The sequence below is a fragment of the Flavobacterium sp. genome (assembly GCF_027484705.1).
Classification (GTDB): domain Bacteria; phylum Bacteroidota; class Bacteroidia; order Flavobacteriales; family Flavobacteriaceae; genus Flavobacterium.
Genome location: NZ_JAIXSL010000015.1, coordinates 57,672 through 115,342 on the forward strand (window position 1 = coordinate 57,672; position 57,671 = coordinate 115,342).

The following is a 57,671-nucleotide window of genomic DNA, read 5'->3' on the forward strand; positions in this document are numbered from 1 at the left end:
TGACGGAAGTTTTAGATTGGTATCGCAATAATGGACAAGAATTCGGGCAAGGAACGTGCATTTACGCTTGCGCGCCGTTCGTAAATCCTAAACTGCTTCAGGATTCTTTTGCGCTTTTAAATCAAAAAAACTGCGATTGCGTTTTTCCAAGTTTGGCATATTCGCATCCGATTCAGCGCGCTTTGAAAGTTTCCGGTCAAGGTAAAATCGAACCTTTCGACGCGTCGAGTTCGAATACCAGAACACAGGATTTGGAGCAAGCTTATTTTGACGCGGGCATGTTCTACACTTTCAATGTAGATCGATTGCTGGCCACCAAAAGTTTGAGAACCGAAAATACGTTCACGATTGAAATCAACGATTTATACGCCCAAGATATCGACAATGAAAACGACTGGATTTTAGCCGAAATGAAATACAAATTATTCTCAAATGCGAGCTTATAAATGCTTATCGACTCAAGTTTTTACGAACGAAGGATTTTCGATTGAGCCGATCCGCGATGAAGATAAATACGCGATTCTAAAAATCAGAAACGAGCAAATCTATCATTTGCGCCAAGCCAAACCACTTACCGTGGAAGCGCAGGAAAATTATTTTGCAACCGTAGTTTCAAGTTTGTTCGAACAGGAACATCCGAACCAATTGTTGTTTTCATTTTTTGAACACGGCGAATTTATCGGTTACGGCGGTTTGGTACACATCAATTGGATTGACAAAAATGCCGAAATTTCATTTGTGATGAAAACTGAACTTGAACAAGATTATTTCATCCGCAATTGGTCGAATTATTTAAAGTTGATTGAAGAAGTCGCTTTCAAGGAACTTCAATTCCATAAAATATACACTTACGCGTTCGATCTGCGGCCACATTTATACGAAGCCATGGAAGGTTCGGGCTATTATGAAGAAGCGCGTTTGAAGGAACATTGCTATTTCAATTCCAAATTCATCGATGTGGTGATTCATTCTAAAATTTCGAATCCATGAAATTAGGCGTTCTCGTTAGCGGCAATTTGGGAAACATCGTGTTGCGTCATTTGTATGCGCAGCAAGAGATTGTATTCGTTTTTACGGATTCAAAGTCAGATTCTATTATTGAATTCTGTAATGAAAAAGGCATCGATATTTTCATCGGCAATCCCAGAAAAGGCAAGTCGCAGGAATTTTACGAAAACAAACCGATTGACGTATTGGTTTCTGTGAATTATTTGTTCCTTATCGAGAAAGATTTAATCAATCATCCGTCGATTTTAGCGTTCAACATTCATGGTTCTTTGTTGCCTAAATACCGCGGAAGAACACCGCATGTCTGGGCGATCATCAACAACGAAACCAAAACCGGAATCACGGCGCATCTGATTGACGAAGGCTGCGACACGGGCGACATCATCGAACAAATCGAAATTGAAATCAATAGTCAAGATACCGGCGCTGACGTTCTCAATAAATACAACGACCAATACATCCCTTTAATTGATAAGGTTTTGCATCGCATAGAAAATAACACCCTTGTTGCGCAACCACAAAACCACAACGAAGCCACTTATTTCGGAAAAAGAACTCCCGAAGATGGCAACATCGATTGGAATTGGCAAAAAGAACGCATTTACAATTGGGTGCGCGCTCAGGCATTTCCTTATCCGGGCGCTTTTACGCATCTTGACAGCAACAAAATCACCATCGATAGCATTGGGTTTTCGAATGTAGGATATGAATACGATATGCCGAACGGATTGGTTTTATCCGCGAATCCATTTTTAGTAAAAACGCCCAACGGTGTGATTCAAATTGACAAATTCAGAGCAATCGATTTCGAGGTAAAAGTCGGATTGATCTTGCAATAATATTAGAAAAAAGTATGAAAATAGGAGATTTTATAATTGATAAAGACAGTCCGGTGTTCATCATTGCGGAACTTTCCGCGAACCACAACGGTAGTTTAGACAATGCTTTGGCAACCATCAAATCTGCCAAAAGAGCTGGCGCGGATTGCATCAAATTGCAGACTTACACCGCCGATACGCTGACTTTAGATTCGAACAAAGAAGATTTTGTGATTACCGGAACGATTTGGGATGGCAAAAAATACCACGAATTGTATCAGGAAGCCTACACGCCTTGGGAATGGCACGAAGCCTTATTCAAAGCCGCGGCTGAAGAAGGATTGATTTGCTTTTCATCGCCATTTGACAAAACAGCGGTTGATTTTTTGGAAACCTTAAATGCTCCGGCGTATAAAATCGCTTCTTTCGAAATCACCGATATTCCATTAATCGAGTATGTAGCTTCAAAAGGAAAACCGATCATACTTTCCACAGGAATTGCACAGGAAGAAGATATCGAACTCGCGCTTGATGCTTGTCACCGCATGGGAAATCATGATGTCGCATTATTGAAATGTACGTCAAGTTATCCCGCGCCGATTGATGAAGCGAACATGTGTATGGTCAAAGATTTGGCCGAACGATACAACGTCATTTCCGGACTTTCCGACCACACTTTGGGAAGCACCGTGCCGATTGTAGCAACAGTTTTCGGGGCTAAAATCATCGAAAAGCATTACATCATTGACCGCGCCATTGGAGGGCCGGATGCGACTTTTTCGATGAACGAGGAAGAATTCACCGCGATGGTTAAAGCCGTCCGTGAAGCTGAAAAAGCGATTGGCGTCGTCGATTATCATTTGACTGAAAAACAAGCCAAAGGCAAAGATTTCAGCCGTTCGTTATACATCGCTGAAGATGTCAAAGCAGGCGAGATGCTTACAGAAAAAAACCTGCGCTCGGTACGTCCTGGTTTTGGTTTGCATCCTAAATATTACCACGAGCTTTTGGGCAAAAAAGTAAATACCGATATAGAAAAAGGCACGCGGATGCGTCTCGATTTCATCCAAAATTAAAGCATGCTCAAATTTTTTTCAGACCTGTTCCGATTCCGAAGCATTTTCATTAATGCTTTTTACAGTTCACTATACGGAACGCGGTTGTTCTTTGGTGTTCATTTAAGAAGTGCCCAGAACATCCTGATTTTCGCGCAAGCTGATATTGAAAAAGGGAGCAGGATTTTTGCGAGTTTTCCATCGGATCGCAATCAGAAAAACATTGTCATTGAAGACCATTGCTGGATTGGTCACGATGTCGAAATCCAGACGCTTTATGACAGCAAAATCGAGATTAAGGAATACGCCTCCGTGCAGGATCGCTGTAAAATTATCGGTTCTGTAAGCATCGGCAAGTATTCGATTCTGGCGCCCGATATTTTCATTTCTTCGGGAAACCACAATTATAAAAGCGCGCCGCACCTCACGATTCGGGAGCAGGATAAAAAACATGCGGGGTCGGCAGCGGCCTTCAATAAGGTCAGTAAACCCGTAGTTATTGAAGAAGATTGTTGGATCGGCAAAAACGTGTTTATCAGGCAAGGTATTTATGTAGGGCGAGGTGCTATTATTGGTACCAACGCAATTGTTTTTAAAGATATCGAACCTTACACGATTCATGCCGGTTCACCGACAGAAAAAATAAAAGACCGTTTTGTTTTTGATCCACCCACAGAAATCTCTGCTTTTGTCGAAGAACAGTTGCCTTATTTTTACCGTGGTTTCGAACATTACAGCCCCCAGAAAAGCACTGTCGAACTCCTTCGGGAAAACCAAGGCATCGCTAGCGAAAATAAAGCTTTGGCCATTCTTAAAAATGAAGATTGGAGTCAAATTGAAATCCACGGAATGTCAAGAATTAACGGAGCACTGAGCATATTTGTCAATGGGCAACTTCATAAGACGCACAAAATAGCCATCGGCGAAGCATTTCATATCGGGTTGCATCGCGCCGAAATTGAAAATACCCAAGCCATCGCCGAGTATCTATCGTTACCAGATTTCCTAAAAAAACATCTTTGTATCTCGTTTGAACTTATTAATGACAACATGCACCAAAAGTATCACTTCACCATTTCTAAAATAAAAGCATCATGAAAAGAGCAGTGTCCAATTTTATAAGAAAGACGTTAAGAACTTTGAGATCCAGACGTACTTTTTCAGAAGAATACAGTCAATTCTTAAAAACCAAAGTGTCTTCCGAAAAAGGCTATATGGCGTTCCGCGATTTGTTCGTACTGACCAAAGGCCAATCGAATGACCAGATTTCCTCTCAAATCAACAAGCAACTCGGAAAATACGATCACGTTGATTCGCAAGGAATACTGAATCTCAGTAAAGACGAAATATCCAAGACTGTGGCGGCGATGAAAAAAGACGGTTTTGTCCACTTCGATGCCGTTTTGCCAGACAGCATGATTGATGAGATTTATAACTATGCGTCCAAAACGCAGGTTTCCTATCTCGAAACTGCTACGGACGACCAGAAATATTCTAAGGAAAAAGTCCTTTTTGATGAACACAAACCGGTATCGCCGCGGTATAATTTCACAGGAAATCAAATTGTGCAGTGTGACGCTTTACAGCAGTTGATCTTTGACCAGTCGTTGTTGGCTTTTGCACAGGAATATTTAGGTTGTAAACCCATTCTGGATTTGGTGGCTTTCTGGTGGAGCGCTCCGTTTCAGGGCGTTGGAAAAAATGCTGCGGCGCAAATGTATCATTTCGACCTCGACAGGATTAAGTTTATGAAGTTCTTTTTTTATATCACCGATGTGACGCCTGAAACCGGACCGCATTGTTTTGTGAAAGGATCGCACGGAAAACTCCCAAAAGCCATCAACCGCGACGGACGTTTCGAAGACGAAGCAATCGAAAGGGTTTTCGGCAAAGAAAACGTCATGGAAATTTGTGGCAGACGAGGCAGCATTTTGGCTGTGGATACGAGAGGTTTCCATAAGGGGAAAGACCTCACGCAAGGAAAACGCCTGTTGTTCCAGATTCAGTTTACCAACAGCTTGTTCGGGCAAACGTATCAGCCGGTCGATCAATCGTTAATGCTTCCGAAATATAAAAGCCTGATGGAAAAATATAACCATACTTACGGCAATATCTGTTAATATCACAAACCAGCAATGAATGTAGCCTTTTTTACAAATTACATATACACGCCGCATTTCGAAACCGAGCTCGAGCTGATCCAGCTTCATCTCGACAAAGGCGATACGGTATATCATTTTGTATGCGACAAACATTTGGTGAGTTGCGATTTCAATCCGAATGGCGATTTGCTCAAATGCATTGCGTGTACTTCGAAAAGAAGTAAAGGCCAGGAATTGTTGACCAATAATGAAAATTATCACGAGATTAAGATTTCAAAACCCAAAAATAAAACGTTTAACAGTTTGCCCGAATTGCATTTCAATTCGATTGCGGAACTCAGACAATACAAGATTGACAATTTTGAAATAGGTGATGCGGCGCTTTCATCCCTGGTTTCGATTGTCCGCGATCCGGAACCGGATTTGAAGGTTTTTCATGATATGCTTTCGAGAATCATCCTTTCGGCGCATTATTGCTATCATTTTTTTCAAAGTGAATTGCTCGCTTATTCGATTGATACTTTTTACAATTTCAACGGCAGGTTTGCGACGAATCGAGCAGCTTTACGAGCGGCCCAAAAGAAAAGTGTTCCGGTTTTGATCCATGAAAGAGGCCACAATTTCAAGACTTACGAATTGTTCGATAATGTGTTGCCGCATGAAATCGGTCCATTCATCGACCGTGCGTCAAAAGCTTGGGAGCAAAATGCGGATGCTGAAAATAAAAATCAAGTGGCTCACGATTTCTATAAAAATCGGGCTAGTGGAAAAGACCAAGGTTGGGTTTCATTTACCAAAGACCAGAAGAAAGGTTTGTTGCCCGAACATTGGGATGAAACCGTTGATAATATTGTGATTTTCAATTCTTCGGAGGATGAGTATGTTTCGATAGGCAAAGATTGGGATTCCGGTTTTTTCGAAACCCAGACCAAATTGATGTTGAAGTTGATGAATGACCCACGCTTGTCAGACAAAAAAATATGGGTGCGCCTGCATCCGAACATGAAAACGATGGCTAAGAAGTATTTGGAGAAAACTTATGCCGCTTTACAGGGAAACATCGAACTCATCATGCCCGAATCGCCAATCAACAGTTACGATTTGATGCATGCTTCTAATAAAATCCTGACCTTTGGTTCCACTGTCGGTATTGAAGCCACTTATTGGGGCAAACCGTCGATATTGCTTGGGCCAAGTTTCTACAAGGCTTTTGAAGCCACGCACAATCCTGAGAGTTATGAAGAACTGATTGCGATGTTACTCGATAAAGATTTGAAAGCGCTCGCACAGGAGAACACTTTGCCTTATGGTTTTCACATCAATAGCTTTGGAATTCCTTTCAGAATTTACCAACCTAAAAATCTTTTTGAAGGAGAATTTAAAGGCTTCGATCTGAGTACCGCATTCGATTACGCTAAATGGGAAAAAGTATCGCTTACCCGCGGATGGCATTGGTTTTATCATAAATTGAATACACTCAACCATAAGTTACGTTTGAAAAAATATGTATAGTACGCCTATTTTATATATCGTTTTTAATCGTCCAGAAGAAACGGCACAGTCGTTCGAAGTCTTCAGGAAACTGAAACCAGCGAGACTCTATATTGCGGCTGACGGCGCCAGATATGGAAGACAAGATGATGTTGAAAATACTCAAAAAGTAAAGCAAATTGTCCGTCAGGTTGATTGGGATTGTGAAGTCAAAACTTTGTATCATCCCGAAAATAAAGGCTGTAGGATTGCGGTTCAAATGGCTATCGATTGGTTTTTTGAAAACGAACCCGAAGGAATCATAATAGAAGATGACATCATTCCGAACAACGCCTTTTTTGAATATTGCCAAGCCATGCTGGAAAAATACCGCGACGATGACAGTATTCTTACGATCAACGGTTGCAGTTTAGGCTATCAAAACGACAAGCAACCTTACGGCAAAACCCGTTATTTCAATATGTGGGGCTGGGCTACTTGGCGCAATAGCGTGCAAAAAGTAAAGGAAACCTGGGCGAATTATGATCCGAAAATTTCTCTGGAAGCCGATGCTATAATGAAGAAAAACCTACATCTTCCGGTTTTGTTCGACGGCAATGCGATTTGGGCGAAATATTGGGAAGGATTGTTTCTTAAAGTTTACGAAAACCGCATCAACACTTGGGATTACCAATGGTGTTATTCCGTTTTGAAAACCGATACGTTTTGCATCAGGCCTTCACAGAATTATGTGGTCAACATCGGTAGCGGAGAACTTGCCACGCACCACAATTTTGATGATGCCCCGATTTTTCATTTTACCTATACAGCTACACATTTCACAGACAAGAAAATCAATCCAAAAATCGATTTCCGTTATGAGATTTTCCATGTCGGAGCTATCGTGAATTCACATTATTTCAGGACTTTGACCCGAAGCTACCTCAAATTGTATCTCAAAAATCTGGTCAAAAAATTGAAAGCTAAAATTTCTTAAACCATTCCAATGACCGTTACCGTTGCGATCGCTACTTATTTTTCCGCGCCTTACATCATTGAAACGCTCGAAAGTGTCTATAATCAGACGTATGAGAATATCGCCGTTGTGATTTCGGATGATTGTTCAACCGATGATACGATAAAACTGATTCAGGATTGGGCGGCGCAAGAGAAAAACCAAAAGCGATTTGTGAGTATCAAAGTCATTACGGTTCCTCAAAATACCGGAGTTTCCGCGAATTGCAACCGTTGCGTGGCCGCTGCGCCATCAGATTGGATGAAATTTATCGCGGGTGATGATATTTTGCTGCCGAATTGCATTGAAGACAACGTCAATTTTATCAAGCAGCATCCTGAAGCGCATGTTATTTTCAGTCAGGTGCGGCTTTATAAAGATGTTTTTATTGAAGATAATTACATCAAAACCATTCCGCAAGCGTTTCCGGAAAATCTTATGGGCGCTATGTTGACGGCTCAGGATCAGCATCAGTTGTTGTTGGTTTCTGATAGAATCAACTATACGCCGTCTTATATTTTCAATAAACAATGCGTACTCAAAGTAGGCGGTTTTGACGAATCGAACCGCTTGATTGAAGATTATCCGATGTGGCTCAAACTGACCGCTTCGGGCGAAAAATTCTATTATTTCCATAAAGAAACTGTGGGTTATCGCATCCATCAAAATGCCACGAACAATGTAGGTGATGCGGTTTTATTCAAACCATCGGTGTTCAATTCGTATAAGATTAGGAAGAAAATTGCGCATCCGTATTTGCCTTTCGAAATTGTGAAATCTGAGCAATTTATTTACGGCGTTTCCAAGATTTTCCAAAGTTTAGGTTGGAACAAACAACATAAGATTTACGCGCCCTTGTACCGATTTGCGTGTTTTTACCTGAATCCGTTTTACTATATTTTCGCTTTGAAAAAAAGGCTGCCGAATAATAAAACCAACCTATTTTACGCTTAAATATGCGTCTAAGTATTATCATTCCGGCCTATAAAGTTGAGGGTTTTATCGAAAAATGCATCCGGAGTTTAGAAGCTCAGAATATCCCAAAAATCGATTATGAAATCATCGTCACCAACGACGGTTCACCCGATAAAAGCAGTGAAATTGTCCGAAAATTACAAGCCGAATTTTCCAATCTGATTTTAATTGATCAGGAAAATCAGGGCGTTTCGATGGCCAGAAATAATGCGATTGCGATGGCCAAAGGAAAATACATTTTGCCGATTGATCCTGACGATTATGTTTTGCCCAATACGTTTCACAGGTTTTTAGAGCGCGCCGAACAAGAAGATTTGGATGGGTTTTATCTCGGGTTTGAAGTGTTCGATGTTAATGGGAAAAGCACTTGGCATACGAATTACAATCATTTGCAACAGACTGTTGATGGTGTTGAAGGTTATTTCGCCTCACGCGGACCAGGTGTTGTCGATCCGGATCGTTCCGTGGGAATGCTTTTCAAAAAATCGATTTTAGATCAGTTTGAAATCCATTATCCTAAAGATGTTCCTTACCTCGAAGACGGACTTTTTTTGGCTAAATTTTTTGCAGTCGCTCAGAAAGTGGCGTTTGACAACCAAAGGTTTTATCAGCGAACTACGCGTCCGGGATCAGCGACTAATTCTGCGTTGTTTTATTCAGAGAAAGCGATTCAAGGTTTCATCCATGCGATTGAAGACATCAAATCTTTTGGGAACAAAATCGAATCCCGGCAGTCTCAAAAGCTACTGATCAATCATGTTGTAGGAAAATTCACTTTATTGCCATTAACTTCGTTTATTGGGCAGAAGAATATCAAAAATTATTTTAAGTTTATCCAAAAACTAAAAGAGAAGCATCTTAATAAAATCACCACTGAAGGATTGCGGCTCGACTATGCTAAAATGGCGTCGATATACAATAGCAGTGCTTTATTATTCTATATTTATTATCCGATTAGTTGTAAATTAAAAAACTATAAAAAATGAGAATCCAAGACATTATCCCGCTTTCGATCAGAAAATCGTTGTTGAAAATCCACCAATCGTGGTTGTGGCCTAAAGCGCTTGAAGAATACAAAGCTGAAATTGAAGCCGGTCGCATTCCTTCGCCAGAACTGATCAAAAGGTTGGTTTACGCATGGGGAAATCAAGGGTTTTCAGCACAAATCGATTACACGCTTACCTGCATCGAAAAAACGATGAAATCAGAAGGATTGATTTTCGAATGCGGCAGCGGATTGTCTACAATTCTATTGGGCATTATCGCCAAAAAGCAAAACCGCAAAATGGTTTCTTTCGAACACATCGATTTCTGGGCGCACCGCATTCAGAAAGAACTCGATAAAAACCAAATGAGCAACAATACGATTTACACGCGGCCTTTAAAAGATTACGGAGCTTTTGCGTGGTACGACACTGACGGTTTTCAAGCCGAGAAAATCGGACTTTGCGTGTGCGATGCGCCTCCGGGTAATACCAAAGGCGGAAGACGCGGTTTCTTGTATCTTTTTAAAGATTATCTGTTGCCGAATTCTGTGATTCTGGTCGATGATACGATTCGCGAAGATGAACAGAAAATGATTCAGGAATGGGAAAAAGAACTACCGATGAGCATCGAATTCTCAGGCGTTTTTGATCCTCATGCGATTTTAAGGATTCACTAAAATTTATGAATAACATTACACTCATAGCAGGAGCAAGGCCCAATTTCATTAAGATTGCGCCGATTGTTCATGCATTAAAAGCACAGCAGATTTCGTATCGATTGGTGCATACCGGCCAGCATTTCGATGAGAAAATGAGCTATACGTTTTTCAGGCAGCTCAACATTCCGGAACCCGACATCAACCTGAACTGTGGCGGCGGATCGCAAGCCGAACAAACCGCTGCGATTATGATGGCTTTCGAAAAAGAACTTATCGCCAATCCGACCGATTTGGTTTTGGTCGTCGGCGATGTGACGAGTACGATGGCCTGCAGTATCGTAGCCAAAAAGCTCCATACTAAAGTGGCGCATGTCGAAGCCGGAATCCGTTCTTACGATATGGGAATGCCTGAAGAAATTAACCGTTTGGTGACAGATGCGATTACGGATTATTTTTTCACGACTACGGTTTGGGCTTCTGAGAACTTAAGAAAAGCGGGCGTAGCTGAAGATAAAATCTTTTTCGTCGGCAATGTGATGATTGATACTTTACTCAGCAACCGCAGCAAATTCGTGCAACCTGGTTTCTGGAATGCCTTAAATCTAGTCACAAAAAAATATTTTGTACTTACGTTACACCGACCTGCGAATGTAGATCAAGTTGAGAATCTCGTGGTTTTGCTTAATGAAATTACCAATAATGTCAATAGCTTGCCTGTGTTGTTTCCAATCCATCCGCGTACGGCGAAAGTGCTTCAGGAATCCGGATTCAGTAATGCAAACCTGCATATCATTGAACCTTTGGGTTATCTGGAATTTAATTATTTGGTGGAGAATGCGCTTTGTGTAATTACAGATTCAGGCGGTATTACTGAGGAAACTACCGTAATGGGAATTCCGTGTATGACCTTGCGCGACAATACTGAACGGCCAGAAACCATAGAACTCGGAACGAACGAATTGTTAGGAACCAATCCGAAAGCGATTCAGCCCGCACTCGAAATCTTGTTCAGCAACCAATGGAAAAAAGGTTCGATTCCAGAAAAATGGGACGGAAAAGCAGCAGAACGCATCGTAAAATTACTTGCCGAACTTCCCTAAAAATACTTCAGTCGAATTTATGAGCAAAAAAATCTTACTGGTCAGCAATGCGTTTTATCCCGAAAATTCCCCGAGATCATTCCGCGCGACCGAATTGGCGAAAGAATTGGTAAGACAAGGCCACCGCGTGAAAGTGATTACGCATCCGCGTGAAGGCACCGAGAGATTTTGCGCTGATCACGGCATCGAATACAAAAGTTTAGGGAAATTAACTTGGCCGGTTCCGACTGTGAAAGGCTCCGGAATCATATTGCTTTTCTGGCGCGTGATTGTGCGATTCAGCATGTTGTTGTTCGAATATCCGATGATTCAGTTGGTTTCACTGGTCAAAAAAGCTTTGAAAGACGAGAAAGGTTACGACGCTTTGATCTCGATAGCGGTTCCGTATCCGATTCATTGGGGCGTTGCGGCAGTTTGGTCAGACAGTATTGCCAAAGTCTGGATTGCGGATTGTGGCGATCCTTATATGGGACAGGAAAACGACACGTTCAAACCGCCTTTTTATTTCGGATATCTTGAAAAGAAATTCTGTAGAAAAGCAACGTACATCACAGTTCCGACCGAGGCTTCGATTAAAGGATATTACCAGGAATTCCATTCTAAAATTAAAGTCATCTCACAAGGATTCCGATTTGAAGACATCAAATTATACACAGGTGAAAAACAAACCGATAAAATCATTTTTGGTTATGGCGGCATGTTCATTCCCGGCAGAAGAGATCCGTCGGAATTTCTGAATTTCCTCAATTCGCTGGATGACAGCTATAATTTTGAATTTCATATTTACACAAATACGCCGCAATTTGTCCAATCTTTCATTGATGCTTCTAAAAATAGAATTCAATTGAAAAATGTTTTGGACAGAAATTCCCTCATGTACGAAATGAGCAAAATGGATTTTCTCGTCAATTTCGAAAACGCAGGAACCGCACAAACTCCCAGCAAACTGATAGATTACGCGATACTAAAAAAACCGATTTTATCCGTAAAGTTTGGAGATTTAAAACAAAATCACGTTTTGGAATTCCTTCAAGGAAATTATCAAAACGCGTTGGTCATCGACCAGCCGGATCAGTACAGAATTGAGCATGTTACCCATAAATTTGTCACACTGATCCAATAATTTGACTGTCAATTGTATAAACGTAAAGTCCATCCTTTGAAGAATAACTTTGTTTTCTTTCTATTTTCACCTTTTCTTGGCCTGATTCAAGCCATCAAACACTACAGGGAAAGCTGGGCCAGAAACAGCATCTGGTTGTTTGTGATTTTTTATGGTTATACGATGTATCGCCCGGAAATCATGGACTCGAGCCGTTATGTGGCCAAACTTCAGGAACTGTATAACGCGCCGGTGAGTTGGGATGCCTTTCTGAGTAATTTTTATTCGGATGAAACAGGAACAGTCGATATTTACCAACCATTAGTCACTTATTTGCTGTCGTTTTTTACGAACAACGGAAACGTCTTATTTGCAGTTTTCGGAATCTTGTTTGGGTTTTTCTATTCGAGGAACATTTGGCTGCTGCTCGATCTTTCCAAAAAACAGAAAATGACCGTTGGTATGGTTACCGTTCTGATTGCGTTTTGTTGCGTCATTGGATTCTGGAATCTCAATGGTGTCAGAATGTGGACTGCCGCGCACATGTTTTTCTATGGTGCGTTTTTGCTGCTCGTCAACGGCAATAAAAAAGGGGTCATCGTTGCGGTGCTGAGTATTTTAGTGCATTTTTCGTTTGTGCTACCGGTCGGAATTCTGCTGCTGTTCTATTTCGTTAAAATCCCGTGGCGTATTTTATATTTCTTTTTCATCTCGAGTTTTTTCATTTCTAGTCTTAATATCGAATCGATTCGTTCAAGACTCGAAAGCGTCGCTCCGGATTTTCTTTTGCCGCGTGTGAAAAGTTACACCAGCGATGAGTACGTAGAAACAATTTCGGATCTGAATGCGACCGGAAACTGGTACATCACTTATTACAGCATCAGCATCAATTGGTATATCATGATTTTGTTTACGATCATCTATTTTTCCAAATCCAAGTTCAGCGCTTACAGCAAATCATTCTCTAACCTGTTTGGGTTTTCGCTTTTGTTTTTGTCGGTAGGGAACATCACTTCGTTGTTGCCTTCAGGAAACCGGTATTTGTTGGTAGCACAGCTTTTCGCCACCGCATTGTTATTTTTTTATTACGTTGTTTATGAAGACCGCGAATACCGGAAATGGGCGATGCTCTGTTCGCCTTTGCTATTCTTTTTTATCATTGTTTCGGTACGTATGTCTTTCGATACGATCAGTTTGATGACCATTTTGACCAATCCGGTATTGGCGACGATTGTTGATTTACCGATACCGTTAATAGACCTAATCAAATAGTTTGAAAAATAAAAGTCAAATCATACAAGGGTTAAAATCCTATCTCGCAGCCTCGAAAACGAATGCAAAAGGAGCATCGATTCGTGAAAAAATAGTCATCATAGAATCGGATGATTGGGGCGCGATCCGAACACCTTCATTAGAAGCCGTAAAAGCGTTTCAAAAGAAAGGCCTCGAAATCGCCGATAGCATTTATAAAGTTGATGCGCTTGAGTCTCAGGATGATTTGGAACTGCTTTTTGAAGTCTTATCCAAACACAAAGGAAGCGACGGATTGCCTGCCAAACTTACCGCGAACGCGATTATGGGAAATCCTGATTTCGATAAAATCCGCGCTTCTAATTTTACCGAGTTTCATTACGAGAAATTCACAGATACGTTTCAAAAATATCCAAATCACGCCAACAACCTGAACTTGTGGTTTCAAGGAAAATCCAATGGTGTTTTTCAACAGCAATTTCATGGGCGTGAACACCTCAATTACAAACGATGGCTTAGCGTGTTGCAGCAGCAAAATGAAGCCGCTTTGTTTTGTTTTGACTGGAATGCGACCTATTCGGGTAAAGCCGATTACAGTTTCATGGAAGCTTACGATTGGGACACCAAAGCCGATATTCCGGAGCAAATCAAAGTCATTGAAGACGGATTGCAAATCTTCAAAGACACGTTTGGCGAAGTTTCTAAAAGCTTCATCGCGCCTTGCTACAATTGGGATCCGTTGATAGAACCTGCATTGAAAGCACAAGGCGTCACTTGGTTGCAAGGCATTCAGACGCAACTGATTCCGACCGGAACTTTTGATAATTATATTCCACTGAAACACACTTTCGCGCAAACGAATGCTTTGGGATTAAAATATAATGTCAGGAATTGTATTTTTGAACCTTCGATGAACCACAATCGCGATTGGGTCAACAGTTGTCTGGCACAGGTTTCAAGCGCATTCCATTGGAATAAACTTGCCGTGATTTGTTCGCACCGCATCAATTTCGTAGGTTACATCGATCCGAAAAATAGAGAAAAAGGTCTAAAAGATTTGGATGCGCTGTTGAAAGCCATCGTTCAAAAATGGCCTGATGTGCGGTTTATTTCTACCGATCAGTTGGATACGGTTTTAAATTAATTAGTCGATGAAAATTAAAATATAAATGAAAGTTTTTTCACAAATCAGAAAGAATCTGAAAAACGATTTCTCGAACCTCAAAACCGTAAAAGTTGCGCTTCTGGGTGATTCGGCGACGCAGTTTTTAAACCAAGCCATTCGCGGTTTGGGTTACGATCGCGGTTTTGACCTGCAAATTTGGGAAGCCGATTTCAACCAGATCGAACTGCAGATTACCGATCCGAATTCAGAATTATACGAATTCGAGCCTGAGATTATCATCATTTTCCAATCTTCGCACAAACTTTTAGGCAAATACAACAAGCTCAAAGTCGATCAGCACAGCCAGCTATGCGCAAATGAAATGCACTTTCTGAGCCATATGGTCGATACGATTTCAGGACAGTCGAAAGCTAAAATCATTTATTACAATTACACCGAAATTGACGATACGGTTTTTGGGAATTATTCCGGAAAAATCGAAATGTCGTTTTTATACCAGTTGCGAAAACTCAATGTAGAATTGATGAATTTCGCTTCGGCAACCGCTAATTTTTACCTCTGCGATTTATCGACGATTCAGAATTTATTGGGCAAACCGAACTTTTTTCAGACTTCAGTTTACATCAATACAGAGATGGTATTGAGCATTGATGCTTTGCCTTACGTGGCTTCCAGAACGCTTGACGTGATTGGCGCGCTGCAGGGAAAATTCAAGAAATGCGTCATTCTCGATCTCGACAATACGACTTGGGGCGGCATCATTGGCGATGACGGCATCGAAAATATTCAGGTCGGAACGCTAGGCATTGGTAAAGCATTTTCCGAATTCCAGTATTGGATCAAGAAATTGAAAAACCGCGGCATTATCGTGGCAGTTTGCAGTAAGAATACAGAATCAGTAGCGAAAGAACCGTTTGAAAAGCATCCCGATATGGTTTTGAGATTGGATGATATTTCAGTATTCATTGCGAATTGGGAAAATAAAGCAGACAACATTCGTCAAATCCAGAGCATTTTGAATATCGGTTTTGATTCGATGGTTTTTCTCGATGATAATCCGTTTGAGAGAAACATTGTGCGCGAAAATATTCCCGAAATCACGGTGCCGGAATTGCCCGAAGATCCTTCAGAATACTTGGAATATCTATATACTTTGAATTTGTTTGAAACGATTTCATACTCCAACGAAGACACCGAACGCACCAAACTGTATCAGATTGAAGCGCAACGGGCGAGTGTTCAGCAGAAGTTCACGAATGAAGAAGATTTCTTAAAAAGTCTCGACATGGTTTCCGTGGTGGAATCGTTCAATAAATTCAACAAACCCAGAGTAGCGCAGCTTTCCCAGCGTTCAAATCAATTCAATTTGAGAACCGTTCGCTACACCGACGACGACATCGACACGTTGATGGCTGATCCGGACACTTATACTTTTTCATTTACGCTTGAAGACAAATACGGCGACAATGGTTTAATTTGCGTCATCATTTTAAAAACGGAAAGCGCAGAAACACTGTTCATCGACACTTGGTTTATGAGCTGTCGCGTGCTCAAAAGAGGCATGGAAAATTTCGTTTTGAATACGATTGCAAATTTTGCTAAAGAAAATGGGTTTGCCTTCCTCAAAGGCGAATACATTCCCACGGCCAAGAACGACATGGTCAAAGGGCATTATGAAGGTTTAGGTTTCCATGAAGTCGATGGCTATTGGGAACTTGACGTCAACAATTACGAACAAAAAATCACACATATCACTAAAAAATAACATTATGAACCGCAGCGAAATCATTAGCCAAATCACGGATATTTTTATCGACATCCTCGACAACGAAGACATCGAACTCAACGAATCGACCACAGCCGCAGACGTTGAAGATTGGGATTCTTTGAACCACATTCAACTTGTGGTGGCGATTGAGAAACATTTTAAAATCCGTTTCACGTCCAAAGAAATCCAAAGCTGGAAAAACGTCGGCGAAATGATGGACACCATTCAGGAAAAAACCGCGTAATGTTTAAAGCAGGCGACACGTTTTCAGAACGGTTTGTGGTTTCCGCGCAGGTTCATGAGCAGTTCATCGCATTGTTTCAAGATAAGAATCCTTTGCATACCGATGAAGCTTTCGCCATTGCCAAAGGCTTTCAGGGCCGCGTGATGCATGGCAACATTCTCAACGGATTTTTGTCGTATTTCATTGGCGAATGTTTGCCGACCAAAGACGTGATCATCCATTCGCAGGAAATCCAGTTTAAAAATGCGGTTTATGTTGAGGATGCGCTAGATTTCACGGCAACTGTCGAAGGTTTTTATGAATCGGTCAACGCCGTCGAATTCAAATTCAGCTTTAAAAACGAGGCTTCCAAAATAGTAGCCAAAGGTAAAATCCAAATCGGTTTGTTCACATGAATATACTAATTACAGGCGGCGCGTCAGGTTTGGGCGAGGCCATTACGAGAAATTTTGCGAAAGATTCCAGCAACAAAGTTTATTTCACTTTTAATGCTTCGGATGAAAAAGCCAAAGCGATTGAAAACGATTTTCCGAATGCGGCAGGTTTAAGATGCAATTTCAAAAATGCCGAAGACGTAGTGTCGTTGCAAAGTAAATTGAGCGAACTTAACTTAGACGTTCTCATCAATAACGCGTATTCAGGCGAACCGATCAAAACGTATTTCCACAAAATCGACGCGGATGTTTTTGCGACCGAGTTTCAGGACAATCTAATTCCGACGATAAAAATCACACAAGCGGCCATTGCCAGTTTCAGGAAGAAAAAAAGCGGCAAGATCATTACGGTTTTGACTTCTTTTCTGTTGAATACGCCGCCGACAGGTTCCGCAGTTTACCTTGCGAACAAAGCTTATTTGGCTTCATTGGTAAAAACCTGGGCGACTGAAAACGGCAAATACAACATCACTTCGAATTCCATTTCGCCTTCGTTCATGCTTTCTGGTTTGACCAAAGACGTAGATGAACGCGTGATCGAACAAATGGTCGAAAACCATCCGCTAAAAAAACTATTGACATTACAGGAAACAGCCGATACGGTTTTGTTTATGGCCAGCGCCACTTCGCACATGAACGGCCTTGACATCGTGCTCAACGCCGGAACTAATTTAAGATAACCGATGCTTTTTAACTCGTATACTTTTATCGTCTTTTTTGCTGTAGTCTTCGGATTGTATTGGTTTGTGTTGAACAAAAATGTCAAAACGCAGAACTTTGTCGTGCTTGCGGCGAGTTACTTTTTTTACGCTTGGGCCGATTGGCGGTTTTCGTTTTTGTTGCTCGGCATTTCTATATTGAACTATTTTCTGGGCATTTATATCGGCAAATCTGAAAACCCGACGACGCGCAAAATATTGCTTTACATCGGATTGATTCAAGGCATTGGCGGCCTGGCGTTTTTCAAATACTATAACTTTTTCGTCACCTCGATAGTGGAAGCTTTTAATTTGGTTTCGGTGACGCTTTCGCTAAAAACTTTAGAAATCATCATTCCGCTTGGGATCAGTTTCTTTACTTTCCGAACTGTGAGTTATTTGCTCGACGTTGAAAAAGGAAAGATCAAGCCGATTACCGATTGGATTGCATTCTTCACTTATGTTTCGTTTTTCCCTTCGTTATTGTCCGGACCGATTGATAAAGCGCGCACGTTTATTCCACAATTAGAAAAGCTTCGGGTTTTCGATTACAGTCAGGCCAGCGACGGAATGCGTCAGATTTTATGGGGATTTTTCAAGAAAATTGTTGTGGCGAACAACTGCGCCCCAATTACAAATGAGATTTTCTCGCATTATGAAACCTTGCCCGCGAGTTCATTGTTTTTGGGAGCGTTGCTTTACGCGTTCCAGATTTATGCTGATTTCTCAGGCTATTCCGATATGGCAATTGGTTTCTCCAAACTGCTCGGCTTCAACATCACCAAAAATTTCGATTATCCGTTTTTCGCACAAAGCATTCCCGAATACTGGCGAAAATGGCATATTTCACTAACGGCTTGGCTTACTGAATATGTGTTCACACCGCTAAGTATCGCGTTCAGAGATTACGATAAAATCGGTTTGATCCTTGCGATTGTCATCAATTTTGTGATTGTAGGCATTTGGCACGGCGCGAACTGGACTTATGTGTTTTTTGGGTTTTTTCATGGTTTGTATTTTATTCCGTCAATCCTCAACGGCACGATGAATAAAAGAGTCAAAACCGTCAAAGGGAAATTACTGCCCACTTTGAACGAAACCCTCAACATGGCGCGTACGTTTTTCATCATCATGCTGACGTTCGTATTGTTCAAAGCCGATTCGGTGACACAAGCTTTCGGATATTACCAACACATGGTTTCAAAATCGATTTTTTCAGTTCCGGTCGTTGATTTTACGGCCGTTGCGATTGTACTGCTTTTCTCGATGTTGATGTTCGCCACCGAATGGAGGCACCGCGATAAAGACCACGGCTTGGTTTTAAATCAAGTTGCTTCAACTTACAAACGCTGGAGTTTCTATAGTCTGTTGATTTTAAGCCTGTTGTTTTTCGGTGCTTTTGGTGAAAACCAATTCATTTATTTCCAATTCTAGACGCATGAAAAAGTTCCTTAAAAAATGTGCGCTCGCTGTTTTACTGTTGATTCTGATCAATGTCATCGCTTTTTTTGTGCTCGTGGCGGTCAATCCGATGCTCAATAAAGTGTATGAATGTTCGCATTTCAAAAATAAAAAATACGACTTGTTGGTTTTTGGAAACAGCATGACGGTGGATGGCATCGATTGCGAATATTTAGCGCAGCAAGGCATCGACAGTTACAATCTTGCGACCAACGGCAGCCATATGTGTTCGTCATTGCTGCAACTTAAGGCGTATTTGAAAAACAACCAAAAACCCAAAACAATCATCATCGGACTTCCTTCAGCCACTGGGCAATCTTTACTTAATAAAGTGCCTTATCCGAATCCGTTGATTGACTTTTTTTATGAGCCGAACCTTGAAAATTGTGTTTTGAATCCGCCGCCGGTGAATCTAAGATGGTTGTATGTCGAATCGCTGAAGATCATCGTTTCCAAAGCGCACCGCGAATCCAAAATCGTACGTGGCCAATGGAAATCGCCGAAAGTAATCGCTGATGATTCGACATTTAAAGACAAAAAAACCGAATTTCAATATGACAATGCCGACTTTCAGGAGTTCCTCAAAATCTGTAAAGACAACGGAATTCAGGTAATCCCGATTGAAATGCCGGGTTCGAATGCTAACCGGAATTCATTTCCATATACTTATCCAATCAATCTTGTCGATCATTCGCAATTGACTTTATACAACATCAACAATTACGAGGTTTCTAAAAACATCATTGATGCGAAAACGGATTGGCTTGCGCCGGATCATCTTAATAAATTCGGAGGTGCGAAACTCACAGCTTTCGTTTATGAAAATATTTTAAAGACTAAAAACCAATCGAATGATTAAAGTCGGTTTTACCGGAGATTTTTGTCCATGGCTTCGAGTGGAAGATGAATTCAAGCAAGGGAATAGTCAAGTGATGTTAGATTCGGTTCGTCCGTTTTTTCTTCAGAATGATCTGAATGTCCTCGATCTGGAATGTCCGCTGACGACGGTAAATACCAAAATCAATAAAACCGGGCCGCACATCAAAGCGAATCCTGAAACGGCTTCAATGCTCAATGATTTGAATTGCAAATTGGTCGCGACGGCCAACAACCATTTCAAGGATTACGGCTGGGAAGGCATGCAGGAAACTTACAAAACCTTAGAAAAACATAACATCAATTGGCTTGGAAGTGGCGCGAATCTCGAAGAAGCTTCGAAGGTTTTTTACTGGAAAAAAGACGATAAAACAATTGCTTTCATCAACGTGGCTGAAAACGAATGGACGACGACTTTCGGGGCAGCACCCGGTTGCAATCCGATTGATTTGGTCAGCGTGTTCAATAAAATCCAGGAAGCCAAAGGCAAAGCCGATTTTGTTGTAGTCATTGCGCACGGCGGTCACGAACATTACGAGTTGCCAAGTCCGAGAATGAAAAAATGGTATCGTTTCTTTGTTGATGCCGGAGCCAACGCGGTAGTTACACATCATACACACATCATTTCCGGTTACGAAACTTATAAAGACGCACCAATTTTTTACAGTTTGGGCAACTTTCTTTTCGATTGGGAAGGCCAAAGAAACAAACCGTGGAATAAAGGCATGATCGTCCGTCTGAATTTCGAAAAGTCAAAACCGGTGACGTTTGAAATGGAATTCACCTCGCACAACAATGAAGAAGTCGGTGTCTTTTTAATGCCCGAAATCGAAAAAGAAGTCATGCGAAATCATTTGTTGCAATTGAACGCCATCATCAGTGACGACGAAAAACTCGAAGCGGAATTTGCAAAATACATTGAAAGCTGGAAACCGATCATGAACACGTGGATTCAACCCTACAAAGGGAAATACTTGCCAAGCCTATACAAAAAAGGACTTTTGCCATCAATCATCAACGAAAACAAAAAGTTGCTGTTTACCAATCTAATCCGTTGCGAAGCGCACCGCGATATATTACTCCATTCGATAAACCCCAATAAATAATGTGCGGATTTACAGGCTATCATTATCTGGATTCCAGAACCGAAACCGGCAACCATCACATTTGTAAGATGCTGGCGGTTCAGAAACACCGCGGCCCGGACGATTCGGGTGTGGTCGGAATCAATACTAAAAACAAAACTTTCGAAACCATCAATTTCGATGCGGATGCCCAATTTCAAAATGAGAACAATCTCATTCTCGGTTTCAACCGGCTGAGCATTCTCGATTTGTCGCCGATGGGCCATCAACCTATGATCAGTCCGGACGAGAAAGTCATTTTGATTATGAACGGCGAAATCTACAACGCCTTCGATTTCAAAGCCGAACTCGAACAAAAAGGGCACACGTTCAAAAGCACTTCCGACACCGAAATCGTTTTGCATCTGTATCTCGAATATGGCATGGAAAAAATGATCCGCATGCTCAACGGGATGTTTGCGCTCGCGATTTACGATTTGAATTTGGATACTTTGTTTCTGGCGCGCGACCGTTTCGGAATCAAGCCTTTATATATTTTGAAAGAACAAGGAAGAATTGCCTTTGCTTCTGAAATGAAGAGTTTCAAAGCGTTGCCCGATTTCAAATTTGAAGCGGATTTTACCAACCTCGATGAATTCCTTTTGTTCAGAAATGTCGTCAACAATACGCTTTTCAAAAACATCAGTAATTGCATTCCAGGAACTTATCTGACGGTAAAAAACGGATCCATTGACACACACGTTTTCTACGACATCAATCACGAAGGCCAGCAAACCATCGCCAAAAAAGAAGCCAAAGGCATCTTAGAAAATGCCTTGAAAAAAAGTGTCGCGTCGCAAATGATCAGCGATGTGAAACTCGGTTGCCAGCTTTCGGGCGGCGTCGATTCTTCGCTCGTGAGTTATTACGCGGCAAAAGCTTTGGATCATGGAAATTTGGAAACGATTTCGATTACGTTTAAAGATCCGAGGTTTTCCGAAGAAAAATACATTGATATTGTGGCGAAAGAACTTTCGTTGCAATCGCACAAATACCAAATGGAAGCCGATTATTATTTTGAAGTTTTAGAAAAAGCGATCTGGCATTTCGAACAACCCCTCAATCACCCAAATACAATCGGGATTTATTTATTGAGCCAGCAAGCCAAAAAGCACGTGACGGTTTTGCTCAGTGGGGAAGGTGCCGACGAATCGCTCGCAGGTTATAGCCGTTTTATCCGAGCGAAACAAAATCCATATTTCAGAAAAACGTTTTGGAGTGCACTCAGGAAAAACCTTAAAAATGCGGGAGAATTTCTAAGCTATTATTCGAATGCCAACGAGCGCATGATTATGGAAACTGCGTTTGGAAGCATTGCCACCGCTAAAGCTTTGAAACCTGATTTCAAATTGAATAATGCTTTGAAAGACCGCGTGAATACCTTTCAAAACCTAAAGGGCGATACAAATCTCAAACAAAGAAAATACGAATTGTTGACGTATTTGCCTGATTTATTGATGCGTCAGGATAAAATGTCGATGGCACATTCTATAGAAAACCGCGTGCCTTTTCTCGATAATGAAATGGTCACGACTTCGCTCAATATTCCTGATGAATTGTTAGTAGCGAAACATATAGATACAGACGAAGCCAAAGTTTTATTGAAAGACATCTGCGCTGAAAAATTCGGAGAATCGTTCGCATACCGCGAAAAAATGGGCTTTGGCATTCCGTTGCGCGCTTTCATGGCTTCAGAAATCTTCCAGCAAAAATGGAACAACCAAATACAACCCGGCATTCAGAAAAGAGCTGTTTTTGAAGTGGATGCACTTTCAAATTGGGTCAAAAACATTTCCACAGCTACCGCAGACCAACTTGACGCCATTTGGCTCATGGTCGGTTTCGAATTGTGGGCACAACAATATTTAGACTAACATGATAGCGATTCACAACAATCCGAGCGAAGTCCTTTTTCATTACCGATGGATTGACTATTGCGAAAAAAATAACATTCCGTATCGGTTGGTCAATTGCTATGATGATGACATTGTCGAGCAGTTAAGCGGTTGTTCGGGTTTGATGTGGCATTATCATCAAGCGGGTTTCAAAGATATCGTGATGGCGAAACCTTTATTATTCGCTTTGGAGCAAAGTGGTTTGAAGGTTTTTCCTGATTTTAATACAGCCTGGCATTTTGATGATAAAGTAGGGCAAAAATATTTGTTTGAAGCGCTCAAAATCGATTTGGCGACGACTTGGGTTTTTTACGATAAAGAAGAAGCTATAAAATGGGCCGATCGCTCTGATTATCCCAAAGTATTCAAATTAAGAGGCGGCGCCGGTTCGCAAAATGTAAAACTCGTCAGGTCAGTTTCTGCAGCACATTCCTTAATCAATCAGGCTTTTGGCAAAGGTTTTCCGGCTTATGATGCGTGGGGAAGCGTCAAGGAAAGAATCCGCAAATGGCGTTTGGGCAAAACGAATGCTTTTGATGTTCTTAAAGGATTCGTGCGCTTGATCAATACGCCGCGTTATGCGAAAGTGATGGGCAACGAAATCGATTACATCTACTTTCAGGAATTCATCCCAAACAATGACTGCGACATCAGAATCATCGTGATTGACGGTAAAGCATTTGCGCTCAAAAGAATGGTTCGCGAGAATGATTTCAGGGCTTCGGGCAGCGGTGATTTCCGTTATGAAAGAGAAGCTTTCGACCCAAGATGCGTGTCGCTTTCTTTTGAATATACACACAAACTCAAAGCGCAATGCGTCGCATATGATTATGTTTTTGACCAAGACAATACACCGCGGCTCGTAGAAATCAGTTACGGTTTTGCCAATAAAGTATACGATCCGTGCACGGGTTATTGGGACGAACAAATGAATTGGCACGAAGGGCCTTTCAATCCTTACGGCTGGATGGTTGAACTCATGCTAAAAGAAACCTCGATATGAAAATTTTAATTATAGGTTCCAAAGGATTTATCGGGCAACACGCTTTCGATTATTTCAAGTCGTTGGATTATCAAGTGCTGGGCTGTGATGTCGTGACGGATTATGTGAGTGAAGATTACATTCAAATTGATGCTACGAATTCCGATTATCATGTCATTTTCGAGAAATATGATATCGATGTTTGTCTGAATTGTTCGGGCGCCGCGAGTGTTCCGTTGTCGCTGCAACATCCGTTTAAGGATTTTAGCCTTAATACTTTGAATGTATTCAAAATCCTTGAAGCGATTCGTGCATACCAACCGCAATGTAAGTTCATCAACTTGTCGAGCGCGGCCGTTTATGGAAATCCTGAAACATTGCCGATTAAAGAAACTGCAAACTTACATCCATTGTCGCCTTACGGAATCCACAAAATGCAGGCGGAACAGATTTGCAAAGAATTTCATGATTATTATCACGTCAAGACTTGTTCGTTACGAATTTTTTCGGCTTATGGCGAAGGTTTGAAAAAGCAATTGTTCTGGGATTTGTACCAAAAGTTTTTGAACAACGACCAGATCGAATTGTTCGGCACCGGAAACGAATCAAGGGATTTTATCCATGTAGATGATATCGTTCGCGCGATTCATTTGGTCATCCAAAATGCGAAATTTGGCGGTGAGGAAATCAATATTGCGAACGGAGAAGAATTTACAATACAATATGTGGCGGAATTGTTCCATACCAATTTTCACAACAGCAAAACGATTCGTTTCAACAATCAGGTAAAACAAGGCGATCCGCTGAACTGGCGCGCTGACATTTCGGTTTTGAAAGGCTTGGGCTATGAGCAAAAAATCTCCATAGAAAAAGGCATCCAGCGTTATATTGATTGGATTAACGCATTGTAAAAAACTACGATGAACCAAAACCAACCCTTAAAAGATTTGTGTTTCGTGATCCATTCGCTGCAAGCGGGCGGCATGGAACGTGTGATGTCGGAATTGCTCAATTTTTTTGCGGCCAAAAACGAATACCGCGTGCATCTGGTGCTTTACGGCATCAAGCGCGATGTGTTTTATCCAATTGCGGAAAACATTATAATTTATCGTCCTGATTTTACTTTTGATAATTCCAAGCGATTGCAATCCACCATCAAAACACATTTTTTTCTTAGGAAAACCATCAAAAAAATCAATCCGATTTCAGTGTTGTCATTCGGCGAACGCTGGAACAGTATGGTTTTACTCGCTTTATACGGTACCAAAATTCCGGTTTATGTTTCGGATCGTGCGCAACCTGATAAAAGTTTGGGCAAACTGCACGACACCTTGCGTATATTTTTATATCCGAAAGCCAAAGGCATTATCGCCCAGACGCAAAAGGCCGAAGATATTTTCAAACGCATGTATGGGCATAAGAATTTCAAAGTCATTGGCAATCCGATAAGGCAAATTCAAGGCACCGACGAACCGCGTGAAAATATCATCTTGATGGTCGGACGATACATCAAGTCAAAACAGCAAAATGTGTTGATTGAGATTTTTTCCAAACTCAACGCGCCCGATTGGAAACTGGTTCTTGTAGGCTACGACCATCTCAAGCAAAAAAACCAACACCAATGGGAAGCTTTGGCCAAAGAATTAAAAGTGAATGATCGCGTAATTTTTGCAGGCAAGCAGGAAAACGTAGAGCATTATTATAATACGAGTAAGATTTTCGCGTTCACGTCGGCTTCCGAAGGGTTTCCGAATGTGATTGGCGAGGCGATGTCGGCTGAACTTCCTGTCGTGGCATTCGATTGTATTGCAGGCCCAAGCGATCTGATTATCGATACGATGAGTGGTTTTTTAATTCCGCTCAACAATCAGGAATTGTTTGCAGAAAAACTGCAGTTTCTGATTGATCATCCGAGCGAAATCGAATCGATGGGTAAAAAATCAAAAGAGTACATCGCACAATTTGAATTGAACTATATTTGCACCGAATTTGAACAATTTATAGTTTCAAATATTTAGCAATGGCATCGAACCGGTTTAGATTAGGCATCATTTTTAATTTCAATCCCAAATGGACGGGTGGTTTGATTTATATTCTGAATGTCGTCAAAATCCTGAATTTTTTAGAAGATAAGGATAAACCTACGGTCGTGGTGCTTTTCAATCCGGTGTTGCAAAAATATGCGGACGAAATCGAATACCCTTACCTCGAAATGGTGCCGCATCATTTTCCATCGGTTTACAAGGGATATTTGCTTTCCATTCTTAAAAATAGAAACCTGTTTGTGGATGATTTGGTCGTGTCGCATAAGCTCGACGCTGTTTTCCCGATGCATGATTATCCTGTAAAAAGCGAATCAAAGGCTAGATTGGTATCATGGTATGCCGATTTACAACACCAATATTATCCACAGTTTTTTTCGAAATTTAAAATCTTCGAACGCAATGCGCGCATCAAGATGATTTTGAGGAATTCGAAAGATTTGGTCGTGTCGAGCCAAGCCGTCAAAGACGATTTCCTGAAGTTTTACAAAGTGCCGAAAAGCCTCAAGATTCAGATTTACCATTTTGTCTCAATCATAGATAATTTGCCCGATTTGAGTGCCGATGAAATCAAAGCGAAGTACCATCTTCCGGACGAATATTTCATGATCAGCAACCAATTTCACAAACATAAAAACCATAAGGTGGCTTTTGAAGCGGTTGCGGAACTCAAGAATAAAGGCGTTGAAGTCAATATCGCCGTAACCGGACGTTTTCCTGACGAGCCTGAATCGGAATATCTCAAAGAATTGCACGATATAGTCAACGCGAATGATTTAAGAACTTCCATTTCGTTTTTAGGTTTGATTCCAAGAGGCGATCAATTGTTGCTGATGAAATACGCGAAAGCCATTATTCAGCCAAGTTTATTCGAAGGCTGGAGCACGGTGATTGAAGACGCAAAATCGCTTCAGGTTCCTGTCATCGCAGCGAATCTTAATGTGAATATAGAGCAACTCGAATCGACGGGAACTTATTTTGAATCCCACAATGCCGCTCAGTTAGCAGGCATTTTAGAACAATTCCCTAACAGAGATTATTCAAAAATGCTATACGAACCTTACGATCTAAGAATGAAAAAAGCAGCTTACGAATTCCTGTCTGTTTTTAAATAAATAATACCATGAAAAAAACATCCAAAATATACATCGCAGGGCATAAAGGCATGGTCGGCGGCGCTATATGGAAAGCCTTGAAAAACCAAGGTTACGAAAACCTTGTGGGCAAAACCAGCAAAGAACTCGATCTTAAAGACCAGCAAGCGGTGCGCGACTTCTTCAACACTGAAAAGCCTGAAGTAGTCATTGATGCGGCCGCGCGAGTAGGAGGCATCATGGCCAACAGCACTTATCCATTCACTTTTCTAATGGAAAACATGCAAATTCAGAACAATCTTATTGATTCGGCGTTGCATCAGGATGTAGAGAAGTTTATTTTTCTCGGAAGTTCTTGCATCTATCCAAAACTGGCGCCACAGCCGTTGCATGAAGATTGCTTGTTGACTTCCGCTTTAGAGCCTACAAACGAATGGTACGCGATTGCTAAAATCTCAGGAGTCAAAGCCTGTGAGGCGATCCGAAAGCAATACGGAAAAGACTTCGTGAGCCTGATGCCAACGAATCTTTACGGTCCGAACGACAACTTCGATCTACAGACTTCGCATGTGCTTCCGGCGATGATGCGTAAATTCCACGAAGCCAAACTTAATGGCCATGAATCTGTAACCCTTTGGGGTTCCGGAACGCCTATGCGCGAATTCCTGCACGTGGATGATTTAGCGGAAGCGGTCGTTTTTGCAGTAGAAAACACTTTTGAAGAAAACTTATACAACGTCGGAACCGGCGTCGATCTTACGATCAAAGCGCTGGCAGAACTCATACAGAAAACCGTTGGTCACGAAGGCGAAATCATCTGGGACAGTTCCAAGCCCGACGGAACGCCAAGAAAATTGATGGATGTAAGTAAAATGGCCAAACAAGGCTGGAAATCCAAAATCGCTTTGGAAGACGGCATCCGCACCACTTACGATTGGTTTTTAGAACACGCCCACTCGTATAAAGAAGTAAAAATTTAATGAAGATTTAATAGTAAAAATAACAATATGAAAGTAGCATTAATCACAGGAATCACAGGTCAGGACGGCGCTTATTTGGCGGAGTTACTGCTTGAAAAAGGATATATGGTTCACGGTGTTAAAAGAAGATCATCGATGTTTAATACCACACGAATAGACCATCTTTATCAAGATCCACACGCTAAAGAAATACGTTTGAAATTGCATTATGGCGACATGACGGATTCGATGAATATCACGCGCATCATTCAAGAAGTACAGCCTGATGAAATCTACAACCTGGCCGCGATGTCGCACGTCAAAGTGAGTTTCGATACTCCGGAATATACCGCAAACGCTGACGGAATCGGAACCTTACGTTTATTGGAAGCGGTTCGTTTGTTAGGTTTGCAAAACAAAACCAAAATTTATCAAGCCTCGACTTCTGAACTTTACGGTTTGGTGCAGGCCGTTCCACAATCGGAATCTACACCGTTTTATCCGCGCTCGCCTTATGCTGTGGCTAAAATTTATGCCTACTGGATTACCGTCAATTACCGTGAGGCCTACAATATGTTCGCCTGCAACGGAATTTTGTTCAACCACGAATCACCTTTGCGTGGCGAAACTTTCGTCACCAGAAAAATCACGCGTGCTGTCGCTAAAATTGCGATGGGGCTTCAAAGCGACCTATACATGGGGAACCTTGATGCGCAAAGAGATTGGGGCCACGCCAAAGATTACGTAGAAGCGATGTGGAGAATCCTCCAACAAGACGTAGCCGAAGATTACGTGATCGCCACAGGAATCACCACACGTGTGCGCGATTTCATCAAAATGGCTTTTGGCGAAGTCGGTTTCAACGTGCGTTTTGACGGTGAAGGCGTTGACGAAGTTGGTGTTTTGGAATCGATTGATAAAGCGAAATACCAAGCGGCTTTAGGCAAAGATTTCACCACAGAAGAGTTCGCTATTCCTGCCATAGGTTCTGTTTTGGTCAAAGTTGATCCGGCTTATTTCAGGCCAACCGAAGTTGATTTGCTCATCGGAGATCCAACAAAATCAAAAACAAAATTAGGCTGGACGCCGAAATACGACTTGAAAATGCTTGTTGAAGAAATGGTCGCTTCAGACGTTGCTTTGTTCCAAAAAGACATTCATTTGGTCAAAGGCGGTCACAAAATTTTAAGACAAGCGGAATAATATTTTTTAGGAGCCGGGAACCTGCTATCCGCTAAATCTTTTCTGCCGAACGACGGCAAAAAAGGATGCCGCTGCTATCAGGGCTAGGCCACCCGAAACCCACAACGATTAACCTAATAATGGAAAAAATAAAAGACAGAAAGATCGTCGTGGTCAACCAAGCCACCAATTATCTGACTGTTGGTTTTTGCAATGCGTTTGCGGCGCAATTTGATAAAGTCGCTTTGGTCACCGGAAGCGTTCACGTGCAAGGCGAGGGACTCGATGCGGGAATCGAAGTCACGTACATCAACAAATGGGTCGAACGTCCGGCGAGCAAAAAAATGCTTTCGTATCTCAAAGCCTGTTTCAGAATCTATTGGTTGTTGCTCACGAAATACCGTGGTTACGAAGTCTTCTTCGTATCGATTCCACCGATGGGTTATTTGCTCAACTTAATCTTACCGCACCGTTTCAGCATGGTCATTTGGGATGTTTACCCGGACATTTTCAAGATTACCGGCATGAAGGAAACACATCCGTTATACCGAACTTGGGCTTGGTTGAACCGAAAATCATTCAAAAAAGCATTCCGACTTTTTACGATCAGTGAAAAAATGGCCGATTTGGTTGAAGCATATGTTGACCGAAAGAAAATCATCATCCAACCGATTTGGTCGATTTTTCAGCAGAACGAGCGCGTTTCCAAAACTGAAAATCCTTTCGTTGCGGAGCATCAATTACAAGATAAATTCATCGTACAATATTCGGGAAACATCGGGCTCACGCATAAAGTCGAAGTGGTTGTCGAACTCGCCGAACTTTTAAAAGACAACAATCAAATTGTTTTTCAAATCATCGGTCGAGGTCCAAGAGTTCCTGCGCTGCAAAAAATGGTCGAAGAAAAGCAGTTGCCGAATTGTTTTTTCCTGCCGTTCCAAACCGACGAAATGTTTCCTTATTCGTTGTCCGCAACCGATTTGGGCATCGTAATTTTAGACGAACTCACTTCGAAAGGCAGCGTGCCGAGCAAATCTTACAACCTGATGAGTTACGGCATTCCTTCGTTATACATTGCCGGCGAAGATTCAGAATTGAACGTTTACGCTTCGCAATTTCAAGCCGCTGCGTGTTATACCGAAAGGCAATTGCAGCAAGCCAAGGATTTTATTTTAGACTTGAGCAACAATCCGCAACAATGGCAAACGATGTCCGACAATGCGATCAAAACTTCCAAGTTGTTCCGACGCGACAATGCCGATAAATTTGTTGCCGCTTACTTAAACTCTCATTGATGATTCGAAAAATACTAGGTTTCATTTTCATGAATTTAAAAAACGCCATCGGTTGGAAAACCCAACGCAAGATTGTCGTTTTTTCAGTCGATGATTATGGCAATGTACGCGTCAATTCGAAAAAGGCACTCGACAACATGAAAGCCGCCGGAATGAAAAGCTACTCGCGCTTCGATGCTTTGGACACCTTGGAAACCAAACAGGATTTGGAACAATTATTTGAAGTGCTTTCCTCCGTAAAAGATAAGAACCAACGTTCCGCAGTATTCACGCCGTTCGCTTTGCCGTGCAATATCGATTTTGAGAAAATGGAAAGCGAAGATTTCCAACAATTTCATTTCGAAACTTTGCCGGTAACCTATCAAAAATTAGCGGTGCAACAACCCGAAGCTTATCAAGGCGCTTGGGATTTGTGGCAGGCCGGAATTGAAAAAGGTTATTTGAAACCACAATTCCACGGACGCGAACATTTGAATTTGCACATCTTCAACGACAAACTCCAAAAACGCGATACGGAATTATTGACGGCTTTGAAAAACAAATCATACACGAGCATTTCCGATGACGATTATCCGACGATGTCTAGCACGGCCGCTTTTGATTTTTGGGACGTCAAGGAAAATGAAACGCTCGCGCCGATGATTGAAGAAGGTTTGGAGTTGTTTGAAAAAGTCTACGGTTACAAAAGCAATTATTGTACGCCGCCGGTATACAATATCCATCATTCGCTTTTTGGAACGCTGAAGAAAAATGGCGTCGAATTCATCGATTTAGGGCTGGTGAGAAAAGAACATCAAGGATTCAATCAATACAAAACATCCATCAATTATACTGGAAAATCCACCAAAGAAGGACTTTCAATTATTGTCAGAAATGTAGTTTTCGAACCGACGGAAGATCGAGACATCGATTGGGTAGCGTTCACGATGAAACAAATTGAAACCGCTTTCCGCTGGAACAAACCCGCCATCATCAGTTCGCACCGCGTGAATTTCTGCGGTCACATCGATCCGGAAAATCGTAAAAAAGGACTCGAAACTTTACAAAGATTATTACACGAAATTGTAAAAAAATGGCCTGAAGTCGAATTTATGGCCGTCGATGAAATGGTCGAAACCCTGAAAAATAAAAGAAAATAATGAAGCGAATTTTATATTTAGGGTACTATATCAAACAAATGGATTGGGATAAATTCAAACTTTTTCTCAATTATACTGCAAAGCATACGAAAAAAAACAAAATCAGTATTTTGATTGATGTTGTCGCTAGTGTTTTTATTTACAATATTTCCATCCTCGAATATTTCCAGTTTCGTTTTTTTGAAAAGACCAAAGAAGAACGCAAAGCATGGGCGGGAACGGGTTATATGTATGAATATCAACTGATCATGAACCCAAAAACGGCTCGGTTGATTTTAGACGACAAAACGCTTTTTTATAAAGAATACCAACCTTATTTTGTGCATACGGTTGCCGATATCGCCGATTTGAAAAAGCATAAAGAAGTAGTTGAAGAACTTTTGAATACGAAATCAGGCAAACTTGTTTTTAAAGTTGCAGACGGGAAATGCGGTGTTGCGGTTGAAATCAAAAAAGCGAGTGAATTCAATTCGGAATCGTTGATTTCATTCATGGAAAACAACCAATTTGATTTGGTGGAAGAGTTCATCATCCAGCATCCGAGTTTGAATGCGCTTTCTCCAACGGCGGTCAATACCGTTCGGATTTTCACCCAATTGAACAAAAACAACGAAGTCGAAATTCTGGGTTGCCGCCAACGGATTTCCGTAAATTCTTCCGTCGACAACATGGCGGCAGGCAATTTAGCGGCGCCGATTGATGAACAAAAAGGCATTGTTACTGGAGCGGCGGTTTACAGCGATATTACTAAACCTGAAGAAAAAATACACCCGATTACCGGAAAAGAAATCGTTGGTTTTGAAGTTCCATTTTGGAAAGAAACGATTGCGATGGTCAAAGAAGCCGCCTTGTTGCATCCGCAAAACCGTTCAATTGGCTGGGATATTGTCATTACTGAAAATGGTCCAGGTTTCATCGAAGGCAACCACGACTGGTGTAAATTATTGTGGCAATTGCCCGTCAAAAAAGGCATGAAGTCCGTTTTGGAAGCTTATAAAAAAGACTATGTATCGTAATTTTTTGAAACATATTTTAGATTTCACAGTAGCTTTTATCATTTTGCTGTTGGTTTTAATTCCGTTGTTAGTCATCGCTTTACTGATTTTAACCGAATCTAAAGGGCCGCTGTTTTTCAGACAGGAACGTGTCGGTAAGGATTTGAAGTTCTTCAAAGTGTATAAATTCCGCACGATGACCAACGAAAAAAGAACCGTCGGAAGTACACCAATTATCGGAAAAGCAGAGGGCGTGACGAAAGTCGGTTATTATCTCAGACGTTATAAAGTGGATGAATTGCCGCAATTATTAAACGTACTTTTGGGCGATATGAGCCTGATCGGTCCGCGTCCTAGCGTTCCCGAACAATTGAAGCAAATGTCTGATGCGGAAAAGCGACGTTATTCGGTGCGTCCGGGTTTAACCGGTTTGGCGCAGATCAACGGGAACATTCATTTAAGCTGGAAAGAGCGTTTTGTATACGATTTGAATTACGTCGATAATGTCACGTTTTGGAACGACCTCAAAATTATTTTCAGAACCGTATTTATTGTTATTTTGGGCGAACACAAATTCCTCAACAAACCCATGATGGATGAAAAATAATATCGTCGAAAACCCGAAAATTATTCTCATTGGAAGTGTCAACAGTAGCCGGAAAACGCTCGAAAAACTGTTGGAACACCAATTAAATGTCGTCGCCGTTTTGGGTTTAGATCCGCAAGCTGCTACGAATGTTTCGGGCTATTGTGATTTGAAAACTTTAAGCGAAAGCCACAACATTCCTTTTCAATATTTCACCAAAGTGAATGATGCCGAAATCGTTGATTTTGTAAAGTCGAAACAACCTGATTTGGTTTTTGTCGTCGGCTTGTCACAAATGATTCGAGAGGAATTGCTCGCCATTCCAAAATACGGACTGATTGGTTATCATCCGACAAGATTGCCTGAAGGCCGCGGTCGTGGTGCACTCGCCTGGATTATTTTAGGAAAAGTGCAAGGTGCCGCTTCGTTCTTCAAAATGGATGAAGGCATGGATTCTGGATCGATTTGGTCGCAACAGAATTATGAAGTTGGAGACCAAGACGACGCGACTTCCGTAGTGCAACAAATCCTCAAAGCGATTGATAAAGCGCTTGATGCCGTATTGCCCGATCTCAAAAAAGGAATTTTTATGACCACGCCACAAGACGAATCCAAAGCGACTTATCTCGGAAAACGAAATCCCGAAGATGGCATGATCTACTGGAACCAATCCGCAGCAAATATTCATCGATTGATTCGCGCTACGACGAAACCGCTTCCCGGAGCTTACACTTATTTAGGAACCAAAAAGCTTGTCATCTGGAACGCTTCGGTTTCTGAAATCACCAATCATTTGGGTGTTGTCGGAAGAATTGTGATTGCCGATGCTTCGGGTGTTCATGTGCAAACGGGCGAAGGTTTATTGAAATTAGAAAATATTGAAGGAATCGATATTATTGATTTGAAAGTCGGCAATACGCTCGGCTTTAACTTCGAAAAAGAATATTTTAAACTCTCAGAAAGATTAGAAACGATTGAAAACCAATTAAAAAATGGAAAATCATAAAAATATATTAGTGGTTGCGCCGCATTGCGATGACGAAATTTTAGGCTGCGGCGGCACCATCTCGAAACACATTGCCCACGGAAACCACGTCTATGTAGCGATTGTGACAAACGGACACCTCGGCGCACCGGAACTGTTTTCTAAAGAAGGCACCGAAAAAGTACGCGGGGAAGCTTTGGCAGCACACAAGATTTTAGGTGTCAAAGAAACGTTCTTTCTCGATTTTCCCGCACCAAGACTTGATACGATTCCGTCTTACCAACTGTCAAATGTAATTGCGAAAATCATTAAAGAAAAAGAAATTGAAGTGTTGTATTTGCCCCACCGCGGCGACATCCACAAAGACCATCGTATCACTTATGAAGCGGCTTTGGTGGCAGCGCGTCCAATCAACAATTGTCCGGTCAAAAAAATCATGTCGTACGAGACTTTGTCTGAAACCGAATGGGCTCCGCCTTTTGGCGACGATGCGTTCATCCCGACCATTTTCGAAAACATCGAAGGGCATCTTGAGAAAAAACTCGAGGCGTTCAAATGTTTTTCCACCCAGATCAAGGAATTTCCACATCCGAGATCGCTTAAAAACATTGAAATCTTATCGAACTTCAGAGGTGCGACCGTTGGTAAAATCAACGTTGAATGTTTTATGTTGATCCGAGAAATTATATAAAAAAACTTATGAAAATTTTAATTACAGGCGTAGGCGGCCCGACTCCAAGAAGTTTTGCGATCGCTTTGAAAAAATATTCTTTCTACAAACGGTTTGAATTGATCGGAACCGACATCAATCCGCTCGCGATTGGTTTGTATCAGAACGAATTGTTCAACAAAACTTATGTGGTTCCACCGGCATCGCACCCGCAATATTGGGAAGTGATGCAATCGATTCTAACCGAAAACAAAATCGATGTTGCGGTCATTCTTCCCGAACTCGAAGTGATGGAATGGAGCAAACGAAAAGAAACGCAAGCCTTGCCGTGTAAAGCTTTGATTCCTGATTTTTCGATGGCGGATTTGCTGGTCGATAAATCAAAGATGACCGAGATTTTAAAAGATTTGGATATCGTGCCGCCGTCGGTGACTTTTTCACGCGACACCGAAAATCTGAAAGAAGTTTTTGAAGTGCTCAAAGGCAATTTCTGGGTCAGAAGCACCAGCGGAACCAGCGGTTTGGGTTCGTTGAAAGTAGAAGATGAAGATTCGTTAAAAAATTGGATTCAAATCAACCCCAATGTGCAACAATTTATCGCGAGCAAGTTTTTACCCGGAAGGAATTTAGCGTGTAAAATGCTTTACCACAACGGGCAATTATTAAGAACGGCCTGCGCAGAACGCGTCAATTATATCATGGCCAAAGTGGCGCCTTCGGGAATCACGGGAAACACTTCTTTCGGAAGGTTGCTCAACGAACCGAATTTGGTAGCCGAAGCCAAACGCGCAATGGATTTCCTGTTCCAGTACACAGGCGCAGCGCAACACGGTTTCTTTACGGTCGATTTTAAGGAAGACGAAAACGGAAAACCTTACATCACGGAAATTAACGTCAGACACGTCGCTTTTACGCAATGTTTTGCAGCTGGTGGTGCCAATTTCGCTTCAGATACGGTGCGTCTTTTAAATGAAGACCCGACTTTCGATCGGAACTACAAAATGTATGAATTCGAAAATGATTTGATTTTCCTGCGCGATGTAGATTCGCTTCCGATTTTGATGAAAGAGGCGGAATTGCTCAAAAAGCACTATTAATATCGATCAGAATATTGCAGAAAATGCATTCAAAACAATATGCAACTCAAACGAATTTTCGATCTCCTGTTTTCCGTGATTGCACTGATTCTAGTAGGTTGGTTGATTGTGATATGTTTTGTGATTGCAAGTTTGGAAACCCAATCCAACGGCATTTTCAAACAGAAAAGAGTAGGGCAATTCGGGAAGTTGTTTACGATTTTCAAACTGAAAACCATGCATCCGAAAACCGAAGCCGTGACGTTTTTCGGAAAGTATTTCAGAAAATACAAGCTGGATGAGTTGCCACAGTTTTACAATGTGCTTATCGGTGATATGTCCATCGTTGGGCCGCGTCCGGATGTTCCCGGGTATTATGATCAACTCACAGGCGAAGAACGGAAAATTCTCGAGCTCAAACCGGGCATCACCAGCGAAGCCTCTTTGAAATATTATAATGAAGACGCGATTCTCGAACAGCAACAAGATCCGGTTGGGTATAACGATACTGTGATTTTTCCAGACAAAGTGAGGATGAACCTCGACTATTATTACAAACGCAATTTCAATACTGATCTAAAAATAATCTGGCAAACGATTTTTTAACAACCATTACGAATTTTGGTATGGATAGCGCCGCAGTTGCTTTATCTTTGACCACCCAAACCTCATAAAAATGAATGAATCTAAAATCTGGCTTTCTTCCCCACACATGGGAGGAACCGAACAAAACTACATTAAAGAAGCTTTCGACACCAACTGGGTAGCGCCTTTAGGACCCAATGTAACTGGTTTTGAAAATGACTTAGAGACTTATATCAACAGCGATTCCCATGTTGCGGCATTGAGTTCCGGAACTGCCGCAATCCATTTGGGGTTGATGTTGTTGGGCGTCAAAGCTGGCGATGAAGTGATTTGCCAGAGCTTTACGTTTTCAGCTTCTGCGAACCCGATCCTTTATTTGGGCGCGACTCCGGTTTTTATCGATAGTGAAATTGACACTTGGAATATGTGCCCGAAGGCTTTGGAAGAGGCCATTATTGATAGAGTCTCCAAAGGAAAGAAACCCAAAGCGATTATCGGCGTACATTTATACGGCATGCCTTTTCAGGTCGATGCGATTCAAGCGGTAGCTGAAAAATACGGAATTCCCGTTTTAGAAGACAGTGCCGAAGCCTTAGGAAGTATGTACAAAGGCAGAAAATGCGGAACGTTTGGTGATTATGGCGTGTTGTCATTTAACGGAAATAAAATCATCACAACTTCTGGCGGAGGTGCTTTGGTGACGCGTACAAAGGCACTCAAAGACCGCGCGATTTTTTTCGCGACACAATCGAGAGATCAGGCGCCGCATTACCAGCATTCTGAAATTGGTTATAATTATAGATTGAGCAATATCAGCGCGGGCATCGGACGCGGGCAAATGGAAGTGCTTGACAAACACATCGCGTTGCGTCGCAAAATGCATGATTTTTATGTGGATTATTTCGCGTCGGTTGAAGGCGTGACGGTTTTCAGTGAACCGAATTCAGATTTCTATTCAAACCACTGGTTAACGGCTATCGTAATCGATCCTGAGAAAACCAACGGAAAAACCCGAGAAGATTTAAGGCTCGCTTTGGAACTCAAAAATATCGAATGTCGCCCATTGTGGAAGCCCATGCATTTGCAACCAATCTTTGAGAAAAGCCCATACTACGGCGGAAAAGTTTCAGAAAAATTGTTCGACAATGGGCTTTGCCTGCCTTCAGGATCGAATTTAAATGATGCTGACAGACAGAGAATTGCAAAAGAATTCGATGCTTTCTTCAAATAAAATAGCACTAAAAACTGCCTACATTACTTAAAAATGTTATTTTTATCTTAAAATTTATAGTACAAAATGACGGATTCTATTTTTAATTTATTGAAAAATAGCGTTTTAGGAAAAAGATTCCGCAACATTGGCTATTTGCCAAGGTGGATTATTTTTGCTATAGATGTATTTATCGTTTTTGTTGCCAGCATCATTACCTATCTGATTATTTATACGCTCACGCGCTTGCATTATAATTATTTCGGAATGGCGACGCGTTACGGGTTGATTATACTGATCAATTCGATTTTCTTTTTGGTTTACAGAACTTATTCGGGCATCATAAGGCATTCGACGTTTATTGATGGCGTTAAACTGCTGACTTCAACGACGACTTCCTACATTTTTCTGTTAATCATCAACTATGCTGGCAGGATATTTTTTGATAAACACTTGTTTGTAACGACGGGATTGTTCATCAGTTATGTGATTTCGTTTTTGTTGCTCTTTTTATTCAGGATCTTAATCAAATATATCTTTGAGCGATACATGAACATCGAGGATAAGAAAAAACTCATCAACGCAGTAATTTACGGAGCTGACGCCAATGCTATTTCGGTTGCGAATGCTTTGAAAACAGAAAATCCGAGCCGTTTTAAATTGCGTGGTTTTATCGATAAATTCAACCAGACCAAAACCTCGAAAAGTATCCTGAATTTACCGATCATCAACCAAAGCAAAAAAATTCATGTGATTTTAAGATCGCTCAAAGCCGACGCGTTGATTATTGCCGAAAAAAGTTTGAGCAAAGAAGAAACGATTGCCATTGTTGAGGAATGTCTCGAATTCAACTTCAAAGTATTTACCGTGCCGCTCATTACCGACTGGGAAGATGAGAAGCAGATTTCGAACAAAGTAAAGAGTTTTGAGATTGAGGATCTGCTGGACAGAAAACCGATTATTTTAGACACGAGATCTATTTCAAACAATCTCAACGGGAAAACGATTTTAATTACAGGCGCTGCAGGATCGATTGGCAGTGAGATTACGCGTCAGGTGCTTTCATTCAATCCGAGAAAAGTAATAGTGCTCGATCAGGCAGAAACGCCGTTGCACAACCTAAGACTATCGATTGACAACATCAATAAAAATGTGCTCATCCGTTCAGTTTTGGCTGATGTCAGAAATAAAGTGGCTTTAGAGAAAGTCTTCCAGAAATACAAACCTAGTGTGGTTTATCACGCCGCAGCCTACAAACACGTGCCTTTGATGGAAGAAAATCCGTCTCAGGCGATTTATACCAACGTTTTGGGTACGAAGAATTTAGCGGATTTATCGATTGAGCATGAGGTGGAACGTTTTGTCATGGTTTCTACAGATAAAGCCGTAAACCCAAGTAGTGTGATGGGCGCCAGCAAAAGAATTGCTGAAAAGTACGTACAGACGTTGCATGAGAAACACCGTGACGACGATAATGAGATCGTAACGAAATTCATCACAACACGTTTTGGCAATGTGCTAGGTTCGAACGGTTCGATTGTTCCGTTGTTCTCAAAACAGATTCTCGAAGGCGGACCGCTCACGATTACGCATCCGGATATCATCCGTTATTTTATGACGATTCCCGAAGCTTGTCAGTTGGTTCTTGAGGCTGGAGCGATGGGTAAAGGGGGCGAAATCTTCATCTTTGATATGGGGCAACCCGTGAAAATCATTGATCTGGCTAAGAAAATGATTCGTTTGGCAGGATTCATTCCGTATAAAGATATCGATATCAAAATCATAGGATTGCGTCCTGGCGAAAAATTATACGAAGAGTTGCTCAATGACACTTCAAAGACTTTGGCGACACACAATGAAAAAATCCTGATTGCACAGGAATTGCAGGACAACTACAAAAATACACACACTGCTACGCTGGAATTATTAAAAAAAATGGAGCATATTTCAAACGAGGAAATCGTTGCCGCCATGAAAAAAATCGTTCCTGAATTTAAAAGTATGAACTCCGTTTTTCAAACACTAGACGTTTAACAGTTGCATGGAGAATGACCCGACCTTTTTTTGTCTAGCATTTTAACTGTTAAATACTATATTTGCAAAACCTAACCGTCAATTATGAAATTATCTTTTAAAAAGAACTTTATTTTTATCGTATCTGTATGTTTACTCTTGGCTTCGTGCGCGGACAAAAAGAAATTAGTCTATTTGCAAGGTATTGAGAACCAGAAAAGTTACGAAAATTCCCTCCGTTACGAAATCAAGTTGCAACCCGATGATTTGTTGAGTATAGTGGTTTCTGCAGAAAATGCGGAAGTAACAATGCCTTTCAACCTGCCTGTGATTCAGGGGAATGTGGTGACCAGCACGCAAACGGGAAGAACTTTTCTAATCGATAATAACGGTTTTATCGAATATCCGGTTTTAGGTAAAGTAAAAATAGGTGGTCTTACACGTACAGAAGCAACCAAGAAACTGACCGAAATGGTGTCGAATTACATCACCAATCCGGCGATTACGATGCGGCTTATGAATTATAAGATTTCCGTGTTGGGCGAGGTCGCAAAACCGGGCAATTTTTCAGTAAGTGGGGAAAGAATCACCATTCTGGAAGCCTTAAGTTTAGCAGGTGACCTTACGGTTTATGGGAAAAGAAAGAATATTTTACTGATTCATGATGACGAAGGGAAAAAAACCTACACCCGCATTGACCTTACTGATGCACAGATGCTCAACGGGCCGAACTATTACCTGGCTCAGAACGACATTCTGATTGTAGAACCTAACGGGCCTAAACTCAATGGTTCTATTATCGGACCTAACATTGGTTTGATTCTGACGAGCGTTTCGATATTGTTGTCATTGATTATATTCGTAAAAAATTACTAAAAGAACAAAATAAAAATGCAGGAAAACAATTCATATATCAACTCCAATCAGGAAGATTCTTTCGATTTTCGTGACATGGTCGAATCGTATATCGTACAATGGAAATGGTTTGTTTTCGGAGTATTTGTTTGTTTCGTTTTCGCAACGCTTTATTTAAGATATGTCATTCCGATCTACAGTGCTACCGCTACGATCCTCGTAAAAGATGAGAAAAAAGGCGGTTTGCAGTCAGAATTGGCCGCTTTTTCTGATTTGGGAATTTCTACGGGAGTCAAGAGCAATGTCGATAATGAGATCGAAGTCATCAAATCGCGCAGAATCGTCAGAAAAGCGATTGAGAAACTGGGTTTCAATGTCACGTATGTTACCGAAGGACGCGTAAAGGCTTTCGAACAATACAGCGACAAACCTATTGAATGTTCGTTTTATAACCCGTCGGACAAATTCTATACTTCCTCAAAAACTTATACCATCAATGCTGTTGATAAAACCCATTTCGAGTTGTTATCCGGGCAAAGCATTATGGGTAAATTCAGTTACGGCGCCATTATCGATTTGAATGATGCTAAGCTTGTGGTGAATAAAACCCTGGTCGGCGTCAACAATACCGAAGGTTTTTCGGTTAATGTGAATGTCAATAGCGTAGACAATGTTGCCGAAAGTTATCGCGGAAGGCTTGATGTTTCTGCTTTAAACAAGAATTCAAGTGTTGTTGCTTTGACGCTTAATGATCCGATCAGAGACAAAGCCGTTGATTTCCTGAACATGTTGATTGAGGTTTACAACGAAGATGCGATTGCCGATAAAAAATTCATCTCAGAAAATACTCTAGACTTTATCCAGAACCGTTTGAAAATCATTTCTACGGAACTCGGTGATGTAGAAAAAGATGTCGAAGGATTCAAGAAAACCAACAAAATTACCGATATCGCTTCGCAAGCGAACATGTATTTGAGCACTTCGGTTGATTTTGAAAAAGAACTCATCGATACTGAAACTCAAATCAAGGTCGTTGATGTTATGATCGATTACATCAAAACCAAAGGCAAATGGGATTTGGTGCCCAACAACATCCTGCTGACCGCAGATTCTAAAATCACTACGGATTTCATCTCTCAATACAACGAACTCGTCATCCAGAGAAACAGGATTTCTAAAGAGGGAATGCCAAAAAATACATACCTGATCAACCTTGAGCAAAAAATTGAAGAGATCAGCAACAACATCATCTCGAACTTGGAGCGTACCAAAACCTCACTCAAGATCAACAAAGAGATTAAGGAAAAACAAAACCGCATGATCAAAGGCAAGATTTCTGAAATTCCAACACAGGAATTGGAAAGTCGCGTCTTAGACCGTCAACAAAAAATCAAGGAATCTCTTTATTTGTATTTGTTGCAGAAAAGGGAAGAAACCGCTATTTCACTGGCCGTAACGGCGCCGATTTCTAAATTGGTTGACGCTGCTTTTTCTTCGCCTTCACCGGTTTCCCCAAAAAGAAACATCATTTACTTCATCGCGTTTGCATTGGGTATTTTGATTCCGTTCTCGGTGATTTATGTGAAGAGTTTGTTCGACAACAAAATCAACAGCCGACAAGATCTCGATGGTAAAATATCCGCTCCATTCCTTGGCGATATTCCGAAATCAGAAAGCCAGGACGAGATTATCAACACCAACAGCAAATCGAGTTCCGCCGAAGCGATACGGATTATCCGTACCAATATTGAGTTCATGCTCAATAAAATTTCGGAAAATAAGTCCAAAACGATATTCATCACTTCGACCATTCCTAAAGAAGGAAAAACTTTTGTGGCGATCAATTTAGCGAGTACGATTGCGCTTTCGGGCAAAAAAGTATTGCTGATCGGATTGGATATCCGAAACCCGAAAATTGACCGTTACGTGAAGTTGCCTTCGAAAGGTTTGACGAATTATCTGTCTAAAAACAATGAAGACATCCACGATTATATCGTCAAACTTGATGATTTCGAGAACTTCTATGTTTTGCCTTCGGGAATCGTTCCTCCAAATCCTGTTGATTTGTTGATGAACAATAGAATCGACCAAATGTTTGACCAGCTTAAAAACGAATACGACTACATTATCGTAGACACTGCGCCAGTGAATCTGGTGACTGATACTTTATTGGTGGCCAAAAATGCTGATATCTTTATTTATGTGATCCGTGCGAATTTCCTAGACAAACGCATGATCAAGCTTATCGAGAACATCTACCGCGAAAAGAAATTGCCGAACATGGCGATTTTATTGAATGATACCAAATGGAGAAAAACTTACGGCTACGGCTACGGGTATGGCTACGGGTATAGTTATATCCAGAATGAAGAAAAAACACCTTGGTATCTGAATTGGTTTAAAAAGTAATTACCATCTGAAGAACTGGTTGTTTTCAATGGCTTTTTTTAAAGGCGCCGGATCTTTAAGTAGTATCTTGTTCGAAAATGCTTTGATGTGGTTCCCATGATGCACATCCGAACCGACGTAATCAATCATCCCTTTTTGGAGCAAGTTTTCGGCTGCTTTAGCCACTTCAACACCATAATAGCCTACGGTCGACAGCATATTGAGCTGAAATAGGCAACCGGCATTTTTAAGTTTTTCATAGTCACGAAACTGTTGGTGGTAATAAAGATACCGCTCCGGATGCGCCAAAACAGGGCGATAACCCGCAATCTGCAAATCAAAAAGGATGTTATACAATTGGATTGGCGGATTCAGGTACGAGAGCTCCACCAGAACATAATTGTCTTTGAGCGTTAGTAAAGACCCGGTTTCAAAAAGGGTTACGAAATTGGGGTCAATCAGATATTCAGCACCATATCGAAGTGAAAGTTGCCGCTCTTTTTTTAAAACAGTTAAAGCTGATTGATAGGCAGATTCAATAATCTCAGGGGTATTGTCCCAAACACTTTTCATAATATGCGGCGTGGTGATGCACTGTTCAAAGCCTAAATCCTGAAGTTCTTGGGTCAAAAATAAAGTATCCTCAATAGCGGAAGCACCATCATCAATTCCGGGCAACAGATGGCTGTGGATATCCACATAACCCGAAGGAATCAGGTCTTTCAAAAACACTTTTTTCTTTAAAAAATGGAACATCTCTGGGTTTCTTTAGTCAAGATACGAATGTACATAATTTGTTTTTCTTTCTTCCATTTCTCATTCTGATTTAATAATAAAACAAACCTCAAAAACAGTAAGAATCGAGACGTTAAATTAGTATATTTGCGCGCTTGTTTCTCCAGCAAATAAGATATTATTGTTCAGTTGTTAAAACTGTAGCTCATTTTTTAATAGTAAACCAAAACATGACCGGAAAAATTCAATCAGAAGATTGGAGTCTTATCATTAAAGGCCATACCTCGCTTTTTGATGTAAAATTTAAGGATTTGTGGAATTACCGCGACCTTTTGTTTTTGTTCGTCAAACGCGATTTCATCAGCTTTTACAAGCAAACGGTTTTAGGGCCACTTTGGTTTTTCATCCAGCCACTTTTTACGACTTTGGTGTTCACTTTCGTGTTTGGAAATCTCGCTAAAATCAGCACTGATGGCCTGCCACAACAATTGTTCTATTTGTCCGGAATCACCGCATGGAATTATTTCTCCGATTGCTTATCCAAAACCAGCACGGTTTTCAGGGACAACGCCGCGATATTCGGGAAAGTTTATTTTCCTAGATTGATTATGCCTTTGAGTATTGTGGTGAGTAACTTAGTTCGTTTTGTAGTCCAGTTACTTTTGTTGGTGATTATGATGGCTTACTTTGCGGTTCAGGGTGCCAATTTTCATATGACTTATGCAATCCTTTTTTTTCCTTTTCTCGTAATTCTAATGGCACTATTAGGATTAGGCATGGGATTAATTATTACAGCTATGACCACAAAATATAGAGACTTGAGTTTTCTAGTAACTTTCGGTGTGCAGCTTTTGATGTACGGAACGACGGTCATCTACCCGTTGAGTTCCGCGCCCGCAAAATACAAAGCCATCATCGAACTTAATCCCATGACCGGAATCATCGAGGCGTTCCGCTATGCTTTTTTAGGCAAAGGCGAGTTCACCTTGTGGAGCATCAGTTATTCTGTCATCGTCACCATCATTGTGCTGTTTTTAGGAATCATTATTTTCAATAAAACAGAGAAAAATTTCGTAGATACCATCTAATGTCAGAAATAGTTATAAAAGTCGAAAACTTATCCAAAGCCTACCAGATCGGACAGATCGGGACGGGAACAATCTCGCGTGACCTGGAGCGTTTCTGGACCACCAAAGTTATGGGCAAGGAAGATCCGTTTCTGAAAATTGGCGAAACCAACGACCGCAGCACTAAAGGCGGAAGCGATATCGTCTGGTCGTTAAAAGACATCAATCTTGACATCAATCAAGGTGATGCCGTCGGAATCATTGGTAAAAACGGTGCGGGAAAAAGTACGTTGCTCAAATTATTATCACGTGTCACGAGTCCTACCACCGGTGAAATTAAGGTGAAAGGAAGAATAGCGAGTTTGCTCGAAGTCGGAACGGGTTTCCATCCGGAATTGTCCGGACGCGAAAACATCTACCTCAATGGCGCTATTTTGGGCATGCGAAAAAACGAAATCACGCGAAAACTCGATGAAATCATTGACTTTTCAGGCGTTGAAAGATATGTCGATACGCCCGTAAAAAGATACAGCAGCGGAATGTATGTGCGTCTGGCGTTTGCCGTAGCTGCGCATCTCGAAAGTGAAATACTGATCGTTGATGAAGTTTTAGCTGTTGGTGACGCCGAATTTCAAAAGAAATGTTTGGGTAAAATGGGCGACATCAGCAAAGGGGAAGGCAGAACGGTATTGTTCGTAAGCCACAACATGTTGGCCGTGAAATCGCTTTGCAATACTGGTATCGCACTCCGAAACGGCTGCATACAAACCACTGGTAAAATTGAAAGTGTCATCGATTCGTATTTGTCGAATACGGCTGTCATTGCGCAGTCTTTTGTCAGCATTGAAAGGGAAACAGAAGGTTTTACGCTGCATTCGATCAACGTTTCGAACAACGGCATTGAAGGAAGTTTCAATATTGAAAATGATCTTGTCATCGATGTTACGGTTTCGAGCGAAAAGGATTTTCAGGGCATCAATGTCAATCTGTTCTTCAACACGCTTGAAGGCACGCTGATTTTTGCGACTTGTTCCGATTCCATCTTTTTCAAAAAAGGTCAGGCCACGTATCAATGTACGATTCCGGCTTATACCTTAAACGACAATATATACAGCATCGATTTAATGGTCGTCAAACACGGCGCTAAAATCCTGCACCACATCAAGGAAGTCATTTCCGTGGAAGGCATTGAAGTCAAACGCGATGGCGCCTGGCTCGAAAAATTCCCCGGATTAATAAGACCTCAGACTTTTGAATGGAAAAAAATAGACCAGCATGAATAGTTTCAGAATCGCACTCAAAGCCAAAATAAAACAGTCGCAGCACAACCATTTCGGGATTCAGAATTATGATGAATACCGTTTTGGAAGCTATAAAAACGAACAAGCCTCTGCGTTGAAAAAACTCGTGCAGATTGGTAAGCGCAATGCCAAAAGGGTTGTCGGTTATGAGAACAAAATCGATGTGGATACTATTCCGTGGCTCAAAGATTATTTCGACGGCATGGAAAGGCTCTATAAAGTATTGAACCAGCAAGGGAAAAGTCTAATCGTCGAACTCATCGCCTACCAAATTCTCGGCTATAAAAAAGTAAAACTCGCCAGAAACAACAAAGCGTATCAAGACGCCGTGAAACTTGGGAAGTCGTTGGCAGATCCGAACGATACTTACGATCCGCATTTCATGCATTTCATCTTGCAGAAATTCAACCTCAAACCGATTGGTTACGACGTGCAGCTTTATTTCGGTTCGCTTGGCGTTACGATTGATTTTATCATCGAGCAATACGCTTATAAATTAGACGGCAAACCAGTGGTTCAGGTCGAAGCCGGTGATTTTGTGATTGATGCCGGCGCTTGTTGGGGCGACACCGCCTTATATTTTGCGCACAAAGCCGGACCTTCGGGCAAAGTGTTTTCTTTTGAATTCATTCCCGACAACATCAAACTGTTCCACCACAACAGGTCCTTGAATCCGAATCTCGAAAATCAGATCGAACTCGTGCCGCATCCGGTTTCGGACCATTCCGATGATACGATTTATTACAAAGACAATGGCCCCGGAAGTAAAATCGAAACGTTCGCTTTTGATGGCCACACAGGTTCTACGACGACGCTGACGATTGATGATTTTGTCAAAAGAAACAACATCGCCAAAGTCGATTTTGTAAAAATGGATATTGAAGGCGTCGAAAGTGCAGCTTTGCGCGGCGCTGTCGAAACCATCAAAAAGTTCAGGCCTAAATTAGCGATTGCGATTTACCACAGCATGGAAGATTTCACGGCCATTCCCGCCTGGATTTTAGACCTGGATTTAGATTACGAAATTTTTCTAGACCACTTTACCATTCACGCCGAAGAAACCATCTGTTTTGCAAAGCCCAGAAACTAATATGATCAAAGTTACCCAAGCCTTTTTACCGGATCAATCGGAATATCAGGCGATTTTAAAATCGTCGTGGGACCAGCATTGGATTACCAATCGCGGGCCTTTGGTTCTGGAACTTGAGGAAAAATTGCGTTCTTATCTCGGTGCCAATCAGATCATCTTGACCACGAATGGCACTTTGCCGCTGCAGATTGCTTTAAAAGTTCTTGGAAATCAAGGCGAAATTATCACGACGCCTTTTTCTTATATTGCGACGACTTCTTCCATTTTATGGGAACATTGCAAACCGGTTTTTGTTGACATCAATCCCGATTACCTCACGATTGATGAAACCAAAATCGAGGCCGCCATTACCGATAAAACCACCGCGATTCTCGTCACGCACGTTTTCGGAAATCCGTGTGATGTCGAGGCGATTCAGGCGATTGCGAACAAACACAACTTAAAAGTCATATACGACGCCGCGCATTGTTTTGGGGTGACCTATAAAAATGAATCGATTTTCAATTTTGGCGATGTGAGTACTTGCAGCTTCCACGCGACGAAATTGTTCCATACCGGAGAAGGTGGTGCGTTATTTTTTACCGACAAAGCCTTATACGAACCTTTGTTCTACAGCCACAACTTCGGGCACAATGGGCCTCATGATTTTTCGGGTGTCGGGCTCAATGCGAAGATGTCCGAACTTCAGGGTGCGATGGGCTTGGCGGTTTTGCCGTACATGCCGCAGATTCTGGAGCAGCGTAAAAACATTGTAGATTACTACAACAACCACATCGATTTTCCGAAAGTGAGAACGTTCACGATTCGCGAAAACACACAGTGGAATTACAGCTATTATCCGATCATTTTCGAGTCTGAACAAGATTTATTGCGTGCTGAGGCGGCCTTAAACAAACACCAGATTTTCCCAAGACGGTACTTTTATCCGTCGTTGAATACGATTCCGTTTGCTTCCCATCAATCGATGCCAGTCTCAGAAGCCGTTGCGGTTTCGGTGCTTTGTCTGCCTTTGTATGCCGGACTGACAGCCGATGAAACCAGGCGCATCGTGACAATCTTAAACGCCGCACTCTGATGAAAGTGGGCATCATGCAACCGTATTGGTTTCCTTATATCGGTTATTTTCAACTCATCAATGCTGTCGATGTTTTCGTGGTTTATGACAATATAGAATACACCAAAAAAGGCTGGATCAACCGCAACCGGATTTTACTCCATAGCGAAGCGGCTCCCGTAACCGTGCCTTTGAAAAAAGATTCTGATTTTCTGCATGTAGACCAAAGATTTTTGTCTGAAAATTATGCGAAAGACAAAGTCAAATTGCTGTCTAAAATTAAAGAAGCGTATAAAAAAGCGCCGCAATTTTCAACGGTTTTTCCATTGATTGAATCGATTTTGAACCAGAATGAAACCAACTTATTCCGATTGATTCACCATTCAATACAAGCCGTTTGCGATTATTTGGAGATTAAAACCAAGATTGTAATTTCTTCCACAATCGATATCGACCACAATTTAAAATCTCAAGATAAAGTCATCGCGATTGCCAAAATCCTTGAGGCCACGCAATACATCAACGCAATTGGAGGCCTCCAACTTTACGATAAAGCGACTTTTGAAGCGAATGATTTACAACTTCATTTCATCAAATCGAACCCCATCGAATACCCACAATTTGACAATGATTTCATACCTTGGCTGTCTGTTATTGATGTCATGATGTTTAATTCCAAACAGGAAATCCGTGGTTTTCTAACGGATGTTACTTTGCTATAACTATGAAAAATGCTTTAGACCAACATGTACGGGCTTATGAAGGCGAACTTCAATACGATTTCGACAATGAAATCCTGTTGAATTGGTATCCGAAACGAATCTTAAAACATACCCAGAACTGTAAATCCTTATTGGAATTAGGCTTGGGACACGGTTACACGACTACGATTTTTTCAAAACAATTTACCAAGCATGTCGTGCTCGACGGCTCGAATGCGATCATTCAGAACTTCCGCTCGAAATATCCAGATTGTAAAGCGGAAATCGTCGAAACCTATTTTGAAAAATTCGAATCCGAAGAGAAATTTGACCTGATTGTCATGGGTTTCATTCTGGAACACGTCGACAATCCGGTGGAGATATTGAAACATTTCAAACAATTCCTCGCACCTAAAGGACGCATGTTCATCGCAGTTCCGAACGCTGAAGTCTTGAACAGAAGATTAGGCCATGCCGCAGGTTTGCTGAACGACATGCAGGAACTTTCAGAAAACGACCATATTCTTGGGCACCAACGTTATTATACCGTTGAAACATTGACGGAAGATGTGATTGCAGCGGGTTATGAAGTGGCGATGGTGGAAGGTATTTATTTGAAACCATTGGCGACTTCTCAGATGATTTCACTAAACTTTGACAAGAAAGTCATCGATGCTTTTTGTGAAGTCGGTATCGCTTATCCAGAATTGTGTTGTGGCATTTTAGCTGAAATCAAAGCATAGATGAAAGCACTGATTGTTGGTGGAACGTCTTCGATTGCAAACGCTTTAAAGCCTATACTGGCGCAGTTTTGCGAAGTGATGACGGCTGGAAGAACTGGTTGCGACATTACTTTAGATTTGTCCGATGAAAACATTTCGCTTCCAAACGATATTGATGTCATCATTCATACCGCCGCGCATTTCGGAGGCAAAACCGCTGAAGAAATCATCGCTGCTGAAAAAATCAATGTGATTGGAACGGTTCGATTGTGCAAAGCCGCTGTTGATGCAGGTGTGAAGCACTTTATTTACATTTCAAGTATTTTCTCAAACGCCACGCCCGACGAACCTAATTATTCGGTTTACAGCATTTCAAAAAAACACTCGGAAGAATTGGCAACATACTATTGTTCTTTAAATAATTTACCGTTGACAATTTTAAAACCTTCGCACTTATATGGCGTCGAAGAAAGTTTCAAAAAGCACCAGCCGTTTTTCTATACTATTCTGGACAAAGCGAAAAACAGTGAAGATCTAACGCTTTACGGCAACAACGATCCGGTCAGAAACTTTCTATTCATCGACGATTTGACCGAAATAATTTTGAAAGTCGTGCAGCAAAAAGTCACTGGAAGTTATTCGTGTACTCAAATGAACGACGTGACTTACACCGAAATTGCCGCTACAGCTTATAAAGTTTTCGGCACGGATGGCAAAGCCACTTTCCTGAGCGACAAACCCGATATTCCAAGTTTTCAATACGATAAAGACGGTGCACTATATCAGAAAATCGGATTTTATCCGCAAGTGACACTCGAACAAGGCATCCAAAAAATTGTCGATAACAGTAACAATAGCAAATGAAAAATATTTTAGTTTCAGGTGCGAGCGGCATCATCGGCTACGGCATTTTGCGTTCGCTGCGGTTGTCGGGAATTCCATACAAATTCATCGGCACAACGATTTATTCCGATTCAGCCGCTGAAGGATTTTGCGATATTTTTGAACAGGCGGTTCCGACGAACGATCCAAATTATATCGATTGGCTTCTGAAAACCATCGAAAAGCACCAAATCGATCTGATTATTCCGGGTATTGAAGCCGATATGTACGCATGGTCAGAACATAAAGACACCCTCGAAAAAAGCGGCGTCAAAGTATTGTTGAATGCCCAAGAACTCATCGACGCCTGCCACGACAAATGGGTTTTCTATCAAAAATTAAAAGAATCCGATTTACCTTTTGCAATAGACACGACTTTAGAGTCAGATTTCAAGGTATTAAAAACCCAATTCGGATTGCCGTTTCTTTTAAAACCACGCATAGGTCACGGTTCTAAAGGAATTGTACGCGTAAATTCCGAAGAAGAATTTGAAAAACACCAACAATATATCGGTTCCCAATTGATGGCGCAACCGATTGTCGGAAATGACGACGAAGAATATACAACTTCAGCATTTTGCGACGGACAAGGCGGATTTTATGCGTATATGACGCTCAAAAGAAAATTGTCAAAAGACGGTTTTACTGAAAAAGCTGAAGTCATTAATTTGGAAAATATAGAGGAAACTCTAAAAGCATTGTGCTCGATTTTTAAACCCATCGGCCCGACGAATTTCCAATTTAGAAAGGATGATGATGGTTTGAAATTGCTCGAAATCAACCCGCGCATTTCTTCATCAACTTCCATTCGCGCTAAATTCGGTTACAACGAATCGCAAATGGCCGTTGATTATTTCGTTGAAAATAAAACCATCGGGCAACCAAAAATCAAAAACGGAAAAGCCATCCGTTATATCGAAGACCTGATCATCTATGAATAAAATTGGCATCATCTCCGACATTCACGGAAACTACGAAGCGTTAAAAACGGTTTTGGCCGAACTCGACGCGATGAATATCACCGAAATTTATTGCCTCGGCGATGTCGTCGGTTATTATTCGCAGGTCAATGAATGCTGTGATGAACTCAGAAAACGCAATATCCCTTGTCTGATGGGCAACCACGATTGGTATATGGCGAGTGGCGGCTTTTGCCCGAGATCTAAAAGCGTTAATGATTGTTTGGTTTATCAACGCAAAGTGATTACTCAGGAAAATATCGATTGGCTGCGCACGTTTGATATGCAGCGGTTTGTAGGTTCAATTCACATGGTTCACGGCGGTTGGGCCGATCCGATTGATGAATATCTTGTCGAACCCAACGCAGACTATTTCTCCAGAATAGAAGGGAAGAACTTCGTTTCGGGGCACACGCATTTTCAATCTTTACATCATTTTGGAGACAAAACCTATTGCAATCCGGGTTCTGTAGGCATGCCACGTGACAACGATCCGAGGGCTGCTTTTGCTACTTTTGACGGCGAATTTACTTTGCACCGTATCGAATATGATATGCAGGTAGTTTTTGACTTGATGGATAAAGCCGGATTCAACGATTATTATTACGGATGTTTAAAAACCGGCGCAAGGAATCTTTGCAGGCTGTAAAAAAAGAATACATGTTTAAGTGGAAAAAACTGGGACAAATTTTTAATCCCATTGATTATAGAGACCAAAGCTGGATGTACGAATACGCGCAGGCGCCATCTGTGGTCATTTTTGAGAAAACCGTGCGCGTGTTTTTCTCGTCAAGGCCGGCCCCTGAAAACGGACAATACGTGAGCAGAATGGGTTACATCGATCTGAACAAAGACAATTTATCGGAAATCGTTTCGATTTGCAAAGCGCCGATTTTGCCTTTGGGCGGTTTGGGCACTTTCGACGAATTTGGAACTTATCCCGTTTCAGTGATTCAAAATGATGATGAAATCCGAGCCTATTACGCCGGCTGGACGCGCTGCGAATCTGTTCCTTTCAACGCCGCGATTGGCGTTGCCGTGAGTAAAGACAATGGCGATTCTTTTCAGAGAATGGGTGAAGGGCCGGTGATTCCGTACACGCCTGATGAACCCTTTGTGATGGGAAGCCCAAAAATCAGAAAGTTCGGTGATACTTGGTATTTGTGGTATTCCGCAACCCGTGAATGGATTCCGAATGACGGGCAACCGCAACCCGTTTATAAAATCAGGATGGCGACTTCAACCGATGGCATCAACTGGAATAAAAACCACAAGGATTTGATTCCCGATGTATTGGAAGTCAACGAATGCCAGGCGAGCGCCGATGTTTTTCAATACCAAGGCAAGTATCACATGTTTTTTTCGTACCGCAATAACCTCAATTTCCGCGAACCTGGGCGAGGTTACAGAATCGGTTATGCTTCTTCTACGGATTTAATCCACTGGACACGTGAAGATCAAAAAGCCGGAATTGAAGCATCGCAAAGCGGCTGGGATTCAGAATCGGTGAGTTACCCGTTTGTGTTTGCGCTCAACAATAAAGTTTACATGCTCCACCAAGGCAATGAAATCGGGCGTTTCGGTTTCGGATTGGCCGAATTGGAAAGTTATCATCAATAATATGAAGTGGAAAAAACTAGGGAAGATTTTCAACCCGACCGATCATAAACTGCCCAACAATTGCTTTGAATTCGCGCAATCGCCTCAAACGATTGTCTTCGATGATTTCGTGAGGATTTATTTCTCGACGCGCGAAAAAGACAACATTGGTAAATATTTGAGCCATGTCGCTTTTGTGGATTTCGACAAGGAATTCAAACAGATTCTAAATATTTCGACCGAAACCGTCATTCCTTTAGGGAAATTAGGCTGTTTTGACGAGCATGGGATTTTTCCAATCAATGTGTTGAAGCATGAAGATAAAATCCTAGCTTATACGACTGGCTGGAACAGAAAAGTATCCGTTTCCGCCGACGCTTCCGTAGGTTTTGCGGTGAGCCATGATCAGGGAAAAACCTTTGAAAAACTCGGCAATGGCCCAGTATTGACCGCAACTTTGCACGAACCTTTTTTGGTCTGCGATGCTTTCGTAGCGGTTTTCGAAAACACCTTCCACATGTGGTACATCTACGGCACGCAATGGACGGAATTCGTCGAAGGGCAGGCGCCGGACAGGGTTTATAAAATCGCCCACGCAACTTCCGACGACGGCATCCACTGGAAAAAAGAAGGCCGGAAAATCATCACGGATAAAATCAATAACGAAGAATGTCAGGCTTTGCCAAGCGTCATTTTTTACAACGGTTTATACCATATGGTGTTCTGCTACCGCCACGCTTCAGGGTTCAGAACCGACAAGAATAAAGGCTACCGATTGGGGTATGCTTATTCCAATGATTTAACAAATTGGACACGCGATGATGAAAAGTTAGGCATCAATTTAAGTGAAAACGACTGGGATTCCGACATGATGTGCTATCCGCATTTTTTTAAAGTCGGGAATCAAGTATATTTGCTCTACAATGGAAACGAATTCGGGAAAGCCGGTTTTGGCCTGGCAATGCTCGAAAATTAAATAAAATAGTACAATTCGAAATGGAAACTAAGAGAGATTACAATAAAGAACTAAAAGATACCGCCGATCATAAATACGTCTACAGTTTTGATTATGATGTGATGCACCCGTTTATGATTCAAGCGTTTGAGCCTTTTTTTAGGAATGGGAATTTCCTCGAACTTGGAAGCCACAAAGGTGTTTTTACCAAATTATTTTTACCGTATTTCGACGACATTACTTGCGTGGAAGTATCCGATGAAGCGATTTCGGAAGCCAAACAAACCTTCGGCGACAAAATAAAATTCGTCAATTCGTTGTTCGAAACCGTTGATCTTCCTACAAAGTATGACAACATCGTGCTCACGCATGTGCTCGAACACATCGACGATCCTGTGGCTGTATTGAAGCGCATCAATGATGAATGGCTGTCAGACAACGGAAGATTCTTTCTAGTTTGTCCGAATGCGAACGCGCCATCACGTCAGATTGCGGTCAAAATGGGATTGATCACACACAATTCCGCCGTGACACCCGCCGAAAAAGAGCACGGCCATAACATTACTTACACGCTCGATACTTTAGAACGCGATGCCAAAGCGGCCGGACTCAAAGTGGTTCACCGTTCAGGGATTTTCTTCAAAGGATTGGCTAATTTCCAGTGGGATCGTTTGTTGCAGACTGATATTATTTCTAAGGAATACCTGCAAGGTTGCTACGAATTGGGGCAACAATATCCTGATTTGTGCTCGAGTATTTTCTTAATGTGTGAAAAAGGGAAGTAAGCCATGCCAACGCCGTTGCTGTCTGTTTGTCTGATCACTTACAACCATGAGAACTACATTCGTCAGGCGGTGGAAGGCGTTTTGATGCAACAAGTCAATTTCGATTGGGAACTCATTATTGCCGACGATTTTTCGACCGATGGTACGAGAACGATTTTAAAAGAATACCAACAAAAGTTTCCGGATCGGATTCGATTGATTCTTCAACAAAAAAATGTAGGCGCGGCGCAGAATTGGTTCGATCTGATGAAAACGCCAAAGTCAAAATACATCGCTTATTTTGAAGGCGACGATCACTGGATTGATGCCACGAAATTGCAAAAACAAGTCGATTTTTTAGAGCAAAACCCTGATTTTACTTTGTGCCATTCTGATGTGCAGGCGATAGATATTCATGGCAACACCAACGAAAATCACTCGATGAAATATTGGAATGCCCACCATTCGGTACTCGATTACCGTTTTGCGATTTTTTCGCCGATTGCGTTCAGTTGCACTTCTGTCTTTAGGAATGTGGTTGCGTTTGATAAGCTTTCCAAAAATGTCAAAGCCGGCGATTGGATGTTGTGGATTCTGCTCACCTTACAAGGAAAAGCAAAGTATTTGGATGAAAAATTCTCGATTTACCGTCAAGGTTCAGGGGTTTCCGGCCAATCGATCTGGTATAAGGATTTCCACCACCGTTCGCTTTTTTTATTGCAGCAGTTTTCTTTAAAAAACACTTTCGATCAAAACCGCTGGCTTGCGAAAGGTATATCGTATTACACCTTATTCCACGCGGCCAAAATCTTCAGAGTTAGAAAATTGATTTACCTTGCCGAGAAAATTAAATTCGTCCCTTAATGCGCGTAGGTTTTAATCCCCATAAAGACAAGCCGCTCGAAAAAGTGGCGTTCAACCATCAGGTCATTATCCCGGTTTTTATACCCAATCTTGAAGGCTATTACGCCGATGGTTTGAAGATATTAAAGTTGTGTCTCGATTCGCTTTTTGCAACGGTACATTCGAATACTTTTATTACGATTGTCAATAATGGCAGCGATGCGAAAGTCGTCGAATATCTTGATGCACTTTTCAATGATGGTAAAATCCATGAACTGATTCATACGACCAACATCGGAAAAGTCAATGCGATTCTCAAAGGATTGGCAGGCAACAACATCGAACTCGTCACGATAGCCGACAGCGATGTGTTGTTTCTCTCGAACTGGCAACAGGAAACCAATAAAGTTTTTGCCGCGATTCCTAAAGCCGGTGTCGTCGGAATTGTGCCGCAATACAGAACTTTCATGACACGTTGCGAAAATATTCTGTGGAGCAATTTGTTCAATAAAAACCTGAAATTTCTTCCAGTTAAAAACCCTGAAGCTTTAGAACATTTCTACAAAAGCGTCGGTTGGGACGACATCATGAAATACCATCACGACATCGCTTTGGGTTACGAATCGAACGGCGTCAAGACTTACTTGGGTTCGGGGCATTTCGTGGCGACTTATAAAAAGGATATGTTTGATGAAATCGTCACTTTCATTGGTTTCAAAATGGGCGGACTCAGCGAAGATTATCTCGACCAATGCCCGTTGAAAAAAGACTATTGGCGCCTGACGACTTTCGACAATTTCGCTTACCACATGGGTAATGTCTATGAAAACTGGATGAGCGAAGTCACGCATTCGAATGATGAAAGTTATGAATTCAAGTCTGATTTCCCGACTTCCAAAAACATCAACAGCGTCGAATATTATTTCAAAAGCAGAATCCTTCGCAAGATTTTCAAAAGCAGAAAAGTCAGGATGCTGTTTTTCTGGCACAAAAACTTGCCCAAAGAAATGATCGCTACTTATTAACGCATGACGCAACCTTCCAAAAAATTCACCATCCTGATTACGACCAAAAACCGTTTGGAGGATTTGACTTATACGCTTGTCAAAATCGATCCTTTGTTGCAGCGCGACGATGTGGCTTGCATGCTTTGCGACGACGGTTCGACCGATGGCACTTCGGAGTTCATCAAAAGCCATTATCCCGATATTCATTTGATCCGCAATGAAAAAAGCAAAGGCCTGATCTACAGCAGAAACAAATTGTTGCATCTGACCACAACCGATTACGCGATTTCGATTGATGATGACTTGCATTTCATCACTGAAAATCCATTGGAACTGATTGACGATTATTTTAAGCAGCATCCCGAATGTGGTTTGATTGGATTTAGGATTTTCTGGAGCAAAACCGAACCCGAATCGACTCAAACAAAAGAGCAACCGCTGCGCATGAGAAGTTTTCCCGGCGGCGCTAACGTTTGGCGCATGAAAGCCTGGCATCAAATCCCCGATTATCCTTATTGGTTTGTTTTTCACGGCGAGGAAGATTTTGCGTCTTACGAACTGTTCAAGAAAAACATAGAAATTCACTATTTGCCATCGGTTTTGGTCAACCATCGCGTTGATTTAAAAGCCCGAAAATCCAACGCCGATTATATGATTCGCTTAAAACGGTCGTTGCGTTCGGGTTGGTTTTTATATTTTCTGTTTTTTCCGTGGATCAAAATCCCGAGAATGCTCGCTTATTCAATCTGGATGCAATTGAAACTCAAAG

57 protein-coding genes (2 of these 57 cut by a window edge) are annotated in these 57,671 nt (G+C 41.6%); 56 read left to right on the forward strand and 1 reads right to left on the reverse strand.

What is annotated here, in order from left to right:
* From pseF to Q0058_RS08295, 41 genes are all read left to right on the forward strand, one after another.
* Positions 1 to 446 carry the 3' portion of a pseudaminic acid cytidylyltransferase gene (pseF, locus tag Q0058_RS08095; protein ID WP_298222712.1) on the forward strand. Its footprint begins 253 nt before the window's first position, so the window shows 446 of its 699 coding nt (coding positions 254-699); the start codon falls outside the window, past its left edge; the stop codon is at positions 444 to 446.
* Positions 433 to 990 carry a GNAT family N-acetyltransferase gene (locus Q0058_RS08100; RefSeq protein ID WP_298222714.1) on the forward strand — a complete coding sequence of 186 codons (558 nt, stop codon included), beginning with the start codon at positions 433 to 435 and terminating at the stop codon, positions 988 to 990. Before pseF ends, Q0058_RS08100 begins: the two co-directional genes overlap by 14 nt.
* The gene (locus Q0058_RS08105) at positions 987 to 1,847 is read left to right on the forward strand and encodes a methionyl-tRNA formyltransferase (protein WP_298222716.1); all 861 of its coding nucleotides are present in this window, start codon (positions 987 to 989) and stop codon (positions 1,845 to 1,847) included. Before Q0058_RS08100 ends, Q0058_RS08105 begins: the two co-directional genes overlap by 4 nt.
* 14 nt (positions 1,848 to 1,861) lie before the next feature.
* Positions 1,862 to 2,902 (forward strand): pseudaminic acid synthase, encoded by a 1,041-nt coding sequence (pseI, locus tag Q0058_RS08110; protein ID WP_298222718.1) that lies wholly within the window; start codon positions 1,862 to 1,864, stop codon positions 2,900 to 2,902.
* A 3-nt stretch (positions 2,903 to 2,905) separates the two neighbouring features.
* The gene (locus Q0058_RS08115; protein ID WP_298222720.1) at positions 2,906 to 3,979 is read left to right on the forward strand and encodes a DapH/DapD/GlmU-related protein; all 1,074 of its coding nucleotides are present in this window, start codon (positions 2,906 to 2,908) and stop codon (positions 3,977 to 3,979) included.
* The gene (locus Q0058_RS08120) at positions 3,976 to 5,001 is read left to right on the forward strand and encodes a phytanoyl-CoA dioxygenase family protein (RefSeq protein WP_298222722.1); all 1,026 of its coding nucleotides are present in this window, start codon (positions 3,976 to 3,978) and stop codon (positions 4,999 to 5,001) included. Before Q0058_RS08115 ends, Q0058_RS08120 begins: the two co-directional genes overlap by 4 nt.
* Before the next feature lie 15 nt (positions 5,002 to 5,016).
* Positions 5,017 to 6,495 carry a hypothetical protein gene (locus Q0058_RS08125; RefSeq protein ID WP_298222724.1) on the forward strand — a complete coding sequence of 493 codons (1,479 nt, stop codon included), beginning with the start codon at positions 5,017 to 5,019 and terminating at the stop codon, positions 6,493 to 6,495.
* Positions 6,488 to 7,450 (forward strand): nucleotide-diphospho-sugar transferase, encoded by a 963-nt coding sequence (locus Q0058_RS08130; RefSeq protein WP_298222726.1) that lies wholly within the window; start codon positions 6,488 to 6,490, stop codon positions 7,448 to 7,450. Before Q0058_RS08125 ends, Q0058_RS08130 begins: the two co-directional genes overlap by 8 nt.
* A 9-nt stretch (positions 7,451 to 7,459) precedes the next feature.
* Complete coding sequence (locus Q0058_RS08135) at positions 7,460 to 8,422, forward strand: glycosyltransferase (RefSeq protein ID WP_298222728.1); 963 nt, start codon at positions 7,460 to 7,462, stop codon at positions 8,420 to 8,422.
* 2 nt (positions 8,423 to 8,424) lie between these two features.
* Positions 8,425 to 9,429: a glycosyltransferase gene (locus Q0058_RS08140; protein ID WP_298222731.1), complete on the forward strand. Its 1,005-nt coding sequence runs from the start codon at positions 8,425 to 8,427 to the stop codon at positions 9,427 to 9,429.
* Complete coding sequence (locus Q0058_RS08145) at positions 9,426 to 10,106, forward strand: hypothetical protein (RefSeq protein WP_298222734.1); 681 nt, start codon at positions 9,426 to 9,428, stop codon at positions 10,104 to 10,106. The genes Q0058_RS08140 and Q0058_RS08145 overlap by 4 nt, the downstream gene beginning before the upstream one ends.
* Positions 10,107 to 10,111: 5 nt before the next feature.
* On the forward strand, positions 10,112 to 11,188 hold the full coding sequence (gene wecB / locus Q0058_RS08150; protein WP_298222736.1) for a UDP-N-acetylglucosamine 2-epimerase (non-hydrolyzing): 1,077 nt from the start codon (positions 10,112 to 10,114) through the stop codon (positions 11,186 to 11,188).
* Between the two features lie 19 nt (positions 11,189 to 11,207).
* Positions 11,208 to 12,311 carry a glycosyltransferase gene (locus tag Q0058_RS08155; protein WP_298222738.1) on the forward strand — a complete coding sequence of 368 codons (1,104 nt, stop codon included), beginning with the start codon at positions 11,208 to 11,210 and terminating at the stop codon, positions 12,309 to 12,311.
* A gap of 36 nt (positions 12,312 to 12,347) precedes the next feature.
* Positions 12,348 to 13,562 carry an EpsG family protein gene (locus tag Q0058_RS08160; RefSeq protein ID WP_298222739.1) on the forward strand — a complete coding sequence of 405 codons (1,215 nt, stop codon included), beginning with the start codon at positions 12,348 to 12,350 and terminating at the stop codon, positions 13,560 to 13,562.
* Between the two features lies 1 nt (position 13,563).
* Complete coding sequence (locus tag Q0058_RS08165) at positions 13,564 to 14,685, forward strand: hypothetical protein (RefSeq protein ID WP_298222741.1); 1,122 nt, start codon at positions 13,564 to 13,566, stop codon at positions 14,683 to 14,685.
* Between the two features lie 25 nt (positions 14,686 to 14,710).
* The gene (locus tag Q0058_RS08170; protein WP_298222743.1) at positions 14,711 to 16,432 is read left to right on the forward strand and encodes an HAD family hydrolase; all 1,722 of its coding nucleotides are present in this window, start codon (positions 14,711 to 14,713) and stop codon (positions 16,430 to 16,432) included.
* 4 nt (positions 16,433 to 16,436) lie between these two features.
* Positions 16,437 to 16,679 (forward strand): acyl carrier protein, encoded by a 243-nt coding sequence (locus Q0058_RS08175; protein ID WP_298222745.1) that lies wholly within the window; start codon positions 16,437 to 16,439, stop codon positions 16,677 to 16,679.
* Positions 16,679 to 17,074, forward strand: a complete 396-nt coding sequence (locus Q0058_RS08180; protein ID WP_298222747.1) for a MaoC/PaaZ C-terminal domain-containing protein — start codon at positions 16,679 to 16,681, stop codon at positions 17,072 to 17,074. The genes Q0058_RS08175 and Q0058_RS08180 overlap by 1 nt, the downstream gene beginning before the upstream one ends.
* Complete coding sequence (locus Q0058_RS08185; protein ID WP_298222749.1) at positions 17,071 to 17,793, forward strand: SDR family oxidoreductase; 723 nt, start codon at positions 17,071 to 17,073, stop codon at positions 17,791 to 17,793. Before Q0058_RS08180 ends, Q0058_RS08185 begins: the two co-directional genes overlap by 4 nt.
* 3 nt (positions 17,794 to 17,796) lie before the next feature.
* Positions 17,797 to 19,245, forward strand: a complete 1,449-nt coding sequence (locus Q0058_RS08190) for an MBOAT family O-acyltransferase (RefSeq protein WP_298222751.1) — start codon at positions 17,797 to 17,799, stop codon at positions 19,243 to 19,245.
* A 4-nt stretch (positions 19,246 to 19,249) separates the two neighbouring features.
* Positions 19,250 to 20,131: a hypothetical protein gene (locus tag Q0058_RS08195; protein ID WP_298222753.1), complete on the forward strand. Its 882-nt coding sequence runs from the start codon at positions 19,250 to 19,252 to the stop codon at positions 20,129 to 20,131.
* Positions 20,124 to 21,254: a CapA family protein gene (locus tag Q0058_RS08200; protein WP_298222755.1), complete on the forward strand. Its 1,131-nt coding sequence runs from the start codon at positions 20,124 to 20,126 to the stop codon at positions 21,252 to 21,254. Before Q0058_RS08195 ends, Q0058_RS08200 begins: the two co-directional genes overlap by 8 nt.
* Positions 21,254 to 23,146, forward strand: coding sequence for an asparagine synthase (glutamine-hydrolyzing) (gene asnB, locus Q0058_RS08205; RefSeq protein ID WP_298222757.1), 1,893 nt, complete (start codon positions 21,254 to 21,256; stop codon positions 23,144 to 23,146). The genes Q0058_RS08200 and asnB overlap by 1 nt, the downstream gene beginning before the upstream one ends.
* Before the next feature lies 1 nt (position 23,147).
* Entirely contained in the window at positions 23,148 to 24,170 is a 1,023-nt protein-coding gene (locus Q0058_RS08210; RefSeq protein ID WP_298222759.1) for a hypothetical protein, read from the forward strand.
* Positions 24,167 to 25,060 (forward strand): NAD(P)-dependent oxidoreductase, encoded by an 894-nt coding sequence (locus Q0058_RS08215; RefSeq protein ID WP_298222761.1) that lies wholly within the window; start codon positions 24,167 to 24,169, stop codon positions 25,058 to 25,060. The genes Q0058_RS08210 and Q0058_RS08215 overlap by 4 nt, the downstream gene beginning before the upstream one ends.
* A gap of 9 nt (positions 25,061 to 25,069) precedes the next feature.
* Positions 25,070 to 26,167, forward strand: a complete 1,098-nt coding sequence (locus tag Q0058_RS08220; RefSeq protein WP_298222763.1) for a glycosyltransferase — start codon at positions 25,070 to 25,072, stop codon at positions 26,165 to 26,167.
* Between the two features lie 2 nt (positions 26,168 to 26,169).
* On the forward strand, positions 26,170 to 27,306 hold the full coding sequence (locus Q0058_RS08225; protein ID WP_298222765.1) for a glycosyltransferase family 1 protein: 1,137 nt from the start codon (positions 26,170 to 26,172) through the stop codon (positions 27,304 to 27,306).
* Positions 27,307 to 27,314: 8 nt separating this feature from the next.
* Complete coding sequence (locus tag Q0058_RS08230; RefSeq protein WP_298222767.1) at positions 27,315 to 28,265, forward strand: GDP-L-fucose synthase; 951 nt, start codon at positions 27,315 to 27,317, stop codon at positions 28,263 to 28,265.
* A 27-nt stretch (positions 28,266 to 28,292) separates the two neighbouring features.
* Entirely contained in the window at positions 28,293 to 29,447 is a 1,155-nt protein-coding gene (gmd, locus tag Q0058_RS08235) for a GDP-mannose 4,6-dehydratase (protein ID WP_298222769.1), read from the forward strand.
* 119 nt (positions 29,448 to 29,566) lie between these two features.
* Complete coding sequence (locus Q0058_RS08240; RefSeq protein ID WP_298222771.1) at positions 29,567 to 30,721, forward strand: glycosyltransferase family 4 protein; 1,155 nt, start codon at positions 29,567 to 29,569, stop codon at positions 30,719 to 30,721.
* Complete coding sequence (locus Q0058_RS08245; protein ID WP_298222773.1) at positions 30,721 to 31,860, forward strand: hypothetical protein; 1,140 nt, start codon at positions 30,721 to 30,723, stop codon at positions 31,858 to 31,860. The genes Q0058_RS08240 and Q0058_RS08245 overlap by 1 nt, the downstream gene beginning before the upstream one ends.
* Positions 31,860 to 32,876, forward strand: coding sequence for a sugar-transfer associated ATP-grasp domain-containing protein (locus Q0058_RS08250; RefSeq protein WP_298222775.1), 1,017 nt, complete (start codon positions 31,860 to 31,862; stop codon positions 32,874 to 32,876). The genes Q0058_RS08245 and Q0058_RS08250 overlap by 1 nt, the downstream gene beginning before the upstream one ends.
* Positions 32,866 to 33,462: a sugar transferase gene (locus Q0058_RS08255; RefSeq protein ID WP_298222777.1), complete on the forward strand. Its 597-nt coding sequence runs from the start codon at positions 32,866 to 32,868 to the stop codon at positions 33,460 to 33,462. The genes Q0058_RS08250 and Q0058_RS08255 overlap by 11 nt, the downstream gene beginning before the upstream one ends.
* Positions 33,452 to 34,447 (forward strand): formyltransferase family protein, encoded by a 996-nt coding sequence (locus Q0058_RS08260; protein WP_298222779.1) that lies wholly within the window; start codon positions 33,452 to 33,454, stop codon positions 34,445 to 34,447. Before Q0058_RS08255 ends, Q0058_RS08260 begins: the two co-directional genes overlap by 11 nt.
* On the forward strand, positions 34,434 to 35,117 hold the full coding sequence (locus tag Q0058_RS08265; RefSeq protein WP_298222781.1) for a PIG-L deacetylase family protein: 684 nt from the start codon (positions 34,434 to 34,436) through the stop codon (positions 35,115 to 35,117). The genes Q0058_RS08260 and Q0058_RS08265 overlap by 14 nt, the downstream gene beginning before the upstream one ends.
* An 8-nt stretch (positions 35,118 to 35,125) precedes the next feature.
* Positions 35,126 to 36,193 (forward strand): ATP-grasp domain-containing protein, encoded by a 1,068-nt coding sequence (locus Q0058_RS08270; RefSeq protein WP_298222783.1) that lies wholly within the window; start codon positions 35,126 to 35,128, stop codon positions 36,191 to 36,193.
* Positions 36,194 to 36,232: 39 nt separating this feature from the next.
* The gene (locus Q0058_RS08275; RefSeq protein ID WP_298222784.1) at positions 36,233 to 36,778 is read left to right on the forward strand and encodes a sugar transferase; all 546 of its coding nucleotides are present in this window, start codon (positions 36,233 to 36,235) and stop codon (positions 36,776 to 36,778) included.
* A 70-nt stretch (positions 36,779 to 36,848) separates the two neighbouring features.
* Positions 36,849 to 37,988: a DegT/DnrJ/EryC1/StrS family aminotransferase gene (locus Q0058_RS08280; RefSeq protein WP_298222786.1), complete on the forward strand. Its 1,140-nt coding sequence runs from the start codon at positions 36,849 to 36,851 to the stop codon at positions 37,986 to 37,988.
* A gap of 66 nt (positions 37,989 to 38,054) precedes the next feature.
* A complete protein-coding gene (locus Q0058_RS08285; RefSeq protein ID WP_298222788.1) occupies positions 38,055 to 40,001 on the forward strand; it encodes a nucleoside-diphosphate sugar epimerase/dehydratase in 1,947 nt (648 codons plus the stop codon).
* Positions 40,002 to 40,085: 84 nt separating this feature from the next.
* The gene (locus Q0058_RS08290; protein ID WP_298222790.1) at positions 40,086 to 40,856 is read left to right on the forward strand and encodes a polysaccharide biosynthesis/export family protein; all 771 of its coding nucleotides are present in this window, start codon (positions 40,086 to 40,088) and stop codon (positions 40,854 to 40,856) included.
* A 15-nt stretch (positions 40,857 to 40,871) separates the two neighbouring features.
* Positions 40,872 to 43,244, forward strand: coding sequence for a tyrosine-protein kinase family protein (locus Q0058_RS08295; protein WP_298222793.1), 2,373 nt, complete (start codon positions 40,872 to 40,874; stop codon positions 43,242 to 43,244).
* Here the strand turns inward: Q0058_RS08295 and Q0058_RS08300 are convergent, their stop codons facing one another.
* Positions 43,245 to 43,979, reverse strand: coding sequence for a CpsB/CapC family capsule biosynthesis tyrosine phosphatase (locus Q0058_RS08300; protein WP_298222795.1), 735 nt, complete (start codon positions 43,977 to 43,979; stop codon positions 43,245 to 43,247).
* Between the two features lie 209 nt (positions 43,980 to 44,188).
* Here Q0058_RS08300 and Q0058_RS08305 point away from each other — a divergent pair, with 209 nt between their 5' ends.
* The 15 genes in view from Q0058_RS08305 to Q0058_RS08375 are tightly spaced (at most 20 nt apart) and all read left to right on the forward strand, a layout consistent with a single transcriptional unit that may run on beyond the window.
* A complete protein-coding gene (locus Q0058_RS08305) occupies positions 44,189 to 45,046 on the forward strand; it encodes an ABC transporter permease (RefSeq protein WP_298222797.1) in 858 nt (285 codons plus the stop codon).
* A complete protein-coding gene (locus tag Q0058_RS08310; protein ID WP_298222799.1) occupies positions 45,046 to 46,308 on the forward strand; it encodes a polysaccharide ABC transporter ATP-binding protein in 1,263 nt (420 codons plus the stop codon). Before Q0058_RS08305 ends, Q0058_RS08310 begins: the two co-directional genes overlap by 1 nt.
* On the forward strand, positions 46,301 to 47,416 hold the full coding sequence (locus Q0058_RS08315) for an FkbM family methyltransferase (protein ID WP_298222801.1): 1,116 nt from the start codon (positions 46,301 to 46,303) through the stop codon (positions 47,414 to 47,416). The genes Q0058_RS08310 and Q0058_RS08315 overlap by 8 nt, the downstream gene beginning before the upstream one ends.
* Before the next feature lies 1 nt (position 47,417).
* A complete protein-coding gene (locus tag Q0058_RS08320; protein ID WP_298222803.1) occupies positions 47,418 to 48,491 on the forward strand; it encodes a DegT/DnrJ/EryC1/StrS family aminotransferase in 1,074 nt (357 codons plus the stop codon).
* Positions 48,491 to 49,192, forward strand: coding sequence for a WbqC family protein (locus Q0058_RS08325; protein ID WP_298222805.1), 702 nt, complete (start codon positions 48,491 to 48,493; stop codon positions 49,190 to 49,192). Before Q0058_RS08320 ends, Q0058_RS08325 begins: the two co-directional genes overlap by 1 nt.
* Positions 49,193 to 49,194: 2 nt before the next feature.
* Positions 49,195 to 49,914 (forward strand): class I SAM-dependent methyltransferase, encoded by a 720-nt coding sequence (locus Q0058_RS08330; RefSeq protein WP_298222807.1) that lies wholly within the window; start codon positions 49,195 to 49,197, stop codon positions 49,912 to 49,914.
* Positions 49,915 to 50,757: an NAD(P)-dependent oxidoreductase gene (locus Q0058_RS08335; RefSeq protein ID WP_298222809.1), complete on the forward strand. Its 843-nt coding sequence runs from the start codon at positions 49,915 to 49,917 to the stop codon at positions 50,755 to 50,757.
* Positions 50,754 to 51,716: an ATP-grasp domain-containing protein gene (locus Q0058_RS08340; RefSeq protein ID WP_298222811.1), complete on the forward strand. Its 963-nt coding sequence runs from the start codon at positions 50,754 to 50,756 to the stop codon at positions 51,714 to 51,716. The genes Q0058_RS08335 and Q0058_RS08340 overlap by 4 nt, the downstream gene beginning before the upstream one ends.
* The gene (locus tag Q0058_RS08345; RefSeq protein WP_298222813.1) at positions 51,709 to 52,383 is read left to right on the forward strand and encodes a metallophosphoesterase family protein; all 675 of its coding nucleotides are present in this window, start codon (positions 51,709 to 51,711) and stop codon (positions 52,381 to 52,383) included. The genes Q0058_RS08340 and Q0058_RS08345 overlap by 8 nt, the downstream gene beginning before the upstream one ends.
* Before the next feature lie 11 nt (positions 52,384 to 52,394).
* Positions 52,395 to 53,354, forward strand: a complete 960-nt coding sequence (locus Q0058_RS08350; protein ID WP_298222815.1) for a hypothetical protein — start codon at positions 52,395 to 52,397, stop codon at positions 53,352 to 53,354.
* 1 nt (position 53,355) lies between these two features.
* Positions 53,356 to 54,309: a hypothetical protein gene (locus Q0058_RS08355; protein ID WP_298222816.1), complete on the forward strand. Its 954-nt coding sequence runs from the start codon at positions 53,356 to 53,358 to the stop codon at positions 54,307 to 54,309.
* Positions 54,310 to 54,329: 20 nt separating this feature from the next.
* A complete protein-coding gene (locus Q0058_RS08360) occupies positions 54,330 to 55,073 on the forward strand; it encodes a class I SAM-dependent methyltransferase (RefSeq protein WP_298222818.1) in 744 nt (247 codons plus the stop codon).
* A 3-nt stretch (positions 55,074 to 55,076) separates the two neighbouring features.
* Complete coding sequence (locus Q0058_RS08365; protein WP_298222819.1) at positions 55,077 to 55,916, forward strand: glycosyltransferase; 840 nt, start codon at positions 55,077 to 55,079, stop codon at positions 55,914 to 55,916.
* A complete protein-coding gene (locus Q0058_RS08370) occupies positions 55,916 to 56,920 on the forward strand; it encodes a glycosyltransferase family A protein (RefSeq protein WP_298222821.1) in 1,005 nt (334 codons plus the stop codon). The genes Q0058_RS08365 and Q0058_RS08370 overlap by 1 nt, the downstream gene beginning before the upstream one ends.
* Positions 56,921 to 56,923: 3 nt before the next feature.
* Positions 56,924 to 57,671, forward strand: partial view of a glycosyltransferase family 2 protein gene (locus Q0058_RS08375; protein ID WP_298222823.1) — the 5' portion only. 167 nt of this gene lie beyond the right edge of the window; only the first 748 of its 915 coding nucleotides appear in the window; its start codon is at positions 56,924 to 56,926; its stop codon lies off the right edge, out of view.

What these genes read in the sequence shown, in the direction of transcription:
- Q0058_RS08100 (WP_298222714.1), top strand. Translation starts at nt 433, where the DNA reads ATGCGAGCTTATAAATGCTTATCGACTCAAGTTTTTACGAACGAAGGA.
- Q0058_RS08105 (WP_298222716.1), top strand. Translation starts at nt 987, where the DNA reads ATGAAATTAGGCGTTCTCGTTAGCGGCAATTTGGGAAACATCGTGTTG.
- pseI (WP_298222718.1), top strand. Translation starts at nt 1,862, where the DNA reads ATGAAAATAGGAGATTTTATAATTGATAAAGACAGTCCGGTGTTCATC.
- Q0058_RS08115 (WP_298222720.1), top strand. Translation starts at nt 2,906, where the DNA reads ATGCTCAAATTTTTTTCAGACCTGTTCCGATTCCGAAGCATTTTCATT.
- Q0058_RS08120 (WP_298222722.1), top strand. Translation starts at nt 3,976, where the DNA reads ATGAAAAGAGCAGTGTCCAATTTTATAAGAAAGACGTTAAGAACTTTG.
- Q0058_RS08125 (WP_298222724.1), top strand. Translation starts at nt 5,017, where the DNA reads ATGAATGTAGCCTTTTTTACAAATTACATATACACGCCGCATTTCGAA.
- Q0058_RS08130 (WP_298222726.1), top strand. Translation starts at nt 6,488, where the DNA reads ATGTATAGTACGCCTATTTTATATATCGTTTTTAATCGTCCAGAAGAA.
- Q0058_RS08135 (WP_298222728.1), top strand. Translation starts at nt 7,460, where the DNA reads ATGACCGTTACCGTTGCGATCGCTACTTATTTTTCCGCGCCTTACATC.
- Q0058_RS08140 (WP_298222731.1), top strand. Translation starts at nt 8,425, where the DNA reads ATGCGTCTAAGTATTATCATTCCGGCCTATAAAGTTGAGGGTTTTATC.
- Q0058_RS08145 (WP_298222734.1), top strand. Translation starts at nt 9,426, where the DNA reads ATGAGAATCCAAGACATTATCCCGCTTTCGATCAGAAAATCGTTGTTG.
- wecB (WP_298222736.1), top strand. Translation starts at nt 10,112, where the DNA reads ATGAATAACATTACACTCATAGCAGGAGCAAGGCCCAATTTCATTAAG.
- Q0058_RS08155 (WP_298222738.1), top strand. Translation starts at nt 11,208, where the DNA reads ATGAGCAAAAAAATCTTACTGGTCAGCAATGCGTTTTATCCCGAAAAT.
- Q0058_RS08170 (WP_298222743.1), top strand. Translation starts at nt 14,711, where the DNA reads ATGAAAGTTTTTTCACAAATCAGAAAGAATCTGAAAAACGATTTCTCG.
- Q0058_RS08175 (WP_298222745.1), top strand. Translation starts at nt 16,437, where the DNA reads ATGAACCGCAGCGAAATCATTAGCCAAATCACGGATATTTTTATCGAC.
- Q0058_RS08180 (WP_298222747.1), top strand. Translation starts at nt 16,679, where the DNA reads ATGTTTAAAGCAGGCGACACGTTTTCAGAACGGTTTGTGGTTTCCGCG.
- Q0058_RS08185 (WP_298222749.1), top strand. Translation starts at nt 17,071, where the DNA reads ATGAATATACTAATTACAGGCGGCGCGTCAGGTTTGGGCGAGGCCATT.
- Q0058_RS08190 (WP_298222751.1), top strand. Translation starts at nt 17,797, where the DNA reads ATGCTTTTTAACTCGTATACTTTTATCGTCTTTTTTGCTGTAGTCTTC.
- Q0058_RS08195 (WP_298222753.1), top strand. Translation starts at nt 19,250, where the DNA reads ATGAAAAAGTTCCTTAAAAAATGTGCGCTCGCTGTTTTACTGTTGATT.
- Q0058_RS08200 (WP_298222755.1), top strand. Translation starts at nt 20,124, where the DNA reads ATGATTAAAGTCGGTTTTACCGGAGATTTTTGTCCATGGCTTCGAGTG.
- asnB (WP_298222757.1), top strand. Translation starts at nt 21,254, where the DNA reads ATGTGCGGATTTACAGGCTATCATTATCTGGATTCCAGAACCGAAACC.
- Q0058_RS08210 (WP_298222759.1), top strand. Translation starts at nt 23,148, where the DNA reads ATGATAGCGATTCACAACAATCCGAGCGAAGTCCTTTTTCATTACCGA.
- Q0058_RS08215 (WP_298222761.1), top strand. Translation starts at nt 24,167, where the DNA reads ATGAAAATTTTAATTATAGGTTCCAAAGGATTTATCGGGCAACACGCT.
- Q0058_RS08220 (WP_298222763.1), top strand. Translation starts at nt 25,070, where the DNA reads ATGAACCAAAACCAACCCTTAAAAGATTTGTGTTTCGTGATCCATTCG.
- Q0058_RS08225 (WP_298222765.1), top strand. Translation starts at nt 26,170, where the DNA reads ATGGCATCGAACCGGTTTAGATTAGGCATCATTTTTAATTTCAATCCC.
- Q0058_RS08230 (WP_298222767.1), top strand. Translation starts at nt 27,315, where the DNA reads ATGAAAAAAACATCCAAAATATACATCGCAGGGCATAAAGGCATGGTC.
- gmd (WP_298222769.1), top strand. Translation starts at nt 28,293, where the DNA reads ATGAAAGTAGCATTAATCACAGGAATCACAGGTCAGGACGGCGCTTAT.
- Q0058_RS08240 (WP_298222771.1), top strand. Translation starts at nt 29,567, where the DNA reads ATGGAAAAAATAAAAGACAGAAAGATCGTCGTGGTCAACCAAGCCACC.
- Q0058_RS08245 (WP_298222773.1), top strand. Translation starts at nt 30,721, where the DNA reads ATGATTCGAAAAATACTAGGTTTCATTTTCATGAATTTAAAAAACGCC.
- Q0058_RS08250 (WP_298222775.1), top strand. Translation starts at nt 31,860, where the DNA reads ATGAAGCGAATTTTATATTTAGGGTACTATATCAAACAAATGGATTGG.
- Q0058_RS08255 (WP_298222777.1), top strand. Translation starts at nt 32,866, where the DNA reads ATGTATCGTAATTTTTTGAAACATATTTTAGATTTCACAGTAGCTTTT.
- Q0058_RS08260 (WP_298222779.1), top strand. Translation starts at nt 33,452, where the DNA reads ATGAAAAATAATATCGTCGAAAACCCGAAAATTATTCTCATTGGAAGT.
- Q0058_RS08265 (WP_298222781.1), top strand. Translation starts at nt 34,434, where the DNA reads ATGGAAAATCATAAAAATATATTAGTGGTTGCGCCGCATTGCGATGAC.
- Q0058_RS08270 (WP_298222783.1), top strand. Translation starts at nt 35,126, where the DNA reads ATGAAAATTTTAATTACAGGCGTAGGCGGCCCGACTCCAAGAAGTTTT.
- Q0058_RS08275 (WP_298222784.1), top strand. Translation starts at nt 36,233, where the DNA reads ATGCAACTCAAACGAATTTTCGATCTCCTGTTTTCCGTGATTGCACTG.
- Q0058_RS08280 (WP_298222786.1), top strand. Translation starts at nt 36,849, where the DNA reads ATGAATGAATCTAAAATCTGGCTTTCTTCCCCACACATGGGAGGAACC.
- Q0058_RS08285 (WP_298222788.1), top strand. Translation starts at nt 38,055, where the DNA reads ATGACGGATTCTATTTTTAATTTATTGAAAAATAGCGTTTTAGGAAAA.
- Q0058_RS08290 (WP_298222790.1), top strand. Translation starts at nt 40,086, where the DNA reads ATGAAATTATCTTTTAAAAAGAACTTTATTTTTATCGTATCTGTATGT.
- Q0058_RS08295 (WP_298222793.1), top strand. Translation starts at nt 40,872, where the DNA reads ATGCAGGAAAACAATTCATATATCAACTCCAATCAGGAAGATTCTTTC.
- Q0058_RS08300 (WP_298222795.1), bottom strand. Translation starts at nt 43,979, where the DNA reads ATGTTCCATTTTTTAAAGAAAAAAGTGTTTTTGAAAGACCTGATTCCT.
- Q0058_RS08305 (WP_298222797.1), top strand. Translation starts at nt 44,189, where the DNA reads ATGACCGGAAAAATTCAATCAGAAGATTGGAGTCTTATCATTAAAGGC.
- Q0058_RS08310 (WP_298222799.1), top strand. Translation starts at nt 45,046, where the DNA reads ATGTCAGAAATAGTTATAAAAGTCGAAAACTTATCCAAAGCCTACCAG.
- Q0058_RS08315 (WP_298222801.1), top strand. Translation starts at nt 46,301, where the DNA reads ATGAATAGTTTCAGAATCGCACTCAAAGCCAAAATAAAACAGTCGCAG.
- Q0058_RS08320 (WP_298222803.1), top strand. Translation starts at nt 47,418, where the DNA reads ATGATCAAAGTTACCCAAGCCTTTTTACCGGATCAATCGGAATATCAG.
- Q0058_RS08325 (WP_298222805.1), top strand. Translation starts at nt 48,491, where the DNA reads ATGAAAGTGGGCATCATGCAACCGTATTGGTTTCCTTATATCGGTTAT.
- Q0058_RS08330 (WP_298222807.1), top strand. Translation starts at nt 49,195, where the DNA reads ATGAAAAATGCTTTAGACCAACATGTACGGGCTTATGAAGGCGAACTT.
- Q0058_RS08335 (WP_298222809.1), top strand. Translation starts at nt 49,915, where the DNA reads ATGAAAGCACTGATTGTTGGTGGAACGTCTTCGATTGCAAACGCTTTA.
- Q0058_RS08340 (WP_298222811.1), top strand. Translation starts at nt 50,754, where the DNA reads ATGAAAAATATTTTAGTTTCAGGTGCGAGCGGCATCATCGGCTACGGC.
- Q0058_RS08345 (WP_298222813.1), top strand. Translation starts at nt 51,709, where the DNA reads ATGAATAAAATTGGCATCATCTCCGACATTCACGGAAACTACGAAGCG.
- Q0058_RS08350 (WP_298222815.1), top strand. Translation starts at nt 52,395, where the DNA reads ATGTTTAAGTGGAAAAAACTGGGACAAATTTTTAATCCCATTGATTAT.
- Q0058_RS08355 (WP_298222816.1), top strand. Translation starts at nt 53,356, where the DNA reads ATGAAGTGGAAAAAACTAGGGAAGATTTTCAACCCGACCGATCATAAA.
- Q0058_RS08360 (WP_298222818.1), top strand. Translation starts at nt 54,330, where the DNA reads ATGGAAACTAAGAGAGATTACAATAAAGAACTAAAAGATACCGCCGAT.
- Q0058_RS08365 (WP_298222819.1), top strand. Translation starts at nt 55,077, where the DNA reads ATGCCAACGCCGTTGCTGTCTGTTTGTCTGATCACTTACAACCATGAG.
- Q0058_RS08370 (WP_298222821.1), top strand. Translation starts at nt 55,916, where the DNA reads ATGCGCGTAGGTTTTAATCCCCATAAAGACAAGCCGCTCGAAAAAGTG.